The organism is Streptomyces sp. NPDC004266, from assembly GCF_042874095.1.
In the GTDB taxonomy this organism is placed as follows: Bacteria; Actinomycetota; Actinomycetes; order Streptomycetales; family Streptomycetaceae; genus Streptomyces.
Map to the genome: position 1 here is coordinate 904648 of NZ_JBIAMM010000001.1, position 54736 is coordinate 959383.

At 73.9% G+C, this 54736-nt stretch carries 51 protein-coding genes and 2 pseudogenes (2 of these 53 running past the window's edge); 30 read left to right on the forward strand and 23 right to left on the reverse strand.

Features of this window, described 5'->3' with window-relative positions:
* Both ACFYUZ_RS04025 and ACFYUZ_RS04030 read right to left on the reverse strand, forming a co-directional pair.
* On the reverse strand, positions 1–281 hold the 5' end (the start) of the coding sequence (locus ACFYUZ_RS04025) for an ABC transporter permease (protein WP_389306039.1). The gene continues 484 nt to the left of window position 1, outside the view; only the first 281 of its 765 coding nucleotides appear in the window; the start codon lies at positions 279–281; its stop codon lies off the left edge, out of view.
* Positions 278–1228, reverse strand: a complete 951-nt coding sequence (locus ACFYUZ_RS04030) for an ABC transporter ATP-binding protein (RefSeq protein WP_389306041.1) — start codon at positions 1226–1228, stop codon at positions 278–280. The genes ACFYUZ_RS04025 and ACFYUZ_RS04030 overlap by 4 nt, the downstream gene beginning before the upstream one ends.
* Before the next feature lie 115 nt (positions 1229–1343).
* On the opposite strand from ACFYUZ_RS04030, the gene ACFYUZ_RS04035 reads away from it, so the two are divergent.
* The 9 genes from ACFYUZ_RS04035 to ACFYUZ_RS04075 all read left to right on the forward strand — a co-directional run bounded on the left by ACFYUZ_RS04035 (position 1344) and on the right by ACFYUZ_RS04075 (position 8900).
* Positions 1344–2153 carry a DUF72 domain-containing protein gene (locus tag ACFYUZ_RS04035; RefSeq protein WP_389306042.1) on the forward strand — a complete coding sequence of 270 codons (810 nt, stop codon included), beginning with the start codon at positions 1344–1346 and terminating at the stop codon, positions 2151–2153.
* Between the two features lie 103 nt (positions 2154–2256).
* Positions 2257–2982, forward strand: coding sequence for a helix-turn-helix transcriptional regulator (locus ACFYUZ_RS04040; protein ID WP_389306044.1), 726 nt, complete (start codon positions 2257–2259; stop codon positions 2980–2982).
* A complete protein-coding gene (gene sufB, locus ACFYUZ_RS04045; RefSeq protein ID WP_389306045.1) occupies positions 2979–4394 on the forward strand; it encodes a Fe-S cluster assembly protein SufB in 1416 nt (471 codons plus the stop codon). The genes ACFYUZ_RS04040 and sufB overlap by 4 nt, the downstream gene beginning before the upstream one ends.
* Positions 4395–4556: 162 nt before the next feature.
* Positions 4557–5738: a Fe-S cluster assembly protein SufD gene (gene sufD, locus ACFYUZ_RS04050; protein WP_389306046.1), complete on the forward strand. Its 1182-nt coding sequence runs from the start codon at positions 4557–4559 to the stop codon at positions 5736–5738.
* The gene (locus ACFYUZ_RS04055; RefSeq protein WP_030692512.1) at positions 5738–6055 is read left to right on the forward strand and encodes a bifunctional 3-phenylpropionate/cinnamic acid dioxygenase ferredoxin subunit; all 318 of its coding nucleotides are present in this window, start codon (positions 5738–5740) and stop codon (positions 6053–6055) included. The genes sufD and ACFYUZ_RS04055 overlap by 1 nt, the downstream gene beginning before the upstream one ends.
* A gap of 7 nt (positions 6056–6062) precedes the next feature.
* Positions 6063–6827: a Fe-S cluster assembly ATPase SufC gene (gene sufC, locus ACFYUZ_RS04060; protein ID WP_030692513.1), complete on the forward strand. Its 765-nt coding sequence runs from the start codon at positions 6063–6065 to the stop codon at positions 6825–6827.
* Complete coding sequence (locus tag ACFYUZ_RS04065; RefSeq protein WP_093876689.1) at positions 6824–8092, forward strand: cysteine desulfurase; 1269 nt, start codon at positions 6824–6826, stop codon at positions 8090–8092. Before sufC ends, ACFYUZ_RS04065 begins: the two co-directional genes overlap by 4 nt.
* Before the next feature lie 11 nt (positions 8093–8103).
* Entirely contained in the window at positions 8104–8565 is a 462-nt protein-coding gene (gene sufU, locus ACFYUZ_RS04070; RefSeq protein WP_116161626.1) for a Fe-S cluster assembly sulfur transfer protein SufU, read from the forward strand.
* A complete protein-coding gene (locus ACFYUZ_RS04075; protein WP_030205917.1) occupies positions 8562–8900 on the forward strand; it encodes a metal-sulfur cluster assembly factor in 339 nt (112 codons plus the stop codon). The genes sufU and ACFYUZ_RS04075 overlap by 4 nt, the downstream gene beginning before the upstream one ends.
* Before the next feature lie 72 nt (positions 8901–8972).
* On the opposite strand, the gene ACFYUZ_RS04080 is transcribed toward ACFYUZ_RS04075, so the two are convergent.
* The gene (locus ACFYUZ_RS04080; RefSeq protein WP_389306048.1) at positions 8973–10022 is read right to left on the reverse strand and encodes an oxidoreductase; all 1050 of its coding nucleotides are present in this window, start codon (positions 10020–10022) and stop codon (positions 8973–8975) included.
* Between the two features lie 63 nt (positions 10023–10085).
* On the opposite strand from ACFYUZ_RS04080, the gene ACFYUZ_RS04085 reads away from it, so the two are divergent.
* The 3 genes from ACFYUZ_RS04085 to dapD are packed head-to-tail and all read left to right on the forward strand — an operon-like array spanning position 10086 to position 12030.
* Positions 10086–10409 (forward strand): DMT family transporter, encoded by a 324-nt coding sequence (locus ACFYUZ_RS04085; protein ID WP_389306049.1) that lies wholly within the window; start codon positions 10086–10088, stop codon positions 10407–10409.
* Complete coding sequence (locus ACFYUZ_RS04090; protein ID WP_389306050.1) at positions 10406–11002, forward strand: TetR/AcrR family transcriptional regulator; 597 nt, start codon at positions 10406–10408, stop codon at positions 11000–11002. The genes ACFYUZ_RS04085 and ACFYUZ_RS04090 overlap by 4 nt, the downstream gene beginning before the upstream one ends.
* 44 nt (positions 11003–11046) lie before the next feature.
* Complete coding sequence (dapD, locus tag ACFYUZ_RS04095; RefSeq protein ID WP_389306052.1) at positions 11047–12030, forward strand: 2,3,4,5-tetrahydropyridine-2,6-dicarboxylate N-succinyltransferase; 984 nt, start codon at positions 11047–11049, stop codon at positions 12028–12030.
* Between the two features lie 15 nt (positions 12031–12045).
* Here dapD and dapA read toward each other — a convergent pair whose 3' ends face one another.
* Positions 12046–12933 carry a 4-hydroxy-tetrahydrodipicolinate synthase gene (dapA, locus tag ACFYUZ_RS04100; RefSeq protein WP_389306054.1) on the reverse strand — a complete coding sequence of 296 codons (888 nt, stop codon included), beginning with the start codon at positions 12931–12933 and terminating at the stop codon, positions 12046–12048.
* Positions 12934–13066: 133 nt separating this feature from the next.
* On the opposite strand from dapA, the gene ACFYUZ_RS04105 reads away from it, so the two are divergent.
* Positions 13067–13822: an SDR family NAD(P)-dependent oxidoreductase gene (locus tag ACFYUZ_RS04105; protein ID WP_389306056.1), complete on the forward strand. Its 756-nt coding sequence runs from the start codon at positions 13067–13069 to the stop codon at positions 13820–13822.
* On the opposite strand, the gene ACFYUZ_RS04110 is transcribed toward ACFYUZ_RS04105, so the two are convergent.
* Positions 13819–14262 carry a GNAT family N-acetyltransferase gene (locus ACFYUZ_RS04110; protein WP_389306058.1) on the reverse strand — a complete coding sequence of 148 codons (444 nt, stop codon included), beginning with the start codon at positions 14260–14262 and terminating at the stop codon, positions 13819–13821. The genes ACFYUZ_RS04105 and ACFYUZ_RS04110 overlap by 4 nt on opposite strands.
* Positions 14263–14355: 93 nt before the next feature.
* On the opposite strand from ACFYUZ_RS04110, the gene ACFYUZ_RS04115 reads away from it, so the two are divergent.
* Positions 14356–15069, forward strand: a complete 714-nt coding sequence (locus ACFYUZ_RS04115) for an antibiotic biosynthesis monooxygenase (RefSeq protein WP_389306060.1) — start codon at positions 14356–14358, stop codon at positions 15067–15069.
* Between the two features lie 12 nt (positions 15070–15081).
* On the opposite strand, the gene ACFYUZ_RS04120 is transcribed toward ACFYUZ_RS04115, so the two are convergent.
* Entirely contained in the window at positions 15082–16944 is a 1863-nt protein-coding gene (locus tag ACFYUZ_RS04120) for an endonuclease/exonuclease/phosphatase family protein (RefSeq protein WP_389306061.1), read from the reverse strand.
* Positions 16945–17153: 209 nt separating this feature from the next.
* On the opposite strand from ACFYUZ_RS04120, the gene ACFYUZ_RS04125 reads away from it, so the two are divergent.
* The 4 genes from ACFYUZ_RS04125 to ACFYUZ_RS04140 all read left to right on the forward strand — a co-directional run bounded on the left by ACFYUZ_RS04125 (position 17154) and on the right by ACFYUZ_RS04140 (position 22011).
* A complete protein-coding gene (locus ACFYUZ_RS04125) occupies positions 17154–18608 on the forward strand; it encodes a hypothetical protein (protein WP_389306063.1) in 1455 nt (484 codons plus the stop codon).
* 152 nt (positions 18609–18760) lie between these two features.
* Complete coding sequence (locus ACFYUZ_RS04130; RefSeq protein ID WP_389306065.1) at positions 18761–20185, forward strand: alkaline phosphatase PhoX; 1425 nt, start codon at positions 18761–18763, stop codon at positions 20183–20185.
* A 54-nt stretch (positions 20186–20239) separates the two neighbouring features.
* On the forward strand, positions 20240–20941 hold the full coding sequence (locus ACFYUZ_RS04135) for a GntR family transcriptional regulator (RefSeq protein WP_389306066.1): 702 nt from the start codon (positions 20240–20242) through the stop codon (positions 20939–20941).
* 53 nt (positions 20942–20994) lie between these two features.
* Positions 20995–22011 (forward strand): 1-aminocyclopropane-1-carboxylate deaminase, encoded by a 1017-nt coding sequence (locus ACFYUZ_RS04140; RefSeq protein ID WP_389306068.1) that lies wholly within the window; start codon positions 20995–20997, stop codon positions 22009–22011.
* A gap of 16 nt (positions 22012–22027) precedes the next feature.
* Here ACFYUZ_RS04140 and ACFYUZ_RS04145 read toward each other — a convergent pair whose 3' ends face one another.
* Entirely contained in the window at positions 22028–23260 is a 1233-nt protein-coding gene (locus ACFYUZ_RS04145; protein WP_389306280.1) for a TerD family protein, read from the reverse strand.
* 45 nt (positions 23261–23305) lie between these two features.
* Positions 23306–23545: a hypothetical protein gene (locus ACFYUZ_RS04150; protein WP_389306070.1), complete on the reverse strand. Its 240-nt coding sequence runs from the start codon at positions 23543–23545 to the stop codon at positions 23306–23308.
* 55 nt (positions 23546–23600) lie between these two features.
* On the opposite strand from ACFYUZ_RS04150, the gene ACFYUZ_RS04155 reads away from it, so the two are divergent.
* Positions 23601–24605 carry an AraC family transcriptional regulator gene (locus ACFYUZ_RS04155; RefSeq protein ID WP_389306072.1) on the forward strand — a complete coding sequence of 335 codons (1005 nt, stop codon included), beginning with the start codon at positions 23601–23603 and terminating at the stop codon, positions 24603–24605.
* Positions 24606–24886: 281 nt separating this feature from the next.
* On the opposite strand, the gene ACFYUZ_RS04160 is transcribed toward ACFYUZ_RS04155, so the two are convergent.
* A complete protein-coding gene (locus ACFYUZ_RS04160) occupies positions 24887–25696 on the reverse strand; it encodes an NAD-dependent epimerase/dehydratase family protein (protein ID WP_389306074.1) in 810 nt (269 codons plus the stop codon).
* Between the two features lie 215 nt (positions 25697–25911).
* Between ACFYUZ_RS04160 and ACFYUZ_RS04165 the strand changes: the two genes are divergently transcribed.
* On the forward strand, positions 25912–26844 hold the full coding sequence (locus ACFYUZ_RS04165) for a 5-dehydro-4-deoxyglucarate dehydratase (protein WP_389306076.1): 933 nt from the start codon (positions 25912–25914) through the stop codon (positions 26842–26844).
* A gap of 66 nt (positions 26845–26910) precedes the next feature.
* Positions 26911–27666, forward strand: a pseudogene (locus ACFYUZ_RS04170) (hypothetical protein); the annotation flags it as partial.
* 60 nt (positions 27667–27726) lie between these two features.
* Here the strand turns inward: ACFYUZ_RS04170 and ACFYUZ_RS04175 are convergent.
* Positions 27727–28431, reverse strand: a complete 705-nt coding sequence (locus ACFYUZ_RS04175; RefSeq protein WP_389306078.1) for a GntR family transcriptional regulator — start codon at positions 28429–28431, stop codon at positions 27727–27729.
* Positions 28432–28631: 200 nt separating this feature from the next.
* On the opposite strand from ACFYUZ_RS04175, the gene ACFYUZ_RS04180 reads away from it, so the two are divergent.
* Both ACFYUZ_RS04180 and ACFYUZ_RS04185 read left to right on the forward strand, forming a co-directional pair.
* Complete coding sequence (locus tag ACFYUZ_RS04180) at positions 28632–29873, forward strand: amidohydrolase (RefSeq protein WP_389306080.1); 1242 nt, start codon at positions 28632–28634, stop codon at positions 29871–29873.
* Positions 29870–31336: an APC family permease gene (locus ACFYUZ_RS04185; RefSeq protein WP_389306082.1), complete on the forward strand. Its 1467-nt coding sequence runs from the start codon at positions 29870–29872 to the stop codon at positions 31334–31336. Before ACFYUZ_RS04180 ends, ACFYUZ_RS04185 begins: the two co-directional genes overlap by 4 nt.
* Before the next feature lie 44 nt (positions 31337–31380).
* Here ACFYUZ_RS04185 and ACFYUZ_RS04190 read toward each other — a convergent pair whose 3' ends face one another.
* The 9 genes and pseudogenes from ACFYUZ_RS04190 to ACFYUZ_RS04230 all read right to left on the reverse strand — a co-directional run bounded on the left by ACFYUZ_RS04190 (position 31381) and on the right by ACFYUZ_RS04230 (position 44099).
* Positions 31381–32661 carry an amidohydrolase gene (locus ACFYUZ_RS04190; RefSeq protein WP_389306083.1) on the reverse strand — a complete coding sequence of 427 codons (1281 nt, stop codon included), beginning with the start codon at positions 32659–32661 and terminating at the stop codon, positions 31381–31383.
* Entirely contained in the window at positions 32655–35441 is a 2787-nt protein-coding gene (locus tag ACFYUZ_RS04195) for a SpoIIE family protein phosphatase (protein ID WP_389306084.1), read from the reverse strand. Before ACFYUZ_RS04195 ends, ACFYUZ_RS04190 begins: the two co-directional genes overlap by 7 nt.
* On the reverse strand, positions 35438–37540 hold the full coding sequence (locus ACFYUZ_RS04200; protein WP_389306086.1) for a SpoIIE family protein phosphatase: 2103 nt from the start codon (positions 37538–37540) through the stop codon (positions 35438–35440). The genes ACFYUZ_RS04195 and ACFYUZ_RS04200 overlap by 4 nt, the downstream gene beginning before the upstream one ends.
* A 184-nt stretch (positions 37541–37724) precedes the next feature.
* Complete coding sequence (locus ACFYUZ_RS04205; RefSeq protein ID WP_389306088.1) at positions 37725–38927, reverse strand: MFS transporter; 1203 nt, start codon at positions 38925–38927, stop codon at positions 37725–37727.
* 93 nt (positions 38928–39020) lie between these two features.
* Positions 39021–39437, reverse strand: coding sequence for a hypothetical protein (locus tag ACFYUZ_RS04210; protein ID WP_389306282.1), 417 nt, complete (start codon positions 39435–39437; stop codon positions 39021–39023).
* 168 nt (positions 39438–39605) lie between these two features.
* Positions 39606–41054: a peptidoglycan D,D-transpeptidase FtsI family protein gene (locus tag ACFYUZ_RS04215; RefSeq protein ID WP_389306090.1), complete on the reverse strand. Its 1449-nt coding sequence runs from the start codon at positions 41052–41054 to the stop codon at positions 39606–39608.
* A 140-nt stretch (positions 41055–41194) separates the two neighbouring features.
* On the reverse strand, positions 41195–41842 hold the full coding sequence (locus ACFYUZ_RS04220; RefSeq protein ID WP_389306284.1) for a response regulator: 648 nt from the start codon (positions 41840–41842) through the stop codon (positions 41195–41197).
* 11 nt (positions 41843–41853) lie between these two features.
* Positions 41854–43089, reverse strand: a pseudogene (locus ACFYUZ_RS04225) (sensor histidine kinase).
* Complete coding sequence (locus ACFYUZ_RS04230) at positions 43086–44099, reverse strand: hypothetical protein (RefSeq protein ID WP_389306091.1); 1014 nt, start codon at positions 44097–44099, stop codon at positions 43086–43088. The pseudogene ACFYUZ_RS04225 and the gene ACFYUZ_RS04230 overlap by 4 nt, the downstream one beginning before the upstream one ends.
* A gap of 186 nt (positions 44100–44285) precedes the next feature.
* On the opposite strand from ACFYUZ_RS04230, the gene ACFYUZ_RS04235 reads away from it, so the two are divergent.
* Positions 44286–44783 (forward strand): cupin domain-containing protein, encoded by a 498-nt coding sequence (locus ACFYUZ_RS04235; protein WP_389306092.1) that lies wholly within the window; start codon positions 44286–44288, stop codon positions 44781–44783.
* A gap of 9 nt (positions 44784–44792) precedes the next feature.
* Here ACFYUZ_RS04235 and ACFYUZ_RS04240 read toward each other — a convergent pair whose 3' ends face one another.
* Positions 44793–45563 carry an IclR family transcriptional regulator gene (locus ACFYUZ_RS04240; RefSeq protein WP_030691616.1) on the reverse strand — a complete coding sequence of 257 codons (771 nt, stop codon included), beginning with the start codon at positions 45561–45563 and terminating at the stop codon, positions 44793–44795.
* Positions 45564–45713: 150 nt separating this feature from the next.
* Between ACFYUZ_RS04240 and ACFYUZ_RS04245 the strand changes: the two genes are divergently transcribed.
* Positions 45714–47207 carry an aldehyde dehydrogenase (NADP(+)) gene (locus ACFYUZ_RS04245; protein WP_389306094.1) on the forward strand — a complete coding sequence of 498 codons (1494 nt, stop codon included), beginning with the start codon at positions 45714–45716 and terminating at the stop codon, positions 47205–47207.
* Between the two features lie 32 nt (positions 47208–47239).
* Here the strand turns inward: ACFYUZ_RS04245 and ACFYUZ_RS04250 are convergent, their stop codons facing one another.
* The gene (locus ACFYUZ_RS04250) at positions 47240–48247 is read right to left on the reverse strand and encodes a zinc-dependent alcohol dehydrogenase family protein (protein ID WP_389306095.1); all 1008 of its coding nucleotides are present in this window, start codon (positions 48245–48247) and stop codon (positions 47240–47242) included.
* A 90-nt stretch (positions 48248–48337) separates the two neighbouring features.
* Here ACFYUZ_RS04250 and ACFYUZ_RS04255 point away from each other — a divergent pair, with 90 nt between their 5' ends.
* Positions 48338–49252 carry an AraC family transcriptional regulator gene (locus ACFYUZ_RS04255; protein WP_389306097.1) on the forward strand — a complete coding sequence of 305 codons (915 nt, stop codon included), beginning with the start codon at positions 48338–48340 and terminating at the stop codon, positions 49250–49252.
* Here the strand turns inward: ACFYUZ_RS04255 and ACFYUZ_RS04260 are convergent.
* Positions 49249–50610: an MFS transporter gene (locus tag ACFYUZ_RS04260; protein WP_389306099.1), complete on the reverse strand. Its 1362-nt coding sequence runs from the start codon at positions 50608–50610 to the stop codon at positions 49249–49251. The two genes, ACFYUZ_RS04255 and ACFYUZ_RS04260, sit on opposite strands and share 4 nt — an antisense overlap.
* 217 nt (positions 50611–50827) lie before the next feature.
* Here ACFYUZ_RS04260 and ACFYUZ_RS04265 point away from each other — a divergent pair, with 217 nt between their 5' ends.
* The 4 genes from ACFYUZ_RS04265 to ACFYUZ_RS04280 all read left to right on the forward strand — a co-directional run bounded on the left by ACFYUZ_RS04265 (position 50828) and on the right by ACFYUZ_RS04280 (position 54240).
* Entirely contained in the window at positions 50828–51748 is a 921-nt protein-coding gene (locus ACFYUZ_RS04265; protein WP_389306286.1) for a GlxA family transcriptional regulator, read from the forward strand.
* Positions 51749–51841: 93 nt separating this feature from the next.
* On the forward strand, positions 51842–52318 hold the full coding sequence (locus ACFYUZ_RS04270; protein ID WP_389306101.1) for a GNAT family N-acetyltransferase: 477 nt from the start codon (positions 51842–51844) through the stop codon (positions 52316–52318).
* Between the two features lie 65 nt (positions 52319–52383).
* Positions 52384–53091, forward strand: a complete 708-nt coding sequence (locus tag ACFYUZ_RS04275) for a DsbA family oxidoreductase (protein ID WP_389306103.1) — start codon at positions 52384–52386, stop codon at positions 53089–53091.
* Between the two features lie 90 nt (positions 53092–53181).
* Positions 53182–54240 carry an aminotransferase class V-fold PLP-dependent enzyme gene (locus tag ACFYUZ_RS04280; protein ID WP_389306104.1) on the forward strand — a complete coding sequence of 353 codons (1059 nt, stop codon included), beginning with the start codon at positions 53182–53184 and terminating at the stop codon, positions 54238–54240.
* Positions 54241–54435: 195 nt separating this feature from the next.
* Here ACFYUZ_RS04280 and ACFYUZ_RS04285 read toward each other — a convergent pair whose 3' ends face one another.
* Positions 54436–54736, reverse strand: partial view of a MarR family winged helix-turn-helix transcriptional regulator gene (locus ACFYUZ_RS04285; RefSeq protein ID WP_389306106.1) — the 3' portion only. 209 nt of this gene lie beyond the right edge of the window; only the last 301 of its 510 coding nucleotides appear in the window; its start codon lies beyond the right edge, outside the window — the gene reads right to left on this strand; it ends in the stop codon at positions 54436–54438.

Consider the following 54736-nt stretch of genomic DNA (forward strand, 5'->3'; position numbering starts at 1 on the left):
CGCCGCTCGAAGCCGGTCGCGATGGCCTGGCCGGTGAAGGCGGTGGACAGCACGGCGAGCGCGAGGACGCCGGGGGCGAGGAAGTCGACGGCCTCGCCGGCGCCGGTGTCGACGATGTCGACGGTGGAGAACAGCACCAGGAGGAGGGAGGGGATGATCACCGTGAGGAGGAGCTGCTCGCCGTTGCGCAGCAGCATCCTGGTCTCCAGGGCGGTCTGCGCGGCGATCATCCGCCCGACGGGGGCGGCCCCCGGCTTCGGGGTGTACGTGCCAGTGCTCACGACCGCAGCTCCTTGCCGGTCAGTTCGAGGAAGACGTCTTCGAGGGTGTGGCGCTCGACCGAGATGCGGTCGGGCATGACGCCGTGCTGGGCGCACCAGGTGGTGACGGTGGCGAGCAGCTGGGGATCGACGGCGCCGGTGATCCGGTACGTGCCGGGCAGCGTCTCCGCGGCGGCCGTGCCGTCGGGGAGCGCCTTGAGCAGGGAGCCGAGGTCGAGGCCGGGACGGCCGGTGAAGCGCAGGGTGTTCTCGGCGCCGCCGCGGCACAGCTCCTCGGGGCTGCCCTGGGCGGCGACCCGGCCGGCGTCGACGATGGCGACGTCGTCGGCGAGCTCCTCGGCCTCCTGCATGAAGTGGGTGGTGAGGACCACGGTCACGCCGTCGGCGCGCAGCTCGCGGACCAGCTCCCAGGTGGCGCGGCGGGCCTGCGGGTCGAGTCCGGCGGTGGGTTCGTCGAGGAAGACGAGCTCGGGGCGGCCGACGACGGCCATGGCGAGCGCGAGGCGCTGCTGCTGGCCGCCGGAGAGCCGCCGGTAGGTCGTGCGGCCGCAGGAGCCGAGGCCGAGGCGCTCGATCAGGGCGTCGACGTCCAGCGGGTGGGCGTGGAGCTTCGCCATGTGGCGGAGCATCTCGTCGGCGCGGGCGCCGGAGTAGACGCCGCCGGACTGGAGCATCACGCCGATCCTGGGACGCAGGGCGTCGGCGTCGGCGACCGGGTCGAGCCCGAGGACGCGTACGGTGCCGCCGTCGGGCCTGCGGTATCCCTCGCAGGTCTCGACGGTGGTGGTCTTGCCGGCCCCGTTGGGGCCGAGGACGGCGGTGACGGTGCCCGTGCGCACGTCGAGGTCGAGGCCGTCGACGGCGGTCTTGGCGCCGTACCGCTTGACCAGGCCGCGGACGCGGACGGCGGTGTCGGCGGATTCACTCGGTGCGGGCTTCCCGTGCATGCCGGGAAGTCTAAGGACCCGCCGGTACGGGACGCCCCGCGCCCCCGGCGCGGGGCGCCCGGGGCGGAACCGGGCGGTGCGGGATGAGCGGGCGCGGACGGGGCAGGGGCTCCGTATGACCGTCTTCGTGGGCACTTCGGGGTGGCAGTACAAGGACTGGCGGGGCACGTTCTATCCCGAGGGGGTGCCGCAGCGGCTCTGGCTGGAGGAGTACGCGCGCCGGTTCGCCACCGTGGAGAACAACAGCGCCTTCTACGGGCTGCCCGAGCGCGACACCTTCGCCACCTGGCGGAAGCGGACGCCCGAGGGCTTCGTCATGGCGGTCAAGGCGAACCGCCGGCTGACGCACGTCGAGCGGCTGCGGGAGCCGGAGGAGCTGGTGGCGCAGCTGATGGAGCGGGCGGAGGGGCTCGGGGACCGGCTCGGCCCGGTCCTGCTCCAGTTCCCGCCGTCGCTGCGGGCCGACCCCGGGCTGCTCGACGCGGTCCTCGCCTGCTTCCCGGCGGGCGTGCGGGTCGCCGTCGAGCCCCGGCACGCCTCGTGGTGGACGGACCGGACCGAGGCGGTGCTGGTGGAGCGGGGCGCCGCGCTCTGCTGGGCGGACCGGCGGTCGAGGCCGGTGACACCGCTGTGGCGGACGGCGGACTGGTGCTATCTGCGGCTGCACGAGGGCCGGGCCCGGCCCTGGCCCGCCTACGGCCGCCGGGCGCTGGAGGGGTGGGCCGGGCGGATCGCCGAAGGCTGGCCGGAGGGGGCCGACGCGTACGTCTACTTCAACAACGACCCGGGCGTCGAGGCGGTCCGTGACGCGGCCTCCTTCCGCCGTCTGATGAGCGAGGCGGGCCGGACGGTGGCCGTGCCGGCCGAGCCGGCGGAGGGCTGGGAAACCGCTGGTCGGGGCGACCGCGATTCATCCCACGAATGATCGTTTCCGCAGGTCAGGTAAGCCTTACCTGAGTGACGTACCGCACCGCCACCGGTCCGGACGCCGCTTGTCACCCCGCGATTAATTACGCAACAATGGCGTTGTGAAAAACGTTGGCGCGGCTCCGGTGGAGGAACTCGCGACCCGAGAGCGTTCCACGCGCAACCGGGTCGCGCGGTCGATCCTGGACCACGGGCCCTCGACCGTCGCCGATCTGGCCGCACGGCTCCGCCTCACCCAGGCAGCCGTCCGCCGCCACCTCGACTCGCTGGTCTCCGAGAACGTCGTCGAGGCCCGCGAGAAGCGCGTCTACGGGACCCGGACCCGTGGCCGCCCCGCGAAGGTCTTCGCGCTCACCGACTGCGGCCGGGACGCCTTCGACCAGTCGTACGACTCCCTCGCCGTCGAGGCGCTCCGCTGGATCGAGCGCAACGCCGGCGGAGAGGCGGCCGTCGCCGCCTTCGCCCGCGACCGGATCGAGGCCCAGGCCGGGGCGTACCGCGAGGCCGTCGAGGCGGCCGAGCCCGCGCAGCGGACCGAGGCACTGGCCAAGGCCCTCACGGCGGACGGGTACGCTGCCACTGCGCGGAACGCGCCGGTCGGCGAGCAGCTCTGCCAGCACCACTGCCCGGTCGCCCACGTCGCCGAGCAGTACCCCCAGCTGTGTGAGGCGGAGACGGAATTCTTCTCCCGCCTCCTGGGAACGCACGTCCAGCGTCTGGCCACCATCGCGCATGGTGACGGCGTCTGCACCACGTTCATCCCGCACGGCACCCCACAGACCACCGAATCAGCATCCGCAAGCACGGCCGGGAGGAACCCCGCATGACCACCGAGATCAGCCACCCCGAGCTCGAGGGCCTGGGTCGGTACGAGTACGGCTGGGCCGACTCCGACGCGGCCGGTGCCGCCGCCAAGCGCGGTCTCAACGAGGACGTCGTCCGCGACATCTCCGCGAAGAAGAACGAGCCCGAGTGGATGCTCAAGCTGCGTCTCAAGGGTCTGCGGCTCTTCGACAAGAAGCCCATGCCGACCTGGGGCTCCGACCTCTCCGGCATCGACTTCGACAACATCAAGTACTTCGTCCGGTCCACCGAGAAGCAGGCCGAGTCCTGGGAGGACCTGCCGGAGGACATCAAGAACACGTACGACAAGCTCGGCATCCCGGAGGCGGAGAAGCAGCGCCTCGTCGCCGGTGTCGCCGCCCAGTACGAGTCCGAGGTCGTCTACCACCAGATCCGTGAGGACCTGGAGGAGCAGGGCGTCGTCTTCGTCGACACCGACACCGCGCTGAAGGAGCACGAGGAGCTCTTCAAGGAGTACTTCGGCACCGTCATCCCGGTCGGCGACAACAAGTTCGCCTCCCTGAACACGGCCGTCTGGTCCGGCGGCTCGTTCATCTACGTGCCGAAGGGCGTGCACGTCGAGATCCCGCTCCAGGCCTACTTCCGCATCAACACGGAGAACATGGGCCAGTTCGAGCGGACGCTGATCATCGTCGACGAGGACGCCTACGTCCACTACGTCGAGGGCTGCACCGCCCCGATCTACTCCTCGGACTCCCTGCACTCCGCGGTCGTCGAGATCATCGTGAAGAAGGGCGGCCGCTGCCGCTACACGACCATCCAGAACTGGTCGAACAACGTCTACAACCTGGTGACCAAGCGCGCCGTCGCCTACGAGGGCGCCACCATGGAGTGGGTCGACGGCAACATCGGCTCCAAGGTCACCATGAAGTACCCGGCCGTCTACCTGATGGGCGAGCACGCCAAGGGCGAGACCCTCTCCATCGCCTTCGCGGGCGAGGGCCAGCACCAGGACGCCGGCGCCAAGATGGTCCACATGGCCCCGAACACCTCCTCCAACATCGTCTCCAAGTCGGTGGCGCGAGGCGGCGGCCGCACCTCCTACCGCGGTCTCATCGAGATCGGCGAGGGTGCCCCGGGCGCCAAGTCCAACGTCCTCTGCGACGCGCTGCTCGTCGACACGATCTCCCGCTCCGACACGTACCCCTACGTGGACGTGCGCGAGGACGACGTCTCCATGGGCCACGAGGCCACCGTCTCCAAGGTCTCCGAGGACCAGCTCTTCTACCTGATGAGCCGCGGTCTCACCGAGTTCGAGGCCATGGCGATGATCGTCCGCGGCTTCGTCGAGCCCATCGCCAAGGAGCTCCCCATGGAGTACGCCCTGGAGCTCAACCGGCTGATCGAGCTGCAGATGGAAGGCGCGGTGGGCTAGAGCGCCCCGCAGACCAGGCAAACGACCCGGGCTCAGTCGCTGAGCCCCGCGAGCCCGCCGCACGGCGGCAGGGTTTCGGCCGGCGCCGCAAGGCGTCGGCCGGACCGGCCCCACCCGGGGCGGGCGCGTACGACGAGGCAGGAAGAGAGCAACACGACAGCCATGGCTGAGGCCCAGAACATCCCGGCGGGATCCACCACCGCCGGCTCGATCGCGGTGGCCGCCGAGTCCACCGTCGCCACGCGCATGAGCGCGCCCCCGTCCTTCGACGTCGCGGACTTCCCCGTCCCGCACGGCCGCGAGGAGGAGTGGCGGTTCACCCCGCTGGCGCGCCTGCGCGGCCTCCACGACGGCACCGCCGTCGTCTCCGGCGAGGGCGTCAAGGTCGAGGTCGAGGCCCCCGAGGGCGTCACCGTGGAGACCGTCGGCCGCGACGACGAGCGCCTCGGCAAGGCCGGCACGCCCGTCGACCGCGTCGCCGCCCAGGCGTACTCCTCCTTCGAGAAGGCCTCGGTCGTCACCGTCGCCAAGGAGGCGGTGCTCACCGAGCCGATCCGCATCTCCGTGCACGGCCAGGGCGGCGTCGCCTTCGGCCACCAGGTGATCGAGCTCGGCGCCTTCGCCGAGGCCGTCGTGGTCCTCGACCACACCGGTGACGCCGTGCTCGCCGCCAACGTGGACTACGTCCTCGGCGACGGCGCCAAGCTGACCGTCGTCTCCGTCCAGGACTGGGACGAGAAGGCCGTCCACGTCGCCCAGCACAACGCGCTGGTCGGCCGCGACGCCTCCTTCAAGTCGGTCGTCGTCACCTTCGGCGGCGACGTCGTCCGCATCCACCCGCGCGTGCGGTACGCGGCCCCCGGCGGCGAGGCCGAGCTCTTCGGCCTCTACTTCACCGACGCCGGGCAGCACCAGGAGCACCGCCTCCTGGTCGACCACAACACCCCGCACTGCAAGTCCAACGTGGCCTACAAGGGCGCGCTGCAGGGCCAGGACGCGCACGCCGTCTGGATCGGCGACGTGCTCATCCAGGCCGCCGCCGAGGGCACCGACACGTACGAGCTCAACCGGAACCTGGTCCTCACGGACGGCGCCCGGGTCGACTCCGTGCCGAACCTGGAGATCGAGACCGGCGAGATCGCCGGCGCCGGTCACGCCTCGGCCACCGGCCGCTTCGACGACGAGCAGCTCTTCTACCTGATGGCCCGCGGCATCCCGGAGGCCGAGGCCCGCCGCCTCGTCGTCCGCGGCTTCTTCGCGGAGCTCGTCCAGCAGATCGGTCTGCCGGACGTCCAGGAGCGACTCCTCGCCAAGATCGAGGCCGAGCTGGAGGCCTCCGTCTGATGGCCTTCGTCCGAGTCTGCGCGCTGAGCGAGCTGGAGGCCGACACCCCGAAGCGGGTCGAGGTCGACGGCACGCCGGTGTCGGTCGTGCACACCGAGGGCGAGGTGTACGCGATCAACGACATCTGCTCGCACGCGAACGTCTCCCTCTCGGAGGGCGAGGTCGAGGACTGCGCGATCGAGTGCTGGCTGCACGGCTCCAGCTTCGACCTGCGCACGGGCAAGCCCTCCGGCCTTCCCGCGACGCGCCCCGTCCCCGTATACCCCGTAAAGATCGAAGGGGACGATGTGCTCGTCTCCGTCACCCAGGAGTCCTGAGTCACCCATGGCTACGCTTGAAATCCACGACCTGCACGTCTCCGTCGAGGCGGAGAACGGCCCCCGCGAGATCCTCAAGGGCGTCGACCTGACCATCAAGCAGGGCGAGACCCACGCCGTCATGGGCCCCAACGGCTCCGGCAAGTCGACCCTGGCGTACTCCCTCGCGGGTCACCCGAAGTACACGGTCACCGGCGGCACCGTCACCCTCGACGGCGAGGACGTCCTGGAGATGTCGGTCGACGAGCGCGCCCGCGCCGGCGTCTTCCTCGCCATGCAGTACCCGGTCGAGGTCCCCGGCGTCTCGGTCTCCAACTTCCTGCGCACCTCCGCCACGGCCGTCCGCGGCGAGGCGCCCAAGCTGCGCACCTGGGTGAAGGAGGTCAAGTCCGCCATGGAGCAGCTCCAGATGGACCCGGCCTTCGCCGAGCGCAACGTCAACGAGGGCTTCTCCGGCGGTGAGAAGAAGCGCCACGAGATCCTCCAGCTGGAGCTCCTCAAGCCGAAGATCGCGATCCTCGACGAGACCGACTCGGGCCTCGACGTCGACGCCCTGCGCATCGTCTCCGAGGGCGTCAACCGCGTCCGCGAGACCGGTGAGGTCGGCACCCTGCTGATCACCCACTACACGCGCATCCTGCGCTACATCAAGCCCGACTTCGTGCACGTCTTCGCGAACGGCCGCATCGCCGAGTCCGGTGGCGCCGAGCTCGCCGACGTGCTGGAGAACGAGGGCTACGACAAGTACGTGAAGGGTGGCGCATCCGCGTGACTTCCGCCCATCAGGGGCTGACCGGCCTCCTCGACACCGAGGCGATCCGCAAGGACTTCCCGCTCCTGGATCGCGTGGTCCACGACGGCAAGAAGATCGTGTACCTCGACTCCGCGGCGACCTCGCAGAAGCCGCGGCAGGTCCTCGACGCGCTCAACCAGTACTACGAGCGTCACAACGCCAACGTCCACCGCGGCGTCTACACGGTCGCCGAGGAGGCGACGGCGCTGTACGAAGGCGCCCGTGACAAGGTCGCGGCCTTCATCAACGCGCCGAGCCGCGACGAGGTGATCTTCACCAAGAACGCCTCCGAGTCGCTCAACCTCGTGGCCAACATGCTGGGCTGGGCCGACGAGCCCTACCGCGTGGACCACGAGACCGAGATCGCCATCACGGAGATGGAGCACCACTCCAACATCGTGCCGTGGCAGCTGCTCTCGCAGCGCACGGGCGCGAAGCTGAAGTGGTTCGGCCTCACCGACGACGGCCGTCTCGACCTCTCGAACATCGAGGAGGTCATCACCGAGAAGACCAAGATCGTCTCGTTCACGCTGGTCTCGAACCTGCTCGGCACGGTCAACCCGGTGGAGACGATCATCCGCCGCGCCCAGGAGGTCGGTGCGCTCGTCTGCATCGACGCCTCCCAGGCGGCCCCGCACATGGTGCTGGACGTGCAGGCGCTCCAGGCCGACTTCGTGGCCTTCACCGGCCACAAGATGTGCGGCCCGACCGGCATCGGCGTGCTGTGGGGACGGCAGGAGCTCCTGGAGGACCTCCCGCCCTTCCTCGGCGGCGGCGAGATGATCGAGACCGTCTCGATGCACTCCTCGACGTACGCGCCGGCCCCGCACAAGTTCGAGGCGGGCACGCCCCCGATCGCCCAGGCCGTCGGCCTCGGCGCGGCGGTGGACTACCTGTCGGCGATCGGCATGGAGAACATCGCGCGCCACGAGCACGCGATCACCGAGTACGCCGTCCGGCGCCTCCAGGAGGTGCCCGACCTGCGGATCATCGGCCCCACCACGGCCGAGGACCGCGGCGCGGCGATCTCCTTCACGCTGGGCGACATCCACCCGCACGACGTGGGCCAGGTCCTCGACGAGCAGGGCATCGCGGTCCGGGTCGGCCACCACTGCGCGCGGCCGGTCTGCCTGCGGTACGGAATTCCTGCGACCACGCGAGCGTCGTTCTATCTGTACTCCACTCCGGCCGAGGTCGACGCCCTGGTCGAAGGGCTGGAGCACGTCCGTAACTTCTTCGGCTAGGGGAACGGCTCGTGAAGCTGGATTCGATGTACCAGGACGTCATCCTGGACCACTACAAGCACCCGCACGGGCGCGGTCTTCGGGACGGCGACGCCGAGGTGCACCACGTCAACCCGACGTGCGGCGACGAGATCACGCTCCGCGTGAAGTACGACGGCTCGCGCATCGAGGACGTGTCGTACGAGGGCCAGGGCTGCTCCATCAGCCAGGCCTCGGCCTCCGTCCTCAACGAGCTGCTCGTCGGCAAGGAGCTGGCCGAGGCGCAGAAGATCCAGGGCACCTTCCTGGAGCTGATGCAGTCCAAGGGTCAGATCGAGCCGGACGAGGCGATGGAGGAGGTCCTGGAGGACGCGGTCGCGTTCGCCGGGGTCTCCAAGTACCCGGCCCGTGTGAAGTGCGCGCTGCTCAGCTGGATGGCGTGGAAGGACGCGACCGCCCAGGCGCTGGGTGACGCGGAGAGGAAGTCGGCATGACCGAGAACGCCGAGGCCACGATGAAGCCGGCCTCCGAGGAAGAGGTCCGTGAGGCCCTGTACGACGTCGTCGACCCCGAGCTGGGCATCGACGTCGTCAACCTGGGCCTGATCTACGGCATCCACATCGACGACTCGAACGTCGCGACGCTGGACATGACCCTGACGTCGGCGGCCTGTCCGCTGACCGATGTGATCGAGGACCAGGCGAAGTCCGCGACGGACGGCATCGTCAGCGAGCTGAAGATCAACTGGGTCTGGATGCCCCCGTGGGGTCCGGACAAGATCACGGACGACGGCCGCGAGCAGCTGCGCGCGCTCGGCTTCAACGTCTGATCCGTACGCGTACGGGAGAACGGCCGTGCCCTTCGGGGCGCGGCCGTTCTCGCGTTCTCCCGAACGGACCCCTCAGTACAGACCCGCCGCGCGGGCCAGCTCCGGGGCCAGGTTCTCCTTGCGGATGCGCTGGTCCACGTAGAGCAGGGCGGTGACCAGGGGCGGGAAGACGGAGACGATCCCCTGGCTGATCAGCTGCCCCACCGCGAGGAAGACGAACAGGCCCGCGAAGGAGGCGATCAGGGCGGTGGGGTCGTTGCGGGAGAAGTCCATGGCCGCCAGCGGGGCCGAGACCAGCAGGGAGAGGACCTGCTGGATCAGCCAGCCCGCCACGGCCGCCATCGCGCCGACGGCGAGCAGGCAGCCGAACACGCGCCACCAGGAGCCCCGGACCAGGGACGAGGAGCGGCGCATCGAGGCGAAGGCGCCCTGGCGCTCCATCACGGCCGCCGCCGGGGCCAGGCTGAACTTCGCCCAGATCCAGAAGGCGACGGGGAGGACGGCCAGCGCGCCGAAGAACCCCAGGAACGGCGCGATCAGCGGGCCGGTCTGCATCGCGATCAGCGCCACGGTCATGGCGACGAAGCTCGCCAGGAAGAGCACGGCCGGGAGCATGAGCGCCACCGAGGTCAGCAGCACGGTGCCGAAGACGGCGGGCGTCCGGGACCAGGCCCGGCGCCAGACCGCGCCGAAGGTGGTGGGCCGGCCGAGGACGGCCTCCTGGACCACGACCGGGCAGGCGGCCGCCACCACGGTGTTGGCGCAGAGGAGCGTGATCATGGCGGTGAGCCAGACGCAGAGGAAGGCGACGAGCAGCGGCTGGATCTCCTCCCACCGGGGCTCCCGGCCCTCCGGCAGGTCGAACGCGGCGGAGAAGACGTCGCCGACGGCCGCGTACGCGATGCCGACCGCCGCGCCGACGATCAGGATCGCGGCGCCGTAGACGGCTCCCGCCACCCCGAGCAGCTGCTTCCAGTGGCGGCCGAAGGTGGCGAAGGCGCCGCTCAGGATCGCGCCGAAGCCGAGCGGCGCCAGGGGTATCACGCCGGGCTTCGGCGGCGGGGGCGGCGGCGGGTAGCCGTAGCCGTAGGGCGGGCCCGGAGGGCCTGCGGGATAGGTCATGCGGGACACCGTATCGGTGACCGTTGTGTACGCCCGTACGCAAGGGTATGTACGCTCCTGCGCATGGGCTACGGACTGCTCGCGGGCGCCATCGCGGCGGAGGTACTCGCCACCACCTCGATGAAGTACAGCGAGGGCTTCACCAGGCTCTGGCCCTCCGTCGTCACCGGCGCCGGCTACCTCATCGCCTTCGTGCTCCTCGCCCGGGCGCTCAAGACGCTCGAGGTCGGCACCGCCTACGCCGTCTGGTCCGGGGTGGGCACCGCCGCCGTCGCCCTCATCGGCCACCTCTTCCTCGGGGAGAGCCTGGGCGCCGCCAAGATCGCCGGCGTCGTCCTCATCGTCGCCGGGGTCGCCGTCCTCAACCTCGGCGGCGCGCACGCGTGACACGGGCCCGGAGACACGACCCCGGACGGCGCGAGCGGATCGTCGACGCCGCCCTCGCCGTCGTCGGCCGCGCCGGGATCGCCGGCCTCAGCCACCGCACGGTCGCCGTCGAGGCCGACGTGCCGCTCGGCTCCACCACGTACCACTTCGCCTCCCTCGACGAACTCCTCGTCGCGGCGCTCCGCCGGGTCAACGGCACCTTCGGGGCACGGCTGCGGCAGGGCCCCGAGATCGCCGCGCCCGACCTCGCCGCCGGCCTCGCCGCGCTCATGGGGGAGTGGCTGGGCGCCGAACCCACCGGCGTGGAGCTGGAGTACGAGCTCTACCTCGCCGCCCTGCGCCGCCCCGCCCTGCGCCCCGTCGCCGCCGAATGGGCCGACGAGGTCGTCGCCGCCCTCGCCCCGCGCACCGGCCCCGTCACCGCCCGCGCCCTGGTCGCCCTCATGGACGGCATCAGCCTCCAGGTGCTGCTCACCGGCGCCCCGTACGACGAGGGATACGCCCGGGAGATGCTGGCCCGGATCCTGAACGAAGACCCGAAACGGCGGGCCGGGACCTCGTCGGAACCCCCGAGGGACCCGACCGACACCTGAGACCGGTTGGCCCGGGCGGGGGCCCGCCGGTTAGGTTTTCCGTCATGACCACTGCTCCTCGCACCACCGGCGCCGTCGCCGCCGGCCTCGCCACCATCGCCGGCGACGGCACCGTCCTCGACACCTGGTTCCCCGCCCCCGCGCTGACCGAGGCCGCCGGCCCGGCCGGCACCGAGCGCCTCACCCCCGAGCAGGCCGTCGACGCCCTCGGCGAGGGCGCCGCCAAGGCCCTCGGTGTGGACGCCCGCCGGGGCGTCGAGGTGGTCGCCGTCCGCACCGTCATCGCCTCGCTCGACGAGAAGCCGCTCGACGCCCACGACGCCTACCTGCGCCTCCACCTGCTCAGCCACCGGCTGGTCAAGCCGCACGGCCAGAGCCTGGACGGCGTCTTCGGCCTGCTCGCCAACGTCGCCTGGACCTCGCTCGGCCCGGTCGCCGTCGACGACATCGAGAAGGTCCGGCTCAACGCCCGCGCCGAGGGCCTGCACCTTTCGGTCACCTCGATCGACAAGTTCCCCCGCATGACCGACTACGTCGTGCCCGCCGGCGTCCGCATCGCCGACGCCGACCGCGTCCGCCTCGGCGCCCACCTCGCCGCCGGCACCACGGTCATGCACGAGGGCTTCGTCAACTTCAACGCCGGCACCCTCGGCACCTCGATGGTCGAGGGCCGCATCTCCGCCGGCGTCGTCGTCGGCAACGGCTCCGACATCGGCGGCGGCGCCTCCACCATGGGGACCCTCTCCGGCGGCGGCAACGTCGTCATCTCGATCGGCGAGCGCTGCCTGATCGGCGCCGAGGCGGGCGTCGGCATCGCGCTGGGCGACGAGGTCGTCGTCGAGGCCGGCCTGTACGTCACCGCCGGCACCCGGGTCTCCCTGCCCGACGGCCAGATCGTGAAGGCCCGCGAGCTCTCCGGCGCCTCGAACATCCTCTTCCGCCGCAACTCGGTCACCGGTGCCGTCGAGGCCCGCCCGAACAACGCGGTCTGGGGCGGACTGAACGACATCCTGCACAGCCACAACTGATCCGGTGACTCCGCGTCAGAGGAACGCGGAGTCCGTCCGGAGCAGCGCCTCGTGCGCCGCCCGCAGCCCGTCGGCCGTCTCCCGGTCGGCGGGCTGCAGCGGTTCGCGCACCGGGCCGCCGAGCAGCGCCTTCACGGTCACCGTGCCCGGCAGGCCCGAGGCCATCATCAGTTCGGCCAGCGGCAGGGTCAGGGCGTTGAGCCGGGCCGCGCCCGCGGTGTCGCCCGCGTCGAAGGCGTCCAGGACCGCGCGCAGCCGGCGCGGTGCCACGTTCGCCACCGTACTGACGTAACCGGCGCCGCCCACCGCGTACAGCGGCAGGTTCAGCTCCTCGCAGCCCGAGTAGTACGCGAGCCCCGTCTCCGCGATCAGCCGGGCCGAGCCGAGCAGGTCGTACGAGCAGTCCTTCACCGCCACGATCCGCGGGTGCCGGGCGAGGCGCCGCATCGTCGCGGGCTCGATCCGGGTGCCGGTGCGGCCGGGGATGTCGTAGACCATCACCGGGAGTCCGGTCGCGTCCGCGACCCTCAGGAAGTGCGCCTCGACGGCCGCCTGCGGGGGGCGGCTGTAGTACGGGGTGACGACGAGCAGCCCGTCAGCCCCCGCCTCCTCGGCCTGCCGGGCCAGCTCCACGGTGTGGCGGGTGTCGGCGGTGCCCACCCCCGACAGGACCGACGGGCCGGCGCCGACCGCCTCGCGGACGGCGCGGACGAGGGCGGCCTTCTCGGCGTCGGCGGTGGTCGGGGACTCGCCCGTCGTGCCGTTGAGGACCAGGCCGTCGCAGCCCTCCGCGACGAGCCGGACGGCGAGTTCCCCCGCCGCGTCGAGGTCGAGCGCGCCGGTGGGCGTGAACGGGGTGACCATCGCGCAGAGGGCGCGGCCGAAGGGGCGTCCAGTGTTCATCCGAGCAGTCTGTGGGCGAGCAACCGTGAAGGTCCACTTAGATCTGCTTGGTTCGAGAATTCAGTTTCTGTGAACGATGGCCGTCTGGCATGATCGGCCGGGCGCGACAGGGGGACATGGAGAACAGCACAGCATGAGCGCACACAGCACGGCCGCCGAACAGCGCGTCGCCCTCGTCACCGGCTCGTCCTCGGGCATCGGCGCGGCCGTCGCCCGCCGCCTCGCCGACGCCGGCTACCGGGTCGTCGTCAACTCCGGACGGTCGGTCGAAGCGGGCGAGGCCCTCGCCGCCGAACTGCCGGACGCCGTCTACGTGCGGGCCGACGTCGCGGACGAGGCCCAGGCCGCGGGGCTCGTCGAGGCCGCCGTGGAGGCGTACGGCCGCCTCGACCTCCTCGTCAACTGCGCGGGCACCACCCGGTTCATCCCGCACGACGACCTCGAAGCCGCCTCGCCCGAGGTCTGGCGCCACCTCTACGACGTCAACGTCATCGGCGTCTGGCAGACCGTCACCGCCGCCGTCCCGCACCTGCGGAAGACCCGCGGCAGCGTCGTCACCGTCTCCTCCCAGGCCGGCGTCCGGCCCGGCGGCAGCTCCATCCCGTACGCCGTCTCCAAGGCGGCCGTCAACCACATGACGAAGCTCCTCGCCAAGGCCCTCGGCCCCGACGTCCGCGTCAACGCGGTCGCGCCCGGCCTCGTCGACACCCCCTGGTTCGACGGCGTCGAGGGCGCCGACGCCGCCAAGGAGCACGTGGCCGGGGTCGTCCCGCTGCGCCGGATCGGCCGTCCCGAGGACATCGCCGGCGCCGTCTTCGACCTGGCCCACGCCTCGTACATCACCGGGGAGGTCCTCCTCGTCGACGGCGGCGGGCACCTGCTGGGCTAGAGGGCCCGCTTGAAGCCGTCGTGGCTGCGCGCGAAGCCCAGCGAGGCGTAGAAGCGGTGGGCGTCCGTCCGCTGCTTGTCGCTGGTCAGCTGGACGAGCGCGCAGCCGCGTCCCTTCGCCCGCGCCACGGTCCGCTCCATCAGCTCCCGGCCGAGCCCCCCGCCGCGCCGGTCGGCCCTGATCCGGACCGCCTCGATCAGGGCCCGTTCGGCGCCGCCCCTGCCGAGTCCCGGGATGTACGTGGCCTGGAGGCAGCCCAGGACGAGACCGCCGTCCACCAGGACCAGCATCTCGTTGCGGGGATCGCCCTCGATGTCCGCGAAGGCCCGCTCGTACGCGTCGGTGACGACGACCGAGGCGGGGTCCACGACCCTGTCCTCGTCGGCGAGGAGGGCGAGGACGGCGGGCAGTTCGGCACGGGTGGCGGGGCGAAGGATCATGGCGCGAAGTCTCCCATGCCGAAGTCCCTTGACCTCAACCATGGTTGAGGGAGGAGGGTCGAACCATCCGAACCGAGCAGGAGGAGACACCCCATGAACGCCGTCGCCCACCCCGATGCCCGCCCCGACCTCCACCGCCCCGGAGTCGGCGCCGTCCTCGTCAGCACCTGGAGCGTCGGCACCCCCGAGCGCCAGCGCGCCGCCGTCGAGGCCGTCCGGAAGGCCTGGGAGAGCCGCGCGTGGCCGGACCTCGGACTGCTCTCGTACAGCGTCCTGATCGGGACCGACGGGGACACGCTGCTGCACTACTCGCAGTGGACCGAGCAGCAGGCCTACGACGACTTCGTCCGCACCCACCGCGACGACCGGAACGCCGAGATCGACGCCGCCGTGCCGGACATCGAGCGGGTGGAGCTCCGCCGCTACGGCGCGATCCACCGCTCCACCGTTCGGGGCGCGACGAGCACGGGGGAGCTGCCCGGGGTCGTCGTGATCGTCGAGGCGGACTTCGACGGGGCCGGGGAGGGGGTCCGCGAGGACTGGGTGGACGGCGTGTTCGCCGCCCTGGACGAGGACGCGGCGACGCGCCCGGTGCCGGGCGGGATCAGCGGCCAGTTCCATCTGTCCGTCGACGGCGGCCGGGTCCTGAACTACGCCGAATGGGAGAGCGAGGAGGCCCACGAGGCCTGGGTGACGGACGAAGCGCCGCTGAGCGAGGCCTGGAGGCGGGTGCGGCACGACCCGCGGCTCGTCGGCGGACGGGTGCGGCGGTACACGCCCGCGCTCAGTCTGAGCGCGGGCGTGTGACGGGTCGGGCCGTCAGGGGCGGAAGCGCAGGACCTGCGGGTCGTGGTCGCTGTCCTGGTCGGCGAACTCGGCGTTGATGTGCACGCTGTCGTACTCGAAGTGGTGCACGCCCGGGCTGGTCAGGATCTGGTCGAGGACCTGGCTGTTGCCCTGGTAGACGTACGAGTAGCGCTCGTCGGCCGGCAGCGACTTCACGGCCGGGTAGAGCACGCCGCCGTCCGTCAGCGCCTGCGCCGTCCCGGAGAACTCGAAGTCGTTGATGTCGCCGACCACGAGCACGTCGGCCTGCTTGTCGAGGGCGACGATGTCCTTCACGAAGGCGTTGACGGCCTGCGCCTGGAGCAGCCGCTTCGCGTCGGAGGAACGGTTCGGCGGCTGGTGGTGCGAGACGATCGACTCGTCGCCGCCCTTCGAGCCGAAGTGGTTGGCGATCACGAAGACCGTGCGGCCCCGGAAGACGAACTCGCCCGCGAGCGGCTTGCGGCTGGCCTCCCAGGCGGCGTTCGACGGGTCGATGCGGCCGGGGGAGAGGGTCAGCGCGGCGCGGCCCTTGGTGCCCGTGACGGCGGTGGCGGTGGTCGCGTCGCCGCCCGCGCGGTCCGTGAAGGAGACCCGCTCGGGGTTGAAGAGGAAGACCTGGCGGATGTTGCCGCCGGGCTCGCCGCCGTCCTTGCCGTTCACCGGGTCGATCGAGCGCCACTCGTAGGCCGGGCCGCCGGCCGCCGCGATCGCCTCGGTGAACTTCTTCACCGTCACGTCGGCGGCGACCGTGCCGTCGTTCTTGGCGCCGTTGTTGTCCTGGATCTCCTCCAGGGCGACGATGTCGGGCGAGGCGAGGTTCTCGACGACCGCCTTCGCGAGCGCGTCGAACTTCTCCTGCGGGTCGCTCGGGTCCAGGTTCTCGACGTTGTACGTCGCCACGGCCAGCTCGTTCTTGTGCTGCTTGTCCGTGGTCTCGCGCTCCAGGCCGTTGTCGACGACCGTGCCGAGGGTGCGGGCGGTCAGCGTGTAGCCGCCGAACTGGTTGAAGTCGAGGGGGCCCTCGGTGGTGCCGGTGAGGCGGTCGCCCACGTTCGCCTTGGGGAAGGGCTGCTGGGCCAGCGGCGTCAGCGACTGGATCTGGAGCCGGCCGGTGTTCTGGGACTCGTACGAGCCGTAGACCGTGCCGCCGCGCAGGTTGGGGTTCTCCCAGGGCTTCACCGTCACCCAGAGCTCCGCGTACGGGTCGGTGGCGCCGACCACCCGCGAGGGGCCGATCCGGACGTTGGTGCCCTCCAGGGACTCGTAGTAGTCCAGGGCGTACGTCTCGGGGTCCAGGGTCAGGCCGTTGATCGAGCCGCCCGCGGCCGGGTCGCCCTCGGGGGCGTACGCGTCGGGGACCGACCAGCCCGAGATCGTCACCGGGACCGGGACCGGGTTGTCCTTCGAGACGACCTTGACGACGGGCTTCGAGATCTGGGTCAGCGACTGGTTGCCCGAGTTCAGGCCGCCCGGGACGTACTCGGTGACCGTGCCGCTCACGCTGACCGCGTCGCCGACGGCGACGGTCGGGACGGAGCTCGTGAAGACGAAGACGCCCTCGCTGGTGGCCGGGTCCGCGTCGGCCTCCGGGTCCTGGATCCAGAACCCGCGAGAGCCGTAGGTGCGGACGCCGGTGACGATGCCCGTGACGCCGGCGACCTGCTTGCCGACGAGGGGAGAGACGCGCGTCGTGCCCTGGATGTCGTGGATGCGGACACCGGCGGCGCTGTCCGCGGTGGTCTCCGCGGCGGTGATCTCCGCGGCGACGCTCGACGGGCCCGCGAGCAGACCGGCGGCGAGGGCGGAGGCGACGACGGCGGAGACCGCGGCGAATCTCGGTATGGACGAAGACATCAGAGGCTCCGAGGGTGCTTGGAGGATCGGCAGATGAATCTACGCGCGTCAATCTCTTGTGAGAGCCCCGCACTTGTCAAGAGTCGACGGGTGTACGAAGGCTGACGGATCCGTGAACCGGCGGACGGGGCCCCGGATGCGTCTACCCTGAGGACTCTCGTTGAGCCCCTTTCGCCTTCACCCACGCACGCGTCGAGGAGACCCCCCAGATGTCAGCGGACCACCCCACCCTTCCCCCCGTTCGGCTGCCTGCGGACGCGGAGCTGGCGCGGGACGCCCTGGCCGCCCCCCTCCTCGCCCAGGCGGTACGGCTCGCCCGCTGGGCCGGCCCCGGGACCCGGGTCGACGCGGGCGGCGAGCTAGTCGACGAGCAGCTCCCCGAGGCCGCCGAGGTGCTGGGCCTCGCCGGCGACGAGGACGGCGAGACCTGGGCCGGCGACGCCTGGCGGCTCGCCGTCGACACCGGTCTCGTCGCCGTCGAGGACGGCGAGGACGGCGAGGACGGCGACCTCCCCGGCCGTGCCGGCCCCGGCGAGAACCTCGCGCTGGTCACGGGCGGTTCGCCCCAGGACGTCCTCGGACTCTGGCTGGACGGCTTCGACGCCGTCTTCGCCGACGCCGTCGCGCCCGTCCTCGACGACCTGGACGCGATCCTCGGCGAGGACGGCGAGATCGACGTCGAGGCGCTCGACTGGGACCCCGAGGCCGAGGCCGAGTTCCTGGAGGGCGTCCTCGGCAACCTCTACCTGCTGACCGTCAGCGAGGGCGGAGCCGGCGAGGGCCCGGTGCCGCTGCCCGCGCTCGCCGCGTCGATGGTCGTCCCCGACGACATGGGCGAGCCCACCGACGACGTCCTGGAGCAGGTCTCGGACGCGATGATGCGGCTCGACGAGCAGTTCCGGCTGCTCGAACCGATCGGGCTCGTCGAGTACCAGCCCGTCGACGAGGCCCTCATGGTCGAGGAGGGCGAGGAGCCCGCGCCGCCCGTCGACGACGAGGACGTCACCCGCTACGGCATGGTCCGGCTCACCCCGCTCGGCCTCTACGGCGTCCGGGCCCGGATGCTGGAGGCCGGCGTGGACGCGCCCGCCGTCGGCGACCTGACGGAGAAGGGCGCCGACGCCCTCCTCGACGGGATCGCCGGCTACCCGGAGGCCGCGGCCCGCGAGGAGACCGCCGCGTGGCTGGCCCGCCGCGACGCGCTCGGCGCGGCCCGCGAACTGCTGCACGCCGCCCGGGGCGCCGACGCCGGCTCCCCGCTCCGCCGCCTCCACTGCCAGCAGACGCTCTCCCTCGTGGGCGCCGAGGCGGAGCCCGCCGTCCGGGAGGTCCTGGACGACGCCGAACTCGGCGGCCTCGCCCGGGTCTGGCTCGCCGAGCGCGGCGCGACGGACGTGCCCGCGCCGCCGGAGTCGATGATCTTCTGGCTCGCGATCGACACGATCGCGGCCCAGCTCTCCTCGGACGGCGACCTCCAGGAGCTCCAGGAGCTGATCGAGGGCCTGACCGGCCGTCACAGCGGCTTCTTCGAGGCGGCCTGGCGGGTGGAGCACCCCGCCACGGCGGAGGTCCTGGAGGCGATGGGCCGCCTGCACCGGGACAAGACGACGGCGAAGGACGCCCGCAAGGCCGCCTTCAAGGCCCGCTCCCGCTCGGGCTCCTGACCCGGGGCCACGGGGCACCCCCGGCCGGGGGTGCCCCGTGCGGCGGTCCGGAAGGGGTGCCGGGTGGTGTTCCCGTGGTGTTCAGACGGCGTTCGTGGAGGCGCGGGAGGGTGACCCGCGAGATCCGGCCATCACAGGGAGACTCCATCACCATGCCGCTCAACCGCAGAGAGTTCACCAAGCGGTCCGCCGTCGCCGGCGCGGGCCTCGCCCTCACCGGAGCCGTCGGCGCTCTCGCCACCGCCCCCGAGGCGCTCGCGTCCGACGAGCCGGAGGCGCACGGAGCCGGCCACGGCCACGGGCGGACGCTCGGGTACGGCCCGCTGGTCGCCGACCCCGACGGGATGCTCGCCCTGCCCGAGGGCTTCTCGTACCGCGTCGTCACCCACAGCGGCGTGACGCGCCTCGAGTCCGGCGAGTTCACGCCCTCCAACCACGACGGCACCGCAGCCTTCGCCGGCCCGCGCGGCACCACGTACCTCGTCAACAACCACGAGCTCAAGGGCCCCCGCGAGAAGTGGGAGCACCCGGTCCCGCTCGCCGAGGGTCTCGTCTACGACCCGGCCGCGGCCGGCGGCTGCACCGTCGTCGAGGTCCACCGCGACGGCACCGTCGCCGAGTGGGTCGGCGTCGCCGGCACCTCCACCAACTGCGCGGGCGGCCGCACCGCCTGGGGCACCTGGCTGACCGGCGAGGAGACCGAGGACCTGGCCGGCAAGAACGGCATGACCAAGGACCACGGCTACATCTTCGAGGTCGACCCGCACGACCGCCGGGCCAACCTCGCCCCGAAGCCGATCAAGGCCTTCGGCCGCTACGCCCACGAGGCCGTCGTCATCGACCCCAAGCACGGCCACGCCTACCTGACCGAGGACGCCTCCGGCCCCAACGGCCTGCTCTTCCGCTGGGTCCCGCCGCACGGCTTCGAGCACGGCCGCGGGAAGCTCCGCACCCTCGCCGACGACGCCGGTGTGCTCCAGGCCTTCAAGTGCATCGACTCCTCCGGCCGCTTCGTGGACGACCTGTCCCGCGCCACCCGGATCGGCACCGTCTACGGCGTCGACTGGGTCGACGTCCCCGACCGCGACGCCCGCACCACCCCCGTCCGCAAGCAGTTCGCGGCCGGTCAGGTCACCCGCGCCCGCAAGCTGGAGGGCATGTGGTGGGCCGACGGCGGTGCCTACGTCATCTCCTCCTACGCGCGCGAGGAGAGCCCCGGCGCCGCGCACGACGGCCAGGTCTGGTTCTACGACCCGAAGCGCCGCACCCTCACCCTCAAGGTGCTGCTCGGCGTGAACGCGGCCCCGGACGAGGACGGCGCCTTCGACGGCCCCGACAACATCACCGTCTCCCCGTACGGCGGGCTCGTCATCGCCGAGGACGGCGAGGGCGTCCAGCACCTCTTCGGCGCGACCGACTCGGGCCGCACCTACCCCATCGCCCGCAACGACCTCAACGACAGCGAGTTCACCGGCGTCGTCTTCTCGCCCGACGGCGAGACGCTGTTCGCCAACATCCAGACGCCGGGCATCATGGTCGCGATCACCGGCCCCTGGCGCCGTCAGCCCCGCCGCTGAGGCCGGAACTGATCTCTGGTCAGCTCCATGGACTGACATCTAACATGGCAGTCCATGGACGCACTGCGGCCCGTGGGCCGGACCCTGCTGCGTGACCGGGCGTACGAGGCGCTGCGCGAGGCCATCGTCCGCGGCGACCTCGCGCCCGGCGCCTCGCTGAAGGACGCCGATCTCGCCGAACGGCTGGGGCTCTCGCGCGCACCCGTGCGCGAGGCCCTGGCCCGGCTCGGAGCCGAGGGGCTCGTCGAGTCCAAGCCGCAGAGCTACACCCGGGTCACCCGGCCGGTCAGCCGGGTCGTCCGGGACGCCGCCTCGGTGGTGCGGGTGATGCACGAGCTCACCGCCAGGACCGGGGTGCCGCTGCTCGGCCCCGAGGGCATCCGGACCATGCGCGAGGCCAACGAGCGCTTCGCGGCGGCCGTCCGCGCCTCCGACGTGGAGGCCGCCCTGAACGCCGACGACGAACTCCACCAGGTCCTCGTCGTCGCGAGCGGAAACCACGCCGCCGCCGCCACGATCGCGCGGTACACCCCCCTGATCCGCCGCGTCGAGCGGCGGCTCTTCGGCGACGCCGGGAGCTGCGGATCGGCCGAACTGCACGCCCGGCTCATCGAGGCGTGCGCGGCGGGTGACGCGGAGGAGGCGGTGCGGGTCACCACGGAGATCTGGGCCGCGCTCGAACAGCTCGCGGACGACGCCATCGAGGTGGCCGAGGTGACCGGCATCCCCGCGCCCGCGGAGCCCTCGGCCCGGTAGGGCCACAGCGCGTCCAGGACCGCCGACCGTCGTCGCATTCACCGGGAGCCGCTTTGCCGATCACCGACTTCGACCGCTACCCGCTCCTCTTCGGGCCCTCCCCGGTCCACCCCCTCGAACGGCTGACGCACCACCTCGGCGGCGCCGCCCTCTGGGCCAAGCGCGAGGACTGCAACTCCGGCGTGGCGTACGGCGGGAACAAGACCCGCAAGCTGGAGTACCTGGTCGCCGACGCGCTCGCCCAGGGCTGCGACACCCTCGTCTCCATCGGCGGGGTCCAGTCCAACCACACCCGCCAGGTCGCCGCCGTCGCCGCCCGCGCCGGACTCCGGTGCGTCCTCGTCCAGGAGAGCTGGGTCGACTGGCCCGACTCCGTCTACGACAAGGTCGGCAACATCCTGGTCAGCCGCCTCGCGGGCGCGGACGTGCGCCTGGTGAGGGCCGGCTTCGGCATCGGCTTCAAGGAGAGCTGGGAGCAGGCCCTGCGCGAGGTCGAGGAGGGCGGGGGGAAGCCGTACGCGATCCCGGCGGGCGCCTCCGACCACCGCCTCGGCGGTCTCGGCTTCGCGAACTGGGCCTACGAGGTGGCCGAGCAGGAGCGCGAGCTCGGCGTCTTCTTCGACACGGTCGTCGTCTGCTCGGTGACCGGCTCCACCCAGGCCGGCATGGTCGCGGGCTTCGCCGCGCTCGTCGAGGAGGGCGGTCCCGCCCGGCGGGTCATCGGGATCGACGCCTCCGCGAAGCCCGTGCCGACGCACGAGCAGATCACCCGGATCGCCCGGAACACCGCCGCCCTCATCGGCGTGGAGCGCGAGGTGACGGCGGCCGACGTCGAGCTGGACGAGCGCTACCACGCCGGGGTGTACGGCATCCCGGACGAGGCCACCCTCGACGCGATGCGGCTCGCCGCCCGCACCGAGGGCATGGTCACCGACCCCGTCTACGAGGGGAAGTCGATGGCGGGTCTGGTCGACCTGGTGGACCGGGGAGAGATCGGCCGGGACTCGACCGTGCTCTACGCCCACCTCGGCGGCCAGCCCGCCCTCAACGCCTACAGCGCGCTGTTCTGAGAGGGGGTCCGGCCGCTCAGAGCGCCTGGGCGGCCGGCTTCACCATGCCCCGGACGGTCCGCGACTTCACGAACTCGCCCATCGCCGTCATCTCCCACTCGCCGGAGAACTGCTTGATCAGCTTGGCCATCATCACGCCGGTCTGCGGCTCGGCGGAGGTCAGGTCGAAGCGGACCAGCTCCTCGCCCGTCGTCCCGTCGATGAGCCGGCAGTAGGCCTTGGCGACCTCGGTGAACTTCTGGCCCGAGAAGGAGTTGACCGTGAAGACCAGGCCGGTGGCGTCGGCCGGGAGGCGGCCGAGGTCGACGGTGATCACCTCGTCGTCGCCCGCGCCCTCGCCGGTCAGGTTGTCGCCGGAGTGCTTGACCGAGCCGCCCAGGATGGTCAGCTTGCCGAAGTAGCAGCTGTCCAGGTGGTTGCGCTGCGGGCCGTACGCGATGACGGAGGCGTCCAGGTCGATGTCCTTGCCCCGGTAGGCGGGCTCCCAGCCGAGGCCCATCTTGACCTGGGAGAGCAGCGGGCGGCCGCCCTTGACCAGGGACACCGTCTGGTTCTTCTGGAGGCTGACCCGGCCCTTGTCGAGGTTGATCTTGCCGGTGGAGACGGGGGCGGCGGCCGGGGCGGCGGCCGCGACGCGCGGGTCCACCGGCGCGGCGGGCGGCGCGGGCGGCACCGGCGGGGCGGCCGGGGCCGGGGCGGCGGGCGCCGGGGCGACCGGGGCCGCGGCGGCGGGCGCCGGGGCCTGGGCGGCGGGCTCGTCGTCCACCGAGACGCCGAAGTCGGTCGCGATGCCGGCCAGCCCGTTCGCGTACCCCTGGCCCACCGCGCGGGCCTTCCAGGCGCCGTTGCGCAGATAGATCTCGACGACCACCAGCGCCGTCTCCGTGGCCAGCCGCGGCGGCGTGAACGTGGCGATCACGGCGCCGTCGTCCGCGTTCCGGATGGTGGCCGTCGGCTCGATGCCCTGGAAGGTCTGGCCCGCGGCGTCCGGGCTCGCCGTGACGACGATCCGCTCGATGCCGGCCGGGAGGGCGCCGGTGTCCACCAGGATCGCGTCGGGCGCGGTCCCGCCGCCGGAGCGGTAGGTGACACCGGGCCCGGCCGGCTGGTTGTAGAAGATGAAGTCGTCGTCCGAGCGCACCTTGCCGTTGGCGCCGAGCAGCAGGCCCGAGACGTCGAGCCGCACGGGGGCGGCCACGTCCACCGCCACGCGCGCGGCGGTGAGAGGGATGTTCGAGCCGGGGGTCATAGCGGTCATGCCAGGGGTAACGATCCGGCCCCCTTTGCCGTTCCCTTACCGGCGGCCCGTTCGGCCACTCCGGTTACGCGGGTGGTCCCTGGCCTGCCGTTCGTTGCCGAAGCGGTACGAGCCCGTCCAGCGGGCCATCACCAGCTGGGCGTCACCCGTCTCCACCTCCGCGAGGAACTTCTCGGCGCGCCCGCCGCGCAGCACGCCGGCGGCGCGTCCCTGGTGGGTGAGGACGACGGAGCCGTCGCGGCGCCGCTCGTAGGAGAATCCATGGGGTCGTGGCATGCCGGGCATCCTGCCGTTCCCGGTCAGATCCGTCATATGAATATTCTTTCGGTCCATGGGAGCTGTGGGGACCGCGGGCGGCGCGGGCGTGACGGGCGGGAACTCGTTCCGGACGGAGGACGTGGACGAGGCACGTGAGGAGCTCGACGCGCGCTACTACGCGAACCGCATGGCCGTCGTCGACGGGGAGCGGCGCCCCTTCGCGGCCCGCTTCGACACCGTGTCGCTCGGACCGCTGGTCATCGGCGACCTCAGCTGCGGCGCCGATGTGCGGATGAGCTTCGGCGAGCTCGGCGCGTACCACCTCAACGCGCCGCTGAGCGGGACGATGGAGATGCGCCAGGGCGGCAGCTCCCGGATCGTCGCGACGCCCGCCGAGGCGCTGCTCCTCGACCCGGCCGGGGACACCTTCCTCGACCGCTGGAGCGGGGACTGCCGGACCCTGTCCGTGAAGATCGGCGCGGCCGAACTGCGCGACCGCCTCGAACAGCTGACGGGCCGGTCGCCGCGCGGCCCGCTCGTCTTCGCGCCCCGCCTGGACATCACCCGGGGCCCCGGCCTGAGCTGGGTCCGCTTCGCCCGCCAGGTCGCCGCCGAGGCGCTCGCCGGGGAGGGGCTCGCCACGCACGAGCTGGTCGCCAGACCCCTGCAGGAGGCGCTGCTGAACGGCCTGCTGCTGGCCGCCGAGCACCCGTGGCGGGAGGTGCTCGCCCACCCGGCGGAGGCGCGGCGGCCGGCCCCGGTCAAGCGCGCCATGGACGCGGTGCGGGAGCGTCCCGAGCATCCGTTCACGACCACCGAACTCGCCGCCCTGGGCCGCGTCAGCGTGCGGCGCCTGCAGGAGTCCTTCCGGGAGTACGTGGGGATGTCGCCGATGGCGTACGTGCGGGAGGTCCGGCTCGACCGGGTCCGCGAGGAGCTGCGGGCGGCCGCGGCGGACGAGGTGAGCGTGAGCGAGGTGGCCTGGCGCTGGGGCTTCGCCCATCAGGGCCGGTTCGCGGCCCGCTACCGGGAGAGGTTCGGCGAGACGCCGTCCCGGACGCTCCGCGCGGGCCGCTGAGGGGGGAACGCGGGCCGCTGAGGGGGGAAGGGGGCGCGTCCACGCGCGCGCGTGCTCCCGGTGCACCGGCCCGCCGCGCAATCCGGACAGGTGCCGCGTTCAGCGGCTCGCGATGATCTTCGGCCGGGCCTACGGTGAACTGGTCAGGTGCGTCGGCGCACCGACGCCCGGGTCCCGGCCGGTCTCCCCCGTATCAGTCCGGCCGGGTCCCGTGTGGCCCCCCAGGGTACGGCCGGGTCCGGCGTGCCCCCGGTCGACGCGTCCGGGCCCGCGTGCCCCGGTCAGTGCGGCCAGCGGGGCGGGTCCGCGCAGAAGTGGCCGCCCACGTAGAGGTCGTCGGGACTGCCCTCGGCCGGGAGGCCCTTCTCGGCGAGGACCTTCTCCGCGTAGACCTCCGAGTCGTCCTCCGGCGCGTAGCCGAGCGCCCGGGCCGTGGAGAGGTCCCACCACGCGCGCGTGTTGGCGGACGAGCCGTACACGACCGTGTGGGCCACGTCCTCGGCGGTGAGCGCCGCGTGCAGGAGACGGGCGCAGTCGGCGGGGCTGAGCCACATCGACAGCATCCGCACCGAGGTGGGCTCGGGGAAGCAGGAGCCGATGCGCAGGGAGACGGTCTCGATCCCGTGCAGGTCCCAGTAGAGCTGGGCCAGGTCCTCGCCGAAGCACTTGGAGAGGCCGTAGAAGGTGTCGGGCCGGTGCGGGACGTCGACCGGGAGCGGCGGCTCGCCCTCGCGCGGGCGCCGGGTGAAGCCGACCGCGTGGTTGCTGGAGGCGAAGACCACGCGCCGGACGCCCTCCTCGCGGGCGGCCTCGTAGAGGTGGTGGGCGCCGGCGATGTTGGCGGCCATGATCTTCTCGAAGTCGGCCTCCAGGGAGATGCCCGCCAGGTGCACGATCGCGTCGACGCCCCGGACCGCCTCGCGCAGCGCCGCGCGGTCCGCGAGGTCGGCGACGACCGCGTCCGGCGCCCCCGGCACGGGAGCGACGTCCAGGAGGCGGAGCTCGTAGCCGTACGGGGGCAGCAGCTCCCGCATCAGCGTGCCGACGCCCCCGGCGGCGCCGGTGAGCAGGACGGTGCGGGGTGCGGTCATGGAGCGGGTCTCCTCCGTCGAGTGGCATGCACGTGAGCGGCATTCACAACCGTGGACACGCTAGGGAGGCGCCCGACGGGGCGTCAAGATCCTTGACCGAGCCGCACAATCGCCTTGACCGGCCGATCGGCACTGCTCTAGCGTGCGTCAGGTCAGCGTTCATGTATATGGATGAAAATCATGATTGTGTACGACGGACTCGCCTGGGAGCGCCCGTGACCCCTGCCCCGCTCGCCGGCCGCCTCGACGGCCTGCTGTTCTTCCCCGTCACCGCCTTCGCACCCGACGGCTCCGTCGACCTCGCCGCCTTCCGCGCCCACGTCCGCGCCGGAGTCGACGCCGGTGCCGCGGCCGTGTTCGCCTGCTGCGGCACCGGAGAGTTCCACGCCCTCACCCCCGAGGAGTTCCGGGACTGCGTCGCCGCCGCCGTCGAGGAGGCCGCGGGCCGCGTCCCCGTCGTCGCCGGCGCCGGCTACGGCACCGCGCTCGCCGTCCACTACGCGCGCCTCGCCGAGGAGGCCGGCGCCGACGGACTCCTCGTCATGCCCCCCTACCTCGTCGTCCCCGACCAGGCCGGACTGCTCCGCCACTACACCGAACTCGCCGCCGCCACCCCGCTCGACGTCATCGTCTACCAGCGGGACAACGCGGTCCTCACCCCCGACACCGCCGTCGCCCTCGCCCGCACCGACGGCGTCATCGGCCTCAAGGACGGCCTCGGCGACCTCGGCCTCATGCAGCGGATCGTCAGCGCCGTCCGCTCCGAGGGCCTCGACCTGCTCTACTTCAACGGCCTGCCGACCGCCGAACTCACCGGCGCCGCCTACCGGGGCATCGGCGTCACCCTCTACTCCTCCGCCGTCTTCTGCTTCGCCCCCGACCTCGCCCTCGCCTACCACCGCGCCCTCGCCTCCGGCGACGACGCCACCCTGGACCTGCTCGTCGACGGCTTCTACCGCCCCCTGGCCGAACTCCGCGCCCAGGGCCGGGGATACGCCGTCTCGCTCGTCAAGGCGGCCGTGCGCAGGAGCGGTCTGGACGTGGGCGAGGTGCGGCCGCCGCTGAGCGAGCCCGCGCCCGAGCACGTCGACGCGCTCATGCTGCTCGTCGAGCGCGGCCGGGCCCTCCTCGAAAAGGCCGGGGCGTGAGGAGCGGAGCCTCTTCCGAGGAGGCCGGCGCATGAGGGCCGGATCCTTTCCCGAGGGGGCCGGCGCATGAGGGCCGGGGCCTTCCTCTACCCCTGAGACGTCGACGGCGACCCCGCCGCGCCCGGGCTCCTCGCCGAGCTCGGCCTCGCGCAGGTCACCCTGGCCGCCGCCTGCCACTCCACCCGGGCGCTGAGCCCCCGTCACCCCGTCCACCGGATCGTCACCGCCGAGCACGCCGCCGTGCTCCACCCGCCGGACCCCGGGCGCTGGGCGGGCCGCGCCCTCCGCCCGTGCCCCGCGGGGGAGTGGGCGCCCGGCGACGCCCACGGACGGGCCGCCGAGGCCCTCGCCGCGAGCGGCCTGGAGCCCGTCTGGGCCGGCGCGGGACCGGCGGGCGGGCTCGGCGGCCTGGAGGCCCCCGCCCTCGCCTGGCGCGCGCGGACCGCCCGCGCCTTCCAGGAGGCCGCCGTCGCCGCCGTCCGCGCCGCCGCCCCGCCCGGCTTCCGCGTCCTGCTGCACGCCGACCCCGACCCGTACCGCTGCGGCGCCGACGCCGGCACGGACCCGGCCCACGTCCTGAACCTCGCGGACGGCGTCGTCGCCCGCCCGCCGAAGCCCGCCGACTTCGCGGAGCACGCCCGCCCGGGGACCGTCCTGGCCGCCAACCTCTCCGTGGTCGGCGGCATGGGGGGGCGCCCCGGGCACCTGGCCCGGGACGCCGAGCAGGCGCGCGACGCGGGCGCGACCGAACTGCGCCTCCACCACGCCGGACTGGCCTCGGACCAGGACCTGGCCGCCGTCCGGACGGCGCTGCGGAAGCTGGGCCGGGCCGTGTCCGGGAAGTGGCGCCGTCCGCCCGAAGGGCAGGACCCGCCTTTCGGATCAGGCCGGGCCCGCGGCGTCCGGCAGCGCCGCGAGGAGGCGCTGTGCCGAGGCGCGGGTGTCGGCCACGTGGGCCCGGGCCAGGGCCTCCGCGCCGTCCTCGTCGCGGTCGCGGACCGCCTCGTAGAGCCGCTCGTGCGCCCCGCACATCGGCTCGCCGTCCGCCTGGGCCGAGGTGAGCCGGAAGAGGCGGCGCAGCCGGGAGTCGAGCGGGGCCATCAGGTCCACCAGGAGCGGGTTCCCGGAGAGTTCGACGAGGTGGCGGTGGAAGTCGGCGTTGAGCGAGACGGCCTCGCGCAGCCGCCCGGACTCCGCCGCCCTCCGCGCCCGCGCCAGGAGCCGCTCCAGGTCCCGCAGCCCGGCGGGGGTCGCGTGCCGGGCGGCGAGCCGCGCGGCCAGGCCCTCCAGGTTCTCCCGCACGTCGAAGAGGTGCTCGGCGTCCCGCGGGCCGAACGCGGCCACCACCGAGCCCCGGCGCGGCTGCACCGAGAGGAAGCCCTCCGACTCCAGGCGCTGCATCGCCTCGCGCACCGGCACCCGGGAGACCCGCAGCTCGTCGGCGATCTCCCGCTCCACGAGCCGCAGCCCCGCCGGGTAGTCGCCCTCGATGATCCGCTCGCGCAGCTCCACGTACACCCGCTCCCGCAGGGACGGATGGGTGTCCCCGATGGCGGTGCTGCGGGCGGCGGGGCGGGGGGTGGTCATCGGGAGGGCTCCAGTCGGGGGGTGTGGAGACGGTGCTTCCCCGATCTTCGCAGACCGGTCCGGGAAGGCCCCGAAGTGAGGGGCCCCACACCATTGCCTGGTATTCGGTATACCAGTTACCTTGGCGCCGCGCCGCGTTCACCAGGGGCATCGCGGCGCGCGCCCCCTGCGACCCGTACGTACTTCGCGAAGGAGACACCATGAGCGAGGCCTCCGCCCCGCCCGGTCCCACCGCCCTCATCGGGGCCACCCTCCCCGACGGCCGCACCGCCGACGTCCACCTCCGGGAGGGCCGGGTGAGCGCCGTCGAGCCGCACGTCCCGGGCCGCCCCACCCCGCCCGGCGCGCTCCACCTCGGCGGCGCGCTGCTGCTGCCCGCCCTCGTCGACGGCCACGCGCACCTCGACAAGACCCTCCTCGGCGCCCCCTGGCGCCCGCACCGGGCCACCGCCACGCTCCAGGAGCAGATCGCCGCCGAGCGCGACTCCCGCCACGCCGAGGAGGTGCCCGTCGCCGAACGGGCCGCCGCCCTCGCCCGCCGCATGGTCTCCCTCGGCACCGGACACGTCCGCTCCCACGTCGACGTCGACCCCGACACCGGCCTCGACCACCTGCACGCCCTCCTCGACGTCCGCGAGGAGTTCCGCGACCGGCTCGGCATCCAGCTCGTCGCCTTCCCGCAGTCCGGGGTCGTCGCCGCCCCCGGCGTCGCAGGCCTCCTCGACGCCGCGCTCGCCGACGGCGCCGACCTCGTCGGCGGCCTCGACCCCGTGGGCTTCGACGGCGACGCCGCCGGCCAGCTCGACATCGTCTTCGGCCTCGCCGAGCGCCACGGCAAGGGCGTCGACCTGCACCTCCACGACGGCGGCGAGACCGGCACCGCCCAGCTGCGGGACATCGCCGCCCGCACCGCCGCCCTCGGCCTCGGCGGCAAGGTCGCCGTCAGTCACGCCTACGCCCTCGGCGACGTCGACGACACCGAACTCGACCGCACCGCCACCGCCCTCGCCGCCGCCGGGGTCGCGATCATGACCAACGGCCCGAGCGGCCCCGTCCCGCCCGTCCTCCGGCTGCGCGAGCACGGCGTCCGCGTCTTCGCGGGCTCCGACAACATCCGCGACACCTGGTGGCCCTACGGCACCGCCGACATGCTCGAACGCGCCACGATCATCGGCCTCAGGACCGGTCTCATGACCGACCCCGAACTGTCCGTCGCCGCCTCCCTCGTCACCGACGAGGCCGCCGCCGCCCTGGGCCTCACCGACCACGGCCTCGCACCCGGCTCCCGCGCCGACCTCGTCGCCGTCGCCGCGGGCTCCGTCCCCGAGGCCGTCGCCGCCCACCCCCGCCGGCTCCTCGTGCTGCACGCCGGAAACGTCGTCGGCCCCTTCTCCGACGACACCCATCCCACGTTCGTCCCGCCCGCCGGAGGAGCCGCGTGAGCACCGACAACCCTCCCCGCACGGCTTCGACGACCCCCGGGGCGGCCCGGCTCGCCGCCGGCCGGATCGGCACCTTCGACCTCGTCTTCTTCGTCGTGGCCGCCGCCGCGCCGCTCACCGTCCTCGCCGGCGTCGCCCCCTTCGCCATCGGCATCGGCGGCCCCGGCGCCCCGCTCGCCTACCTCGTCTCCGGCGCCCTGCTGGCCCTCTTCGCCGCCGGGTTCACCGCGATGAGCCTGCACGTCCGCAACGCCGGGGCCTTCTACGCGTACGTCGCCCGCGGCCTCGGCCGCACCCTCGGCGTCGGCACCGCCTACGTCGCCGTCGTCTCGTACAACCTCGTCACCCCCGGAGTCGCCGCCGCCTTCGGCTACTTCGCCGCCGGATCGGTCCGCGACGCCACCGGCGCCGACGTGCCCTGGTGGCTGCTCTCCGGGCTCTGCGTCCTCGCCGTCGGCGTGCTCGGCTGGCTGAAGGTCACGCTCAGCGCCAAGGTCCTCGGCATCGCGCTGGTCCTGGAGGTCCTCTCGCTCGTCGTCATGGACGGCGGCATCCTCGGCGAGCGCGGCACCGCGGCCCTCGACACCGCGTCCTTCGCGCCCTCCACGCTCGCCGCAGGCGGCGTCGCGGGCATGTTCGTCCTGGTCGTCGGCGCCTTCACCGGCTTCGAAGCCACCGCGATCTTCGCCGAGGAGGTGCGCGAACCGCACAGGACCGTGCCCCGCGCCACCTTCATCGCGATCGGCTTCCTCGCCGTCTTCTACTCCCTCGGCTGCTGGCTGATCATGGGCGCCTTCGGCACCGACGAGGCCGTGGAGCTGGCCCGTGCGGCCGACGGCCCCGAACTCACCTTCCGGGCCGCCGAGCTGTACGCGGGGCCCTGGCTGGCGGACGCCATGCACGGCCTCATCGTCGTCAGCGCCTTCGCCGCCACCCTCGCCTTCCACAACGCCGGAGCCCGCTACCTGTACGCCCTCGGCCGCGAGGGCCTGCTGCCCCGCCGCCTCGGCGCGGTCTCCGGGAAGCACGGCTCGCCCGGCGGCGCCGTCGTCGCCCAGACCGGCTTCAACCTGGCCGTCGTCGGGGTCGGGGCGCTCCTCGCCGCCGACCCGTACGGCGAGGTCTTCCTGTGGACCAACAGCGTCGGCGTCCTCGGCATCATGGGCATGCAGGCCCTCGCGGCGCTCGCCGTCTGGGCCTACTTCCGCCGCGACCGGATGGGCCTCCCGGCCGCCCGGGTCGTCTGGGCACCGCTGATCTCCTGCGCCGGCCTCGCCCTGCTCACCGTGCTCGCCGTGGTCCACTTCGACCTGCTCACCGGCCGCACCGGCGCCGTGAACACGGCCCTCCTGGTGCCGCTTCCGGTGGTCCTCGCGGCCGGTCTGCTCGTGGCCCTGCGCATCCGGCGCACCGACCCCGAGCGGTACGCCTCGCTCACGACGGTGGACGTGGAGCGGGACTGAGGGCGGGTACGGGGGGCGGGGTCCGGCCCCGCCCCCCGTACCCGTCACACCAGGCGGCCGTCCCGCGCCACCACCCGGCCCGCGCGGACCACCAGGTCGCGGCGGGGCAGGTCCACCACCGCCTGCGGCAGGCACTCGCCGTCGACGAGCATGAAGTCGGCGGGGGAGCCGGGCCGGAGGTCCGCCTTCGGCAGGCCGAGCAGCTCCGCGCCCCCGTCGGCGGCGAGCCGGAAGCAGCCCTCCAGCTCCTCGTCGAGCCGCGCGTCCAGGGCCCAGGCGGCGAGCCACGCGCGGTGCAGCATGTCCGCGTTCCCGAAGGGGCTCCAGCTGTCCCGGACCCCGTCCGAACCGAGGCCGACCGTCACCCCGCGCTCGGCGAGCCGCCGGAAGGGCAGGATCGTGGTCGCGGACAGCGCGACCGTGGTGAGCGCGATCCCCGCCTCCGCGAGCAGGTCCGCCGTCTCGTCGAGCTCCCGGCCGGACAGACCGGCGACCGCGAAGGCGTGCGCCACGCTCACCCGGCCCCGGAGGCCGAGCGCCCGGGTCCGCGCGGCGATGTCCCGCAGCGGCGCGAGACCCCGCTCGCCCCGGTCGTGGAGGTGGATGTCGAGCCCGAGCCCGTGCTTCTCGGCGAGCCCGAAGACCGTGCCGAGCTGGTCGCCGTCGCCGCCCTCGTGGCCGCCGTCCGCGTCGAAGCCGGCCGGGTCGATGCCGCCGACGTGGGTGACGAGCCCGCTCGCGGCGGCCTCCGCCAGCAGCTCGGCCACCCCGGGCGTCCGGACCACCCCGTGCTGCGGGAAGGCGACCAGTTCGACGTCGACGATCCCGGCGAGCTTCCGGGCCGCCTCGGCGACCCCCTCGATCCCGGAGAGCCCGTACGCCGGGGCCACGTCCGCGTGGGCGCGCATCGCGCGGGTGCCCTGGGCGGCGGCGTGCGACATCAGACGCAGCGCCCGCTCGGCGACCGGGGTCGGCAGGGCGCGGGCCAGCTCCACGTCGCCGGCGACGTACTCGGCGATGCCGTGCGCGGGCCGGCGGCTGTGCCAGGGCTCGCCCCAGGAGGTCTTGTCGGGGTGGATGTGCGCGTCGACCAGCGTCGGCAGCGCCAGCCGTCCGCCCCCGTCGATCCGCTCGACCTCGGCGCCCGGCGGGACCTCGGCCACGAGTTCGCCGTCCACGGCGACCAGGTCGCGGGCCGGTCCGCCGAAGGGGCGGACGTCGTGGAAGAGGGTGGCGGTGCGGGGCGGCGGGGTCACGGGGTCTCCTCGGGATGCGGGAACGGGGCCTCCATTTGGTATACCAGAGTGCCCCGCCGGGCTCACCACGCCAGGTCCTCCAGGGCGTCCAGGTCCGGGACGGCCATCGCGACCGGTTCCGAGCCGTCCGCGCCCACCCTCAGCTCCGCCCAGATCGTCTTGCCGCGCCGGGCGTACCGCGTGCCCCACCGCTCCGCGTACTGGGCGACCAGATAGAGCCCGCGCCCTCCCTCGTCCGTCGTCGCCGCGTGCCGCAGGTGCGGCGAGGTGCTGCTGCCGTCCGAGACCTCGCAGATCAGCGTCCGGTCGTGGAGCAGCCGCACGCGCACCGGATCGGCCCCGTACCGCACGGCGTTCGTGATCAGCTCGCTGAGGATCAGCTCCGCCGTGAACGCCAGCCCGTCGAGCCCCCACTCCGACAGCTTCGCCGCCGCCGCGTTCCGCACCGGCGACACCGCCGACGGGTCCCGGGGCACCTCCCACTCGGCGATCCGGTCCCGGGCGAGCAGCCGGGTCTCCGCCACGAGCAGCGCGATGTCGTCCCGCTGCGTCGGCGAGAGGAGCGTCGCGAGCACGTCCGCACAGGTCTCCTCCGGGCTCCGGTCCGGCCGGGCGAGCGTCGTCCGCAGCAGCCCGAGCCCCGCGTCCAGGTCCCGCCCGTGGTCCTCCAGGAGCCCGTCCGTGAACAGCACCAGCTTGCTGCCCTCCGGCAGCCACAGCTCCGACGACTCGAAGGGCACGTCGCCCAGACCGAGCCCCAGCGGCAGCCCCGGCGACAGCTCCGGGAACTCGACCCGCCCGTCGGGAGCGACGAGCGCCGGACCGGGATGGCCCGCGCTCGCCACCGTGCAGAGCCCGGACGCCGGATCGTAGATCGCGTACAGACAGGTCGCCCCGGTGATGCCCTCGTCCCGCCGCCGCACCTCGCCCCCCGTGCCCTCCCCGTCCCCGTCCTCGATCCGGCCCGTCAGCTCGTCGAGATGGCCGAGCAGCTCGTCCGGCGGCACGTCCAGGGTCGAGAAGTTGTGCACCGCCGTCCGCAGCCGCCCCATGGTCGCCGCCGCGTGCAGCCCGTGCCCCACCACGTCCCCCACCACGAGCGCCACCCGCGCCCCCGGCAGCGGGATCACGTCGAACCAGTCGCCGCCCACCCCGGCCTTCGCCGGCAGGTACCGGTACGCCACCTCCACCGCGCTCTGGTCCGGCAGCACCCGGGGCAGCAGGCTCCGCTGCAGCGTCACCGCCATCGCGTGCTCCCGCGTGAACCGGCGCGCGTTGTCGATCGCGACCGCCGCCCGCGCCGCCAGCTCCTCCGCGAACGACAGGTCGTCCTCCCCGAACGGCTCCGGCGTGTCCGCCCGCCAGAAGTTGGCCATCCCCAGGACCACCCCGCGGGCGAGCAGCGGCACCGTCAGCAGCGAGTGCATCCCGTACGCCAGTGCCTGCGCCGCCCCCTCCGGGTCCTGTGCCCGCCAGCCCTCCGCCGAGGCGAGCTCCGGCTCCACCACCGCGTGCCCCGCCTCCAGGGCCTTCGCCATCGGGGTGCTGCGGACGTGGAAGTGGACGGTGTCCCCGACCGGCTGGAGCGGCTGGTCGGGCCGCAGCCCGCTCAGCGCCGTCCGCCGCATCTCCGTGGACGCGGCCGCGGCCGCGGGGGGCTCCTCCCCGCGCAGCACCGGTTCGAGCAGCTCCACCGTCGCGAAGTCCGCGAACCGGGGCACCGCCACCTCCGCCAGCTCCTCCGCCGTCCGTACGACCTCCAGCGTCGTCCCGATCCGCACCCCCGCCTCGTACAGCAGCTGCAGACGGCCGCGGGCCACCGCCGCCCGGCCGGTCACGGCCGCCAGCTCGGTGGTGTCCCGCATCGTCATCACGCTGCCGGACTTGGCGCCCTCCGAGAGCGTGGGGCGCACGCTCACCGCCAGCAGCCGGTCGCCCGCCCGGTGCACCTCGTCCGTCGCCGACCGCCCCGACTCCAGGAGCTCGACCGTCCGCGGATCGAGGCCGAGCTCCGAGACCGGCAGCCGCTCCGCCTCCGCCGAGAGGCCGAGCAGCCGGCGCGCCTCGTCGTTGGCGAGCAGCAGCCGGTGGTCGGCGCCCACGATCAGGACCCCTTCCCGGACCGCGTGCAGCACCGCCTCGTGGTGCTCCTTCATCCGGGTCATCTCCGCGGGCCCCAGGCCGTGCGTCTGCCGCCGCAGCCGCCGGCTCACCAGGGCCGCCCCGCCCACGGCCGCCGCCAGGGCTCCGCCCGCCGCGCCGAGGAGCAGCGGCAGCCGGTCCTGCACCGAGTGCGAGATGCTCTCCACCTCGATGCCGCTGCTGACCATGCCGACGACCTTCCCCTTCTCGTCCACCACCGGGACCACGGCCCGCACGGCGTCGTTGGGCGCGCCCCGGAACAGCTCCGTGTACGACTCGCCGTCCACCGTCGCCCGCGAGAGGTCCCCGGTCGCCTTCTTGCCGATCAGCTCCGGATCCGAGTCGGTGTACCGCACCCCGGAGGGGCTCAGGACCGCTATGAAGTCCACGCCCGTGGCCCGCCGGGTCGCCTCCGCCCGGCTCTGCAGCTGCGCCGTCGGATTCGGCGAGGTCAGCGCCTTGTCGATGCCGGGCGCGTGGGCGAAGGCCTCCGCGACCGCGAGCGAACGGATCCGGGCGTCCCGCTCGGTGTCCCGCCGCTCCTGGTGGAACGTCACGAACGCCGCCACCGCGATCACCAGGAGCGCGATCAGCGCCTCCAGGGCGAACACCTGCCCGGCGACGCTCCGCAGCCCCGTACCACGGCTCCTGACCCGCCCCTTCTCCCGCGCGTGGGCCCGCCCTCTGTCCCGGTACCGGGCCGTCATCCCGTGCTCCTGGCGATCAGGAGCGCCACGTCGTCCGGCGCGCCCGGCCGGCGCAGTGCCCGCAGGAGCCGGTCACAGGTCTCCTCCAGCGGCCCGCGGTCCTCGTCGAGGAGGCGTACGAGCAGATCGAGCCGCTCGTCGATCGCCTCGTGACGGGTCTCGATCAGACCGTCCGTGTAGAGCACCAGCCGGTCCCCGGGCCGGAACGGCACCCGGGCCGTGCGGAAGGCGCCGCCGCCGACGCCCAGGGGCACCCCCGTGGAGAGCCGCACCAGCTCGGCCGGCCCGTCCGCCGGGACCCGGACGGGCGGCAGATGGCCCGCGTTCGCGATCCGGCACCGCTGCCGCACCGGATCGTGCACGGCGAAGAGACAGGTCGCGATGTAGTGCTCCAGGCCCGCCGTGATCCGGTCCAGATGCCGCAGGACCTGCGCCGGGGACAGATCGAGGTCCGCGAACGCGCAGGTCGCGGTCCGCAGCCGGCCCATCGTCGCCGCCGCGTCGATCCCGCTGCCCATCACGTCCCCGACGACGAGCGCCGTCTTGTCGTCGGTCAGCGCGATCACGTCGTACCAGTCGCCGCCGACCTCGCTCGACGCGTGCGCCGGCTGGTAGCGGGCGGCGACCTCCAGCCCCGTCCGCGCCGGGGGCGATCCCGGCAGCAGGCTCCGCTGGAGGGTCACCGCCGAGTTCCGCACGCTCTGGTACCAGCGCGCGTTGTCGATGCTGACGGCCGCGCGGGCCGCCAGCTCCGTCGCGAGCAGGACGTCGTCCCCGTCGAAGGGCAGCGCGTTGCGGTCCCGCTTCAGGTCCAGCGCGCCCAGCACCTCGCCGCGCGCGATCAGCGGCACCGCCAGATACGAGTGGACCCCCGCCCGCGCCAGCAGCTCCGCCGCCTCGGGACTCCGCGCGATCCGCGACAGGTCGCCGGGGCCCACGTGCTCCACCAGGACCGGCAGACCGGTGTGCACGCACCGGGTGACCAGCCGGTCCGCCCCGTACATCGCGACCTCCCCCGGCGGGTCCGCCGCCGGCAGCGCCTCCGTGCGGCTCCCGGCCTTCACCGCGAGCGCGCGGAACAGCTCGGGCCCCTCCTCGGGCGCGCCGGGCCTGCGCAGCGCCAGGACGGAGTCGAGGACGTCGACCGCGGCGATGTCCGCGAGCTCCGGCACCACCACCGAGGCCAGCTCGTCGGCCGTCCGCTCCACCTCCAGGGTGGTGCCCACCCGGGCCGAGGCGTCCGCGATGAGCGCGAGCCGCCGCCGGGACCGGTCGGCGTCCGCGTCCGCGCGGTGCCGTTCGGTCACGTCGATCACCGAGGCCGCGACCCCCTGGACACGGCCGTCCGCCCCCTCCAGGCGGTAGAAGGAGAGGGACCAGATGTGCTCCTCCTCCGGGTCCGCCGCGGTCCGGCCCGCCACCAGGTGGTCGAGCAGGGGCGTCCCCGTCGCCAGCACCGTGCGCAGCGCCGCCTCCAGGGGCCCGGCGTCGACCTGCGGGAGCATGTCGTGGATCCGCCGGCCGAGGTGCGCCGCGGCCGGAAGACCGTTGATCCGTTCCAACGCCGGGTTCACCAGGACGTAGCGCAGCTCGGTGTCGAGGACGGCGAGGCCGATCGGCGACTGGGACACCAGCCGGTCGGAGAGCGCCAGCTCGGTCTCGATACGCTCCACGGCGGCGCCGTCGGCGGCGATCCCCAGCGCGTACAGATCGCCCAGGTCGTCGGTGAGCCGCATGTTGCGGAACTCCACCCGACGGACGGAACCGTCCTTGTGCCGCACGGGAAAGGTGCCCGCCCAGGCCGCGCCGCCGTGCAGCACCTCGGCGAAGAGGCGCATCGCCTCCTCCCGGTGGTCCGCGCCGACGATCAGCCGGGCCACGTACTGTCCGAGGGCCTCGTCGGCGCGGAACCCGAAGAGGGTCTCGGCCTGCGGGCTCCACAGCACGATCCGGCCACGGGCGTCCACGACGACCGCCGCGACCCCGAGCACGTCGAGGAGTCCCTTGCCGTCCAGGGGCACACCGACCCGCCCCGTCGTCCCCGGGAAGGAACCGGCCGTCACGCTGCCCTCCTCCCGCCGCGCCGCGCCTGTCTCCATGCTCCCTGCCCCCCGGCCGCGCCGCACCGCGAGGCCGACCGGGCGGGCCCCGTCGCGGGCGGCCGTTCCGTGGGGGTTCCACCGGTGCGGTGCCCACCCCCGTGGGGGTCAATCGCCCCGACGGGACGATTGCCCCTCCCGGGCGGGGAGGGGCACCGCCCGGGGGCGGCCGAGGGCGCGCCGCTCAGCCCGGCGGGAGGCCCGCACGGCTGCGGTGCCGTCCGGCACGGGGCACGGCACCCGCACCCCGCGCCGCGAGGACGAGGGCCCAGACCGCCCCCGTCACCGCGACCAGCAGGAGCAGGGCGCGGACGTCCGTCACGGCGACCAGGCCCGCGCCGAGCGCGATGGCCGGCGCGTTCGGGGCCATGACCAGGGTGTTCGAGGTCGCCGCCATGCGGCCCACCGCCTCCGCCGGGGCCTCCCGCTGGACCGCCGTCATCACCGCGACCAGGACCCACGGCAGCCCCAGGCCGATCACGACGCTCGCCGCCAGCGCCGTCGTCCCGTACGGCAGCGCTCCCCGTACGCCCACCGCCACCGCGAACAGCGCGAGGCCCATGGCGGCGAGGGTCCGCTCCGGGATCCGGCGCAGCAGGGGGCCCGTGACCAGGCCCGCGAGGACCGAGCCCGCGCCCTGGGCCGCGTACAGCACCCCGGCGTACGCGGGCGCGTGCCCGAGCCCCTCGTCCACGACGGCGTAGATCGCGGCCCCGTTCACCCCGGCGAGCAGCATCGTGAACGCGCCGGTCGCCACCAGCGGCCGCAGCACCCGCGAGGCCCGGAGGAGCCGCACCCCCTCGGCCGTCTCGCGCCACCAGCTCCGGGACTCCGGCCGGGCCGGCCGCGCCTCCCGGACGGGCATCAGCGCGAACACGCCCGCCGCGACCGCGAAGCTCGCCGCGTCCAGGAGGGCGACGGGCCCGCCCCCGTACCGGGCGAAGAGGCCCGCCGCGACCAGCGGGGCGATCAGCTTCATGGACTCGTTGGCCGTCATCCGCAGCCCGTTGAACGTGCCGAGCCGCCCCTCGTCGACGACGACCGCCACCAGCGCCTGCTCGGCCGCCTCGTGGACGGCGCCCTGCGCTCCGTACAGCACGAGGACCGCGAAGAGCAGCCACACCCGGTCCGCCGACCCCACCCACAGCAGGAGCGGCAGCAGGGCCGCCATCGCCAGGTTCAGGACGACCAGGAGCGGTCTGCGCCGCACCCGGTCGGCGAGCGTGCCGAGGAGCGGCCCGGCGAGCACGGGCGCCCAGAGGGCGAAGGCGGCCAGGGCCGCCAGACCGTCCGAGCCCGTGAGGGACTTGACCCAGATCCCGGAGACCAGCCACATCGCCGTCGTGCCGAATCCGGACACGACGACACCTGTCAGATACCAGCGCATGCCAGGAGACTGCCGTCTGAGGCGGCCCGGCCGGATCGGTCGGTTGCCCTAGACGGCTTGCCCGGAGACGGCGCGCGGTGCCCTACGCGTGCCTCAGCGGGCCCCGGTCGACGTCGTCGCTCCCGTCCGCCACCGGGTTCCTTCCCGCTTCTCGTACCGCAGCGCGACCCCCGTCACCACCGCGCCGAGTCCCTCCCACAGCCCCACGCCGACGAAGCCGGCCGGGGCGCGGCCGGTGACGACCGCGAGGGTGAAGACGGCGCAGGTCAGGAGCCGGAAGGGGACCGTCCACCGGAAGAACGGCTTCCAGTCGGCGAGCGCGGCGAGCACGTAGTAGACGCCCATGTTGAGCGCGGCCATCGAGGAGGCCGTCAGGAAGACCAGGGTGTGGTCCCCGTCCGCGCGCCCGCCGTCGGGCACCGGCTCGAAGCCCATGACGGTGAGCAGGGCGTCCGGGGCGACCAGGCCCACCACCCCCAGGGCGGCGGCGAGGACGCCGAAGACCGCCATGGTCCAGCCGGACAGGGAACGGGGCAGGCGCACGGCGGTCCTCCGTGGGACGGGAGCAGCGGGACGGGAGCAGGGGCACACCCGTGATCCGAGTACGCATTCGAATCGCGGGTGTGCCCCTGCATACCGTGCGGCGGGGCGCGACGGCCAATCGGTCCCCGTCTCACGTCACCTCAGCGCCGCCTCCATCATCTTCCGCGCCACCGGCGCCGCCAGGCCGTTGCCGCTGACCTCGGAGCGGGCGGCGCCCGAGTCCTCGATCATCACCGCGACGGCGACCTGCTTCCCGGTCGAGGGGTCCTTCGCGTAGGAGGTGAACCAGGCGTACGGCGTCTTGCTGTTGTTCTCGCCGTGCTGCGCGGTGCCGGTCTTGCCGCCGACCTCGGCGCCGTCCACGGCCGCGTTGGTGCCGGTGCCCTCCTCCACCACGGTCACCATGGCGCTGCGCAGCTGCTCGGCCGTCGAGGAGGAGACGATCCGCTCGGTGTCCCCGTCCTTGAACGAGGTCAGCGCGTCGCCGTCGGAGTCGACGACCTCCGAGACCATGTGCGGGGCGGCGAGCAGACCGTCGTTCGCGATCGCGGCCGACACCATGGCCATCTGCAGCGGGGTGGCGGTCACGTCGAACTGGCCGATGCCGGTGAGCGCCGTCTGCGCCTTGTCCATGCCGGACGGGTACACGCTCGGGTAGGCGCGGACCGGGACGTCCAGCTCGGCGTCGTCGAAGCCGAACTTCTCCGCCATCGCCTTCACCTTGTCCTGCCCCAGATCGGCGGCCATCTTGCCGAAGACGTTGTTGCAGGAGTAGCGGAGCGCGGTGCGGATCGTGGCGTTCTCGCAGGGCGCGGAGGCGTTCTCGTTCCTCAGCACGGTCCGGGTGCCCGGCAGGGTGTACGGGTCGGGGCTCTTCGTCGCCGTGTCCACGGAGTCGTACAGGCCGTCCTCCAGGGCGGCGGCCGCGACGACCAGCTTGAAGGTGGAGCCGGGCGGGAGCGGCTGCCGGAGCGCGCGGTTCACCAGCGGCTTGTCCTCGTCGGTGATCAGCCGCTTCCAGGTGTCGCCGTCGTTCGTCCCGGCGATCTTCGACGGGTCGTAGGACGGGGTGGAGACCATGGCGAGGATCCGGCCGGTCGCCGGGTCGACGGCGACGGCCGCGCCCTTCTTGTTCCCGAGCGCCCGGTAGGCGGCCTTCTGCACGGCCGGGTCGATCGTGGTGACGACCGTCCCCGGCTGCTGCTGCTTGCGGGTGACGGCGTCCAGGGGGTTCTTCAGCCGGTCGTCGGTGCCGTCGAGGACCTTGGAGTAGATGCCCTCCAGCTGCGTGGCGCCGTAGGCCTGCGAGCTGTAGCCGGTGACCGCCGCGTACAGCTCGCCGTCCGTGTAGGTGCGCTTGTACGCGAGATCCGATCCCTCCGTCCTCTTCGAGCCGGTGACCGGTGAGCCGGCCACGACGATGTTCCCGAGCGGCTGCGCGTACTGCGCGATGGTCTTCCGCCGGTTCTTCGAGTCGTCCGCGAGCGCCTTGCCTTCGTACGCCTGCACCCAGGTGGCCCGCCCGAGCAGGGCGAGCACCAGGAGCAGGACGAAGACCGACGTGTGCCTGATCGTCTTGTTCATCGCACTTCTGGGGACGAACGGACCGAGGGGGGACGTTCCGGATGTGGTCCGTTTCTCAGCGAACCTTCATGTCGGAGGCCCGTGCGACGATCATGCGGAGCCCTGGGGAGGGCCGGGGCCGTACCCGAGACCCGGGTGTCTCAGCCCGGCCCCACGAACCCCGACTCGTACGCCAGGATCACCGCCTGGGTGCGGTCGCGGGCGCCCAGCTTCGCCAGGACCGCCGCCACGTGCGTCTTCACCGTCGCCGGGCCGACCCCCATCCGGCCGGCGATCTCCGCGTTCGTGAGGCCCGTCGCCACCTGGCGGAGCACCTCCGCCTCCCGCTCGGTGAGCCGCGCCACCCAGGGCGGCGCCTCCGGCGGCCGGCGGCGGGCGTGCTCGGCGGCCAGGCCCCGTACCGCCGCCGGATAGAGCAGCGAGTCGCTCCGCGCCACCAGCCGGACCGCGCTCACCAGCTCCTCCGCCGCCGCCCGCTTCAGCAGGAAGCCCGCCGCGCCCACGCGCAGCGCGTCGTACACGTAGGAGTCGTTCTCGAAGGTGGTCACCACCACGATCCGCGGCGGCTCCGTCATCCCGGCGAGGATCTGCTCGGTGGCCCGGATCCCGTCGATCTCCGGCATCCGCACGTCCATGAGGACGACGTCCGGCCGCTCCGCCCGCACCACCGACACCGCCTCGGCGCCCGTGGACGCCTCGCCGACCACCCGGAGGCCGGGCTCCGCGTCCAGGATGACCCGCAGCGCCGTCCGGACCATCCGCTCGTCGTCGGCGAGGACGATCCTGATCTCCGGGGCGCTCACCGGGGGATCCTGACCGCGAGGCGCCACACTCCGCCCACCGGGCCCGCCTCGGCGGTGCCGTCGAGCAGCCGGGCCCGCTCGGCGATCCCGCGCAGGCCGTTCCCGCCGTCGGGCCGGGTGACCGGGGGGCGGTCGGGCAGGGGGTTCTCCATCGTGATCTCCAACTCCTCGGTGCGGGCGTCGAGCCGTACGGCGACGGGCGCGCCGCCCGCGTGCCGGGCCGCGTTCGTCAGCCCTTACTGGACGATCCGGTACGCCTCCCGCGACAGCGTCTCCGGTACGGAGCCCAGGGCCCCGTCCACCGTCAGCGCCACCCGCGGCCCCGCGCCCCGCACCAGGGACTCCAGGGCGTCGAGCCCCGGACCCACGCCCTCCTCGGCGCCCTCGCCCCGGCGCAGCAGGCCGAGGGCCCGGTCCAGTTCGCCGACCGTGCGCCGGGTGGTCTCCTCGATCGCGGTCAGCGCCTCCCGCACGAACTCCAGGTCGGCCCCGTCGCCGCCCAGGACCCGGCGGGCCGCGCCCGCCTGGAGGGTGACCGCGCTCAGGGCGTGGCCGACCGAGTCGTGCAGCTCGCGGGCGAGCCGGTTGCGGGCCTCCGCCTCGGCGGCGCGCCGCTCCGCCGCCGCGAGCCGGTCCGCCGGGCTCGGTCCGAGCAGCCGGGGAGCCTGCCGGGCGAGCAGGGACCCGGTCGCGGCGGCGCCGACGGCGAGCGCCAGCAGCATGAGCAGTCCGGCCGGGACCGCGCCCCAGATCGGCCAGGCCGCGTCCAGGCCCCAGAACCGGCCGAGTTCGGACTCCCGGAGACCCGGCGAGAACGGCAGCGCCATGACCGCCACCGCGAACGGCGGCAGGGCCAGCGTCGCCCCGCTGACCAGTGCCCCGGCGCCCAGGTGCAGGCTGAACCAGCCGGCCGTCCTGGCCCTGGCCTCCCGGCCGCGCGCCGGGCCGTCCGCGAACCGGTCCGCGTCCACCCCGCACAGCGCCCGCGCCGCCGCCACCGACATCGGCCGGGCCAGCGGGAAGAGCGCGACGACCGCGGCGAGCGGCAGCCCCACCGCGTACGCCCCGAACTGCACCCCGAGGCCGCCGGTGAACATGCCGCCGTCGTCGAGCAGCGGCCCCATGACGAGGGTGCCGACCAGCCAGAAGGGCATGAACAGCGCGCCGCCCAGGATCAGATGGAGCCAGCGCAGCCGGGCCCGCTGCCCGAACAGGGCCGTCACCGGTCTCACGCCTCGGCGCTCCGCCGCCGCAGGGCAGCGCTTTTCTTCAGAAAAGCCGCCACGCACGCGGCGAGGAGGAACCCGGTGATCATGTCGCCAGCGTAGGACAGCTGTACGAGCCCGGGGACCTGCTTGGCCGGATCCGGGTCCGGCAGCAGCGCGACGAGCGACAGGTAGGCGCCCCAGCAGCCCGCGGCACCCGAGGCCGTCCAGGCCAGGACGAGCGTGGTGCGCACCCGGAGCCGGGCGGGCCGGCGCAGCACCAGGAGGAGGGTGAGGACGACGGCGACGAGGAGGAAGACGAGCCGGGTGGCCTCCAGGACGTGGTCGTCGGAGTCGCGTTCGGCGATCAGCCGGGCGGACAGGCCCGTCGTCGAACCGGTGGCCCACAGCAGATGGAGCGTGGCGGGCACGAGCGCGACGACCGCGCCGGCCACGGCGAGGGCCCGCGCCCCGGGCCCGGAGGTGCGGGCGGACAGCTCGCCGAGCCGGCCCCGCCACAGCCGGCCCCAGCGGTCCCGGGCGTACAGCGCGAAGAGGGTGCCGAGGGCGAGGCCCTGGAGGATGAACCCGCCGTACACGACGCCGAAGACCCACTCGTCCAGGAAGGGTTCGGCGGGCGCGGCGGCCTTCTCGTCGCCGCTGAGGAGGGCGACCGCGAGCTGCGCCGGGTAGCCGGTCATGATCGGCGCGAGCAGTCCGGTCGCCGCCCACATGGGGAGGGCGAGCAGCCAGGCCGGGAAGCGGCGGCCCCAGGCCTGGGTGAGCAGCAGGGCGAGGGCGACGACGAGGACGTCGGCGACGACCGAGACCGCGTTGGCGATCACCATCATCCGCGGGTGCTCCAGGAGCACGCTCCCGGCCGGGATGCCGAGCCTGCCGCCCGCCACCCAGACGACCTTGAGCGAGATGTACGGGACGCAGGCGAGGATCGCGAGGGCGCGCAGCGCCCGGCGGGCGGCGCTCGGACGGTGGCCGGCGGCGGGCGCCGGGGCGGTGAGGGGAGCGGTCTGTGTCATGGCTCCACGCTCCCGCGCGGACCCCGGCCCCCACCTCCTGCCGGACGGTGAACCGCCTCCGCCGCACGGGGGAGGCGCCCTCCTCCCCGGGCCTCCGCGGCGACGTCCCGCCCGTGGAAGTGGCCCGTGTTCTCGGTGATCGATTGACCCTGTGCCGCGGGTCGACGGCTGCCCAAGGTGGTGATCATGAACGAGATCGAGACCTTCGCCCCGCTCCTCACCCGCGCCGCCGGCGCCGAGACCACCGCCGACCCGAGCAGCGTGATGACCCTCCTCGCCGACTCCGGCACCACCGGCGGGCAGCTGACGAGCTACCGCTCCTCGTTCGCGAAGGGCGCGGTCGGCGCCCCGGCGCACTTCCACACCAAGGCCTCGGAGATGTTCTTCGTGCTCGGCGGCTCGCTCCAGGTCCTGGTAGGCGAGGAGCTGACCGTCCTGGAGGAGGGCGACTTCCTCCTCGTCCCGCCGCACACCCCGCACGCCTTCGCCGCGGCGCCCGGCGCCGAGGCCGACGTCCTCTTCGTCTTCACGCCCGGCATGGCCCGCTTCGACTACCTGCGTCTGCTCGGCCGCGTCATGCGGGGCGAGGCGAGCTTCGAGGAGATCAAGGCCTCCTCGGAGCGGTACGACAACCACTACGTCGAGAGCCCGGTCTGGCAGAAGGCCCTCGCCGACCGCGCGTGACCGGGCGGATCAGAGGCGGCGGGTGGCCAGGGTCAGCCGGTCCCGCGCGTCGAACAGCGCGTCCTTGATCATCTGCTCGTGCGCCGGGGTGAGCCGCGCCACCGGCACCGAGCAGCTGATCGCGTCCCGCGCCGGGGTCCGGTAGGGGATCGCGACGCCGAAGCAGCGCAGCCCCAGGGTGTTCTCCTCGCGGTCGACCGAGTAGCCCTGCTCGCGGATGACGTGCAGCTCCTCGATGAGCTTCTCGCGGTCGGTGATCGTGTGCTCGGTCAGCGCCGGGAGCGTCTCCGGGAGCAGCTTGCGCACCTGCTCGTCGCTGTGGGTGGCGAGCAGCGCCTTGCCCAGCGAGGTCGAGTGCGCGGGCAGCCGGCGGCCGACCCGGGTGAACGGCCGCAGGTAGTGCTGGGACTGCCGGGTCGCCAGGTAGACGACGTTGGTGCCGTCGAGCCGCGCCAGGTGGATGGTCTCGGTGGTGTCGTCGGAGAGCCGGTCGAGGGTGGGCCGGGAGGCGGCCACCACCTCGTCGCCGTCGATGTAGGAGGTGCCGACGAGCAGCGCCCGCACCCCGATCCCGTACCGCGTGCCCGTGGCGTCCGTCTCCACCCAGCCCAGCTCGACCAGGGTGCGCAGCAGCATGTACAGGCTGGACTTGGGGTAGCCGACGGCCTCCTGGACGGCGGCGAGCGAGTGCATCCCGGGGCGTCCCGCGAAGTACTCGAGCAGCTCCACGGTCCGCACCGCGGACTTCACCTGTGCCCCACCCGCGTCGGCAGTCGCCATGGCCCTCGCCCCTTTTCCGTTGTCCGGCCGCCCCAGGCCGCCCCGGCCGAACGGGGCCCCTTGTGGAGACGGCCGGGCCGTCAATAGAGTCCCGCCCAGATGCGTTCATCTACGGGAACTGTGTTCAGAATAGCGAACAGGGGCGTGGCGGTGGCGGCAGAACCAGTGTGGAGTGTGGACCCCCGGACGGGGAAGCCGCGCGAGCAGGTCGCGGTGGAGGCCACGGCCGAGGAGGTAGACCACGCCGTCAGGGCCGCGCACGCCACCCGCGAGGCCCTCGCCGACCGCACCGCGCGGGCCGTCTTCCTCCGTGCCGCCGCCGATCTCCTCGACGCCTCCGGCGAGCACGTCGTCGAGGCGGCCGACGCCGAGACCGCCCTCGGGCCCGTCCGCCTCACCGGCGAACTCGCCCGCACCACAGCCCAGTTGCGCGCCTTCGCGGACGTCGTCGAGGACGGCTGGTTCCTCGACGTCCGGATCGACCCGCCCGACCCCGGGGCCACCCCGCCCCGCCCCGACCTGCGCCGCTGGAAGATCCCGCTCGGCGTCGTCGCCGTCTACGCCGCCGGCAACTTCCCGCTCGCCTTCTCCGTCCCCGGCGGCGACACCGCGAGCGCCCTCGCGGCCGGCTGCCCCGTGGTGGTCAAGGCCCACCCCGACCACCCCGCCACCTCCGAGCTCTGCGCCTCCCTGCTGCGCCGGGCCGCGGCCAAGGCCGGACTCCCCGAGGACGTCGTCGTCCTCGTCCACGGCTTCGACGCGGGCGTGGAGCTCGTCCGGCACCCGCTCGTCGCGGCGGCCGGCTTCACGGGCTCGATCCGCGGCGGCCGGGCCCTCTTCGACGCGGCCGTCACCCGGCCCGTCCCCATCCCCTTCCACGGCGAACTCGGCTCCCTCAACCCGGTCGTGGTCACCGAGGCCGCCGCCGCCGAGCGCGCCGAGGAGATCGGCGCCGGACTCGCCGGCTCCCTGACCCTGGGCGCCGGCCAGTTCTGCACCAAGCCCGGCTTCGTCCTCGCCCCCCGGGGAGCGGACGGCGACCGCTTCCTCGACGCCCTCACCGCCGCCGTCAGCGAGACCGAGCCGGCCGTCATGCTCGACCACCGCATGCGGGACGCCTTCGTCGCCGGCGTCGCCGAGCGCGCCGCCCTCGCCGGCGTCGCCACCCCGGTCACCCCCGGCGCCGGCGGCGCCCACACCGTCAGCGCCGGAGTCCTCGCCGTCGACGCCGCCGCGCTCGCCGACGGCGGCCACCACCTCCTCCTGGAGGAGTGCTTCGGACCGGTCACCGTCGTCGCCCGCTACTCCACCCGCGAGGAGGTGACCGCCGTCCTCGGCCTGCTGCCCGGCAACCTCACCGCCACCCTGCACATCGCCGAGGAGGACGACGCCGCCGCCGCGCTGCTCGCCGAACTCACGCCGCTGGCCGGCCGCGTCCTCGTCAACGGCTGGCCCACCGGCGTCGCCGTCGCACCCGCCCAGCACCACGGCGGCCCCTACCCCGCCACCACCTCCACCTCCACCTCGGTCGGCGCGACCGCGATCGAGCGCTGGCTGCGCCCGGTCACCTACCAGTCGACCCCCGACCGCCTCCTCCCGCCGGAGCTCCGCGACGGCAACCCGCTGGGAGTGCCGAGGCGCTGACACCCCGCCAGGGACTGATCCGAAAGGCAGGCCTAGGAGGAGACGCGCACCACGATCTTCCCGAGGTGCGTGTTCGACTCCATCAGCCGGTGGGCGTCGGCGATCCGCTCCAGGCCGTCGAAGGTCTCGGCGATCACCGGCGCCAGGGAGCCGTCCCGCAGCCCCGAGCCGATGAACCCGGCGGCCCGCCGGCGGCCCTCCTCCGTCCTGGCGAGCGCCCCGTTCGCGTACGTGTGCGTGGTCAGCGGCCAGTTCTGCGACAGCTCGACCGGCCGGGGGTCGAGCCAGCCGTACAGCACGGCGGTGCCACCGGTCCGCAGCGCGTCGCCGAGCCGGGCGAAGCCGGGCCCGCCGATCGCGTCGAAGGCCAGGTCCGCGCCCGCCCCGCCGGTGATCCGCCGCACCTCTCCGACCAGGTCCTCGGTGTCCGTGGCGATCACGTGCGCGGCCCCCAGCTCCAGGAGCCGCTTCCGCTTCTCCTCGCCGCGGGTGGTGACGACCGGTACGGCTCCGGTCCGCAGCGCCGTCTGGATCGCGGCCGTCCCCACCCCGCTCGACGCTCCCGTGATCACCACGTGGTCGCCGGGGCGCAGCCCGCCGGTCAGCACCATCCCGCCGTACGCGGTGAAGTACGAGAGCCAGACCGCCGCCGCCGTCACCGCGTCCACCCCCTCGGGCCGGGCCACCACGTACTCCTCGGGCAGCACCACCCGCTCCGCGTACACCCCGTGGACCCCGAAGTCGAAGTTGGCCGCCGCCATCACCGGGTCGCCCGGGGCGTACGCCGTGACCCCCGGCCCGACCGCCTCGACCACGCCCGCCGCCTCGTAGCCGAGCCGCGAACCCGGCAGCGTGGCCGGGTAGTAGTACGTGCCGGAGCGGAACAGCGCCTCGGCGCGGTTCAGTCCGATCGCCTCCACCCGGACGAGCACCTCCCCGGGGCCGGGGGCCGGCAGCGGCACCTCCTCGACCCTGAGCACCTCGGGGCCGCCGAGCTCGTGGAAGAGAACCGCCTTCGTCTTCATGTCCGTTGTCGTCATGCCCCCGACGTTAGGAGGGGCGGGGGAGACGATCCATGTCCCCTCGGCTCCCCGTCATGTCCGATCGTCTCGCGCGCTACCGTTCGGGTCATGGACGTACTGAGCGATGCCATCGCCGCCATGCGCACCGGGCTCCCGCACTCCTCCCGCACCGTCCGCCTCGCTCCCTGGGGCGTCCGCTACCCGTCGAGCGACAGCGCCGGATTCCACGTCGTCCTCCAGGGCACCGCCTGGATGCTGCCCCCGGACGCAGCCGCCCCCGTCCGGCTCGGCCCCGGCGACGTCGTCCTCTTCGCCCACGGCACCGGCCACGGCCTCGCCGACCATCCCGGCACCCCGCTCGTCGACGTCCTGCCCGCCCCCGACGGCTCCTGGCCCACCCGGCCCGACCGGGGACCCGTCGGCACCGAGGAGACCGTGCTGCTCTGCGGCGCCTACCGGCTCAGCAGGGCCCGCGCCCACCCCCTGCTCACCGAACTGCCGCCGTTCGTCCACGTCCCCGCCCGGGTCGGCTCCCACCCCCGGCTGCGCGCCGCCGTCGACCTGCTCGGCGCCGAACTCGCCGAACCCCAGCCGGGATCCGACGCCATCGTCCCCGCCCTCCTCGACACCCTGCTCCTGTACCTGCTGCGCACCTGGTGGCTCGCCGAGCGCGCCGACCGCTCCACCGGCTGGTCGGCCGCGCTGAGCGACCCGGCCGTCGCGGGCGCCCTGCGCGCCCTGCACGGCGACCCCGCCAGGGCGTGGACGGTCGAGGAGCTCGGCGCGCTCGGGGGCCTCTCCCGGGCCGCGTTCGCCCGCCGCTTCACCGCCCTCGTGGGGCGCCCGCCCCTGGCGTACCTCACCTGGTGGCGCATGACCACGGCGGGCCGCCTCCTCCGCTCCGACGACCTCCCGCTCCGCGCGGTCGCCGAACGCTCCGGCTACTCCTCGGAGTTCGCCTTCGCCAAGGCCTTCAAGCGGGAGTACGGGGTGGCCCCCGGCCAGTACCGCAAGGGTGCCTAGGGGGTCCGGCGGCGCGGCAGCCGCAGCGAGGCCAGTGTCGTCAGGGCCAGCAGGCCCGCGCTGATCAGGAGGCTCGTGCGCAGGGCGGTCGCCATGTCCCGGGCCGCGAGGGAGCCGAAGACCGCGATCGCGAGCGCGCCCGCCGTCTGCCGGATCGCGTTCAGCAGACCCGCCGCCGTGCCCGCCCGCTCCGCCGGGACCGCCTCCATCATCGCCGCGATCAGCGGCGGCAGGGAGAAGCCGGCGCCCAGCGCGAGCGGCACGAGGAGCAGGGCCTGCGCCACCCGCGAGGAGTCCGCGTCCACGGCGAGCAGGCCGAGCAGCCCGGCCACCGCGACCGCCTGCCCCAGGACGATCGGCAGCCGCGCCCCGTACCGCGCGGCCGCCCTCGCCGACAGGACGTTCACCCCGGCCAGCAGCCCCGTCATCGGCAGGAACATCAGCCCCGCGCCGAGTGCCGAGAGCCCGAGCACCTGCTGGAAGAAGAGGCCGAAGACGAAGACCATGCCGTAGAAGGCCACGCTGTTCGCCGAACCGGCCGCCACCGCCACCGCCACCGTCGTGTTCCGGAACAGCCCCAGAGGCACCATCGGATGCCGCCGCCGCGCCTCGATCAGCAGGAACGCGGCGAAGGCGACCGCCGCGACCCCCAGCGCCCACCAGGCCTCCGTGCCGCCCTCGATGGCCGCGAAGGTCAGCGCCGCGAGCGCCGTCATCGCCGTCAGCTGCCCCGGCAGGTCCAGGGGGGCGGGCCGACGCTCCGAGCGGGCCACCCGGGTCAGCAGGGCGAGCGCGAGCACTCCGAGGGGCAGGTTGATGAAGAAGATCCCGCGCCAGCTCCAGGCCGTGGTCAGCGCCCCGCCCGCGACCGGGCCGAGGGCCACCGCGACCGTGCCGCCCGCCGCCCACAGCGACACCGCGCGGGCCCGCCGCCCGGGATCGCCGTACGCCTCCCGTACGAGGGCCAGCGAGGCCGGCAGCATCACGGCCGCCGCCGCGCCCTGCACCGTCCGGGCCGCCAGGAGCCCGGGCAGGCCGGGGGCCAGGCCGCAGGCCGCCGAGGCGAGGGTGAAGACGACGACCCCCGCCCCGTACGCCCGGCTCGCCCCGACCCGGTCGGCAAGCGCTCCGCTGGAGAGCAGCAGCGCGGCGAACGCCAGCGCGTACGAGTCGACCACCCACTGCAGACCCGTCATCCCGACCCGAAGGTCCGCGCCGATCGCGGGCAGGGCGACGTTGACGACGGAGGTGTCGAGGGTGATGAGGGCGAAGCCGAGCATGGCGGCGGCGAGGGCCGGGCCGGGGGAGGGGGCGCCGTGACGGCCAACGGGGGCCTCGGCGAGGAGTGTTGAGGACATGTGCCCAGCTTCGTGACCTGCGCGCCCGTACAGTAGTGGCTGGAATGCCATACGACCGGAGGTTCTGGCCATGCCGCCGACGACGCCCCCGCCCGCCGCGCCCGGCAGGTCCACCGCGGCCGGCAGGTCCGTCGCGCCCGGCAGGTCGGCCGCGCCCGGCAGGTCCGCCGCGTCCCGTGTCCGGCGCGTCGCCGTCATAGCCGCCCCTCCCGTCTCGATGTTCAACCTGGCCATCCCGGAGATGCTCTTCGGCAAGGTCGAGGTCGACGGCCGGCCCGGCTACGAGACGGTCATCTGCGCCCCCGACCCCGGGCCCGTCACCACCACCGGCGGCCTCGACCTGGTCGTCCCGCACGGACTCGAAGCCGTCGAGGGGGCCGACACCGTGATCCTCGCGGGCAGCGGGGCGTACGAGGACCCCGACCCGCGCGTCCTGGACGTCCTGCGCGCCTCCGCCTCCGGAGGGAAGCGGATCGCGTCCATCTGCACCGGCGCCTTCGCGCTCGCCGAGGCCGGACTGCTCGACGGCCGGGCGGCGACGACGTACTGGGCGTACCGGCCGCTGCTCGCCGCCCGGCACCCGGCCGTCGACCTCCAGGCCGACGTCCTCTTCGTCCAGGACGGCCCCGTGCTCACCTCCTCCGGGTACGCGGCGGGCATCGACCTCTGCCTGCACGTCATCCGCACCGACCACGGCGCCGCCGTCGCCAACGCCGTCGCCCGGCTCGCGCTCGTCGCCCCCGTCCGGCCCGGCGGCCAGACCCAGTTCACCGAGACCCCGCTGCCCCCCGAGCGCGGCGTCTCCTTCGCCGACACGCGCGCGTGGACGATGGAACACCTCGACGAACCCCTCGGCCTCACCGACCTCGCCCGTCACGCCGGCGTCTCCGTCCGCACGCTCTCCCGCCGTTTCCACGCGGAGACCGGCGTCAGCCCGCTCCAGTGGCTGCTCCACCAGCGCGTCGAGCGGGCGAAGGAACTCCTGGAGACCACCTCCCTCCCCATGGACCGGGTGGCCCGCGCGAGCGGCCTCGGCACGGCGGACTCGCTCCGCCGGCACCTGCTGCGCCGCACCGGCCTCACCCCCAGCGCCTACCGGTCCTCCTTCAACCGCCTGACGAGCGCCGGAACCGCGTGACCGGCGCGCGCCGGAACCGGTTCCCGGAGCGCGCAGGAACGGAGTCCCGGCGCGCACAGGAACCGAGTCCCGGCGCGCCGCGTTCGAAGGGGCATGATCCGACCCGCCACCGCCGACGACCTCGACGCCGTCGTCGCCCTCCACACCGAGGCCCGCGCCACCTACTACCGCGGCCACCTTCCCGACGACGAGTTCCTCGGTCCCGAGGCGGTCGCCGAGGCCCGCGCGCGCTGGGCGGACGCCGTCGCCCGCGGCGCCGTGCTCTGCGCCGAGGACGACGGCCGGATCGCCGGCGTCGCCGCCCACCGCGTCGACGGCCCGGCCGCCCTCCTCGGCCAGCTGCACGTCGCCCCCGCGCGGTGGCGCCGGGGCGTCGGCGGCGCGCTGCACGCGGCCTGCGTCGCGGCCTGGCGCGCCGCCGGAGCGACCTCGGCCCGCCTGGAGGTCTTCGAGGGGAACGCGCGCGCGAGGGCCTTCTACGCGGCCCACGGCTGGACGCCGGACCCGGACACCCCGCGCTCCGGCAGGCACCTGGTGCTCCGCCTCACACTCGCGCCGGAACCGGAATGAACCGGGCCGGTGGGGACGTTCCCGTGCTGGTACACCCCACCGGCAACCCCTCGGAGAGAAGTCACATGCGCGTCGAGATCTGGAGCGACATCGCCTGCCCCTGGTGCTACATCGGCAAGGCACGCTTCGAGAAGGGGCTCGCGGCCTTCGCCCACCGCGACGACGTCGAGGTCGTGCACCGCTCCTTCGAGCTCGACCCGAACCGCGCCAAGGGCGACACCGGCCCCGTCCTGGAGATGCTGGCGAAGAAGTACGGCCGCACCCTCGAAGAGGCCCGCGCCATGGAGGCGCACGTCGCGTCGAACGCGCACTCCGAGGGCCTCGCGTACCTGACCGACGGCCGCGACCACGGCAACACCTTCGACATCCACCGGCTGCTGCACCTCGCCAAGGAGCGCGGCCGCCAGAGCGAGCTCCTGGACCTGGCCTACCGCGCCAACTTCGCCGAGGAGCGCTCCGTCTTCGACGCCGAGACCCTGGTGGCGCTCGGCGTGGAGGCCGGTCTCGACGAGGCCGAGGTCCGGGCCGTCCTCGCCGACGAGTCGGCCTACGCCGAGGCCGTACGGGAGGACGAGCGGGAGGCCGCCGAACTCGGCGCCACGGGCGTGCCGTTCTTCGTCCTCGACCGCCGCTACGGCGTCTCCGGCGGCCAGCCCGCCGAGGTCTTCACCCAGGCCCTGGAGCAGGCCTGGCAGGGCCGCGCCCTCCAGCCGGTCGGCGCCGACGCGGAGGTCTGCGGCCCGGACGGCGCCTGCGAGGTCCCGCAGTCCTGAGGTTCTGACCTGCGGAGACGAGCGGGGCTTGGGCGTCCCCACGGTCGAATCGTCATTGACGGGTGATCGTGGGGAATCCAGGGTGGGGGCATGGATTCCCTTGACCAGCCGCTCGGCGGCGCCGAGTTCGCGCCCAAGAAGACCTATCTGAACACCTCCGCCTGCGGACTGCTGCCCCGCCGGACCGTCGAGGCGGTCACCCTCCTCGCCGAGGAGACCGCCGACGGCCGCGCGGGCGGCGCCGGCAGCTTCGACATCGTCGACGAGGCCCGCGCCGCCTTCGGCCGGATCGCCGGCGTCTCCCCCGAGCGCGTCGCCGTCGGCAGCTCGGTGGCGGTCCACTGCGGGATGATCGCCCAGTCGCTTCCGGCCGGCTCCGAGGTCCTCTTCCCGGAGGGCGACTTCTCCTCCGTCATCACCCCCTTCACGATCCGCGGCGACCTCAAGGTCCGCTTCGCGCCCCTGGACCGGCTCGCCCAGTCCGTCCGGCCCGGGACGGCGCTCGTCGCCTTCTCCGCCGTGCAGTCGGCGGACGGCCGCACGGCCGACTTCGCGGCGATCCGGGGGGCGGCGGCCGCCCATGGCGCCCGCACCCTCCTCGACGCCACCCAGTCGGCGGGCTGGCTGCCGCTGAACGCGGGGGAGTGGGACTACACGGTCGCCGGCGGCTACAAGTACCTGCTCTGCCCGCGCGGCGCGTCCTTCCTGACCGTCACGGAGGAGGCGCAGGACTCCCTGCTCGCGATCCACGCCGGCTGGGTCACGGGCGAGGAGCTGTGGGTCAACAGCTACGGGCCGGTCCGTGAACTGGCCCGCTCCGCCCGCCGTTTCGACGAGCCCGCCGCCTTCCTCTCGTACCACGGGGCGGCCCGTTCGCTCGCCCTCCTGGAGGAGATCGGCATCGAGCGGATCGAGGCCCACGACAAGGGGCTCGCGGCCCGCTTCCGCGCCGGGCTCCTCGACCTCGGGCACGCGCCGGTCACGGACGACTCGACGGTCGTCGCCGTCCCCGGCCTCGGGGACCGGGCGGACGCCCTGCACGAGGCGGGCGTCCTGCTCTCGGCCCGCGCGGGCAACCTGCGGGCGTCGTTCCACCTGTACAACACGGCGGCCGACGTGGACCGCGTCCTGGACGTCCTGGCGGGCTGACCCCCGGCGAACGGCACCCGACCCGGCGGGGACGGGCGCCGCGCCACGGACCGGCGGGCCGCGCCCCGGCGCAGTGGGGCGCGCCCCGACCCGGTGAACCGGGTCCCGGCGCGCTGAACCGAGTCCCGGCGCGCTGAACCGAGCCGCGTCCGGCAGGGTGGCCCCAGCGGCCCGTGCCCGGCCCCCGGGGCGGACTCAGCAGATCGCCCCGGCGGCCTCCTCGCCCGCTTCCTCGGTCAGGTTCCCGCCCACCAGGCCGAGCAGCCGGGCGAGCTCCGCCCGGTCGGCCGCGGGGAGCCCGGCGAGCGTGCTCTCCTCCAGGTCCGCCCACGCGCCCTCGACCCCGGCGCGCAGGGCCAGGCCCTCCTCCGTCGCCTCGACCAGGACCGCGCGCCGGTCGGCCGGGTCCGGGCTGCGGCGGACGTATCCGCACTGCTCCATGCGCTGGAGCATCTTCGTCACCGTGGAGGGGTCGAGGCCGAGGGACTGGATGAGC

What these genes read in the sequence shown, in the direction of transcription:
- ACFYUZ_RS04030 (WP_389306041.1), bottom strand. Translation starts at nt 1,228, where the DNA reads ATGCACGGGAAGCCCGCACCGAGTGAATCCGCCGACACCGCCGTCCGC.
- ACFYUZ_RS04035 (WP_389306042.1), top strand. Translation starts at nt 1,344, where the DNA reads ATGACCGTCTTCGTGGGCACTTCGGGGTGGCAGTACAAGGACTGGCGG.
- sufB (WP_389306045.1), top strand. Translation starts at nt 2,979, where the DNA reads ATGACCACCGAGATCAGCCACCCCGAGCTCGAGGGCCTGGGTCGGTAC.
- sufD (WP_389306046.1), top strand. Translation starts at nt 4,557, where the DNA reads ATGGCTGAGGCCCAGAACATCCCGGCGGGATCCACCACCGCCGGCTCG.
- ACFYUZ_RS04055 (WP_030692512.1), top strand. Translation starts at nt 5,738, where the DNA reads ATGGCCTTCGTCCGAGTCTGCGCGCTGAGCGAGCTGGAGGCCGACACC.
- sufC (WP_030692513.1), top strand. Translation starts at nt 6,063, where the DNA reads ATGGCTACGCTTGAAATCCACGACCTGCACGTCTCCGTCGAGGCGGAG.
- ACFYUZ_RS04075 (WP_030205917.1), top strand. Translation starts at nt 8,562, where the DNA reads ATGACCGAGAACGCCGAGGCCACGATGAAGCCGGCCTCCGAGGAAGAG.
- ACFYUZ_RS04080 (WP_389306048.1), bottom strand. Translation starts at nt 10,022, where the DNA reads ATGACCTATCCCGCAGGCCCTCCGGGCCCGCCCTACGGCTACGGCTAC.
- ACFYUZ_RS04085 (WP_389306049.1), top strand. Translation starts at nt 10,086, where the DNA reads ATGGGCTACGGACTGCTCGCGGGCGCCATCGCGGCGGAGGTACTCGCC.
- dapD (WP_389306052.1), top strand. Translation starts at nt 11,047, where the DNA reads ATGACCACTGCTCCTCGCACCACCGGCGCCGTCGCCGCCGGCCTCGCC.
- dapA (WP_389306054.1), bottom strand. Translation starts at nt 12,933, where the DNA reads ATGAACACTGGACGCCCCTTCGGCCGCGCCCTCTGCGCGATGGTCACC.
- ACFYUZ_RS04105 (WP_389306056.1), top strand. Translation starts at nt 13,067, where the DNA reads ATGAGCGCACACAGCACGGCCGCCGAACAGCGCGTCGCCCTCGTCACC.
- ACFYUZ_RS04110 (WP_389306058.1), bottom strand. Translation starts at nt 14,262, where the DNA reads ATGATCCTTCGCCCCGCCACCCGTGCCGAACTGCCCGCCGTCCTCGCC.
- ACFYUZ_RS04115 (WP_389306060.1), top strand. Translation starts at nt 14,356, where the DNA reads ATGAACGCCGTCGCCCACCCCGATGCCCGCCCCGACCTCCACCGCCCC.
- ACFYUZ_RS04120 (WP_389306061.1), bottom strand. Translation starts at nt 16,944, where the DNA reads ATGTCTTCGTCCATACCGAGATTCGCCGCGGTCTCCGCCGTCGTCGCC.
- ACFYUZ_RS04125 (WP_389306063.1), top strand. Translation starts at nt 17,154, where the DNA reads ATGTCAGCGGACCACCCCACCCTTCCCCCCGTTCGGCTGCCTGCGGAC.
- ACFYUZ_RS04130 (WP_389306065.1), top strand. Translation starts at nt 18,761, where the DNA reads ATGCCGCTCAACCGCAGAGAGTTCACCAAGCGGTCCGCCGTCGCCGGC.
- ACFYUZ_RS04135 (WP_389306066.1), top strand. Translation starts at nt 20,240, where the DNA reads ATGGACGCACTGCGGCCCGTGGGCCGGACCCTGCTGCGTGACCGGGCG.
- ACFYUZ_RS04145 (WP_389306280.1), bottom strand. Translation starts at nt 23,260, where the DNA reads ATGACCCCCGGCTCGAACATCCCTCTCACCGCCGCGCGCGTGGCGGTG.
- ACFYUZ_RS04150 (WP_389306070.1), bottom strand. Translation starts at nt 23,545, where the DNA reads ATGCCACGACCCCATGGATTCTCCTACGAGCGGCGCCGCGACGGCTCC.
- ACFYUZ_RS04155 (WP_389306072.1), top strand. Translation starts at nt 23,601, where the DNA reads ATGGGAGCTGTGGGGACCGCGGGCGGCGCGGGCGTGACGGGCGGGAAC.
- ACFYUZ_RS04160 (WP_389306074.1), bottom strand. Translation starts at nt 25,696, where the DNA reads ATGACCGCACCCCGCACCGTCCTGCTCACCGGCGCCGCCGGGGGCGTC.
- ACFYUZ_RS04175 (WP_389306078.1), bottom strand. Translation starts at nt 28,431, where the DNA reads ATGACCACCCCCCGCCCCGCCGCCCGCAGCACCGCCATCGGGGACACC.
- ACFYUZ_RS04180 (WP_389306080.1), top strand. Translation starts at nt 28,632, where the DNA reads ATGAGCGAGGCCTCCGCCCCGCCCGGTCCCACCGCCCTCATCGGGGCC.
- ACFYUZ_RS04195 (WP_389306084.1), bottom strand. Translation starts at nt 35,441, where the DNA reads ATGACGGCCCGGTACCGGGACAGAGGGCGGGCCCACGCGCGGGAGAAG.
- ACFYUZ_RS04200 (WP_389306086.1), bottom strand. Translation starts at nt 37,540, where the DNA reads ATGGAGACAGGCGCGGCGCGGCGGGAGGAGGGCAGCGTGACGGCCGGT.
- ACFYUZ_RS04205 (WP_389306088.1), bottom strand. Translation starts at nt 38,927, where the DNA reads ATGCGCTGGTATCTGACAGGTGTCGTCGTGTCCGGATTCGGCACGACG.
- ACFYUZ_RS04210 (WP_389306282.1), bottom strand. Translation starts at nt 39,437, where the DNA reads ATGGCGGTCTTCGGCGTCCTCGCCGCCGCCCTGGGGGTGGTGGGCCTG.
- ACFYUZ_RS04215 (WP_389306090.1), bottom strand. Translation starts at nt 41,054, where the DNA reads ATGAACAAGACGATCAGGCACACGTCGGTCTTCGTCCTGCTCCTGGTG.
- ACFYUZ_RS04230 (WP_389306091.1), bottom strand. Translation starts at nt 44,099, where the DNA reads ATGACACAGACCGCTCCCCTCACCGCCCCGGCGCCCGCCGCCGGCCAC.
- ACFYUZ_RS04235 (WP_389306092.1), top strand. Translation starts at nt 44,286, where the DNA reads ATGAACGAGATCGAGACCTTCGCCCCGCTCCTCACCCGCGCCGCCGGC.
- ACFYUZ_RS04240 (WP_030691616.1), bottom strand. Translation starts at nt 45,563, where the DNA reads ATGGCGACTGCCGACGCGGGTGGGGCACAGGTGAAGTCCGCGGTGCGG.
- ACFYUZ_RS04250 (WP_389306095.1), bottom strand. Translation starts at nt 48,247, where the DNA reads ATGACGACAACGGACATGAAGACGAAGGCGGTTCTCTTCCACGAGCTC.
- ACFYUZ_RS04255 (WP_389306097.1), top strand. Translation starts at nt 48,338, where the DNA reads ATGGACGTACTGAGCGATGCCATCGCCGCCATGCGCACCGGGCTCCCG.
- ACFYUZ_RS04260 (WP_389306099.1), bottom strand. Translation starts at nt 50,610, where the DNA reads ATGTCCTCAACACTCCTCGCCGAGGCCCCCGTTGGCCGTCACGGCGCC.
- ACFYUZ_RS04265 (WP_389306286.1), top strand. Translation starts at nt 50,828, where the DNA reads ATGTTCAACCTGGCCATCCCGGAGATGCTCTTCGGCAAGGTCGAGGTC.
- ACFYUZ_RS04270 (WP_389306101.1), top strand. Translation starts at nt 51,842, where the DNA reads ATGATCCGACCCGCCACCGCCGACGACCTCGACGCCGTCGTCGCCCTC.
- ACFYUZ_RS04275 (WP_389306103.1), top strand. Translation starts at nt 52,384, where the DNA reads ATGCGCGTCGAGATCTGGAGCGACATCGCCTGCCCCTGGTGCTACATC.
- ACFYUZ_RS04280 (WP_389306104.1), top strand. Translation starts at nt 53,182, where the DNA reads ATGGATTCCCTTGACCAGCCGCTCGGCGGCGCCGAGTTCGCGCCCAAG.